63 protein-coding genes are annotated in these 57,671 nt (G+C 34.3%); 58 read left to right on the forward strand and 5 right to left on the reverse strand.

Annotated features, from left to right (window positions below):
• The first annotated feature begins 774 nt into the window (after nucleotides 1-774).
• The 7 genes from queD to J6D32_RS04790 all read left to right on the forward strand — a co-directional run bounded on the left by queD (nucleotide 775) and on the right by J6D32_RS04790 (nucleotide 5,801).
• Nucleotides 775-1,203, forward strand: coding sequence for a 6-carboxytetrahydropterin synthase QueD (gene queD, locus J6D32_RS04760; RefSeq protein ID WP_006785537.1), 429 nt, complete (start codon nucleotides 775-777; stop codon nucleotides 1,201-1,203).
• A gap of 1 nt (nucleotide 1,204) precedes the next feature.
• Nucleotides 1,205-1,873 carry a putative 7-carboxy-7-deazaguanine synthase QueE gene (gene queE, locus J6D32_RS04765; RefSeq protein WP_055164791.1) on the forward strand — a complete coding sequence of 223 codons (669 nt, stop codon included), beginning with the start codon at nucleotides 1,205-1,207 and terminating at the stop codon, nucleotides 1,871-1,873.
• Between the two features lies 1 nt (nucleotide 1,874).
• A complete protein-coding gene (gene folE / locus J6D32_RS04770) occupies nucleotides 1,875-2,468 on the forward strand; it encodes a GTP cyclohydrolase I (RefSeq protein ID WP_006785539.1) in 594 nt (197 codons plus the stop codon).
• Nucleotides 2,447-3,142, forward strand: a complete 696-nt coding sequence (gene queC, locus J6D32_RS04775) for a 7-cyano-7-deazaguanine synthase QueC (RefSeq protein ID WP_262941925.1) — start codon at nucleotides 2,447-2,449, stop codon at nucleotides 3,140-3,142. The genes folE and queC overlap by 22 nt, the downstream gene beginning before the upstream one ends.
• Nucleotides 3,143-3,640 (forward strand): preQ(1) synthase, encoded by a 498-nt coding sequence (queF, locus tag J6D32_RS04780; RefSeq protein WP_006785541.1) that lies wholly within the window; start codon nucleotides 3,143-3,145, stop codon nucleotides 3,638-3,640.
• Between the two features lie 90 nt (nucleotides 3,641-3,730).
• Nucleotides 3,731-5,230 carry a carboxypeptidase M32 gene (locus J6D32_RS04785; RefSeq protein WP_006785542.1) on the forward strand — a complete coding sequence of 500 codons (1,500 nt, stop codon included), beginning with the start codon at nucleotides 3,731-3,733 and terminating at the stop codon, nucleotides 5,228-5,230.
• Between the two features lie 79 nt (nucleotides 5,231-5,309).
• Complete coding sequence (locus tag J6D32_RS04790) at nucleotides 5,310-5,801, forward strand: GNAT family N-acetyltransferase (RefSeq protein ID WP_006785543.1); 492 nt, start codon at nucleotides 5,310-5,312, stop codon at nucleotides 5,799-5,801.
• A 204-nt stretch (nucleotides 5,802-6,005) separates the two neighbouring features.
• On the opposite strand, the gene J6D32_RS04795 is transcribed toward J6D32_RS04790, so the two are convergent.
• On the reverse strand, nucleotides 6,006-6,806 hold the full coding sequence (locus J6D32_RS04795; protein ID WP_040764133.1) for an HAD family hydrolase: 801 nt from the start codon (nucleotides 6,804-6,806) through the stop codon (nucleotides 6,006-6,008).
• Between the two features lie 647 nt (nucleotides 6,807-7,453).
• Here J6D32_RS04795 and J6D32_RS04800 point away from each other — a divergent pair.
• Both J6D32_RS04800 and J6D32_RS04805 read left to right on the forward strand, forming a co-directional pair.
• Nucleotides 7,454-7,873 (forward strand): methylglyoxal synthase, encoded by a 420-nt coding sequence (locus J6D32_RS04800; RefSeq protein WP_006785545.1) that lies wholly within the window; start codon nucleotides 7,454-7,456, stop codon nucleotides 7,871-7,873.
• 22 nt (nucleotides 7,874-7,895) lie between these two features.
• The gene (locus tag J6D32_RS04805) at nucleotides 7,896-8,357 is read left to right on the forward strand and encodes a GNAT family N-acetyltransferase (protein WP_009606472.1); all 462 of its coding nucleotides are present in this window, start codon (nucleotides 7,896-7,898) and stop codon (nucleotides 8,355-8,357) included.
• Nucleotides 8,358-8,406: 49 nt separating this feature from the next.
• On the opposite strand, the gene J6D32_RS04810 is transcribed toward J6D32_RS04805, so the two are convergent.
• Nucleotides 8,407-8,775: a phosphatase PAP2 family protein gene (locus tag J6D32_RS04810; RefSeq protein WP_229040077.1), complete on the reverse strand. Its 369-nt coding sequence runs from the start codon at nucleotides 8,773-8,775 to the stop codon at nucleotides 8,407-8,409.
• Between the two features lie 530 nt (nucleotides 8,776-9,305).
• On the opposite strand from J6D32_RS04810, the gene J6D32_RS04815 reads away from it, so the two are divergent.
• From J6D32_RS04815 to J6D32_RS04950, 28 genes are all read left to right on the forward strand, one after another.
• Nucleotides 9,306-9,959, forward strand: coding sequence for an FMN-dependent NADH-azoreductase (locus J6D32_RS04815; RefSeq protein WP_006785548.1), 654 nt, complete (start codon nucleotides 9,306-9,308; stop codon nucleotides 9,957-9,959).
• A gap of 12 nt (nucleotides 9,960-9,971) precedes the next feature.
• Nucleotides 9,972-10,283, forward strand: coding sequence for a hypothetical protein (locus J6D32_RS04820; RefSeq protein ID WP_006785549.1), 312 nt, complete (start codon nucleotides 9,972-9,974; stop codon nucleotides 10,281-10,283).
• A 76-nt stretch (nucleotides 10,284-10,359) separates the two neighbouring features.
• Complete coding sequence (locus tag J6D32_RS04825; protein ID WP_009606463.1) at nucleotides 10,360-10,998, forward strand: helix-turn-helix domain-containing protein; 639 nt, start codon at nucleotides 10,360-10,362, stop codon at nucleotides 10,996-10,998.
• Entirely contained in the window at nucleotides 10,995-11,570 is a 576-nt protein-coding gene (locus tag J6D32_RS04830; protein WP_009606440.1) for a hypothetical protein, read from the forward strand. The genes J6D32_RS04825 and J6D32_RS04830 overlap by 4 nt, the downstream gene beginning before the upstream one ends.
• A 120-nt stretch (nucleotides 11,571-11,690) precedes the next feature.
• Nucleotides 11,691-12,938: an MFS transporter gene (locus J6D32_RS04835; protein WP_006785551.1), complete on the forward strand. Its 1,248-nt coding sequence runs from the start codon at nucleotides 11,691-11,693 to the stop codon at nucleotides 12,936-12,938.
• Between the two features lie 86 nt (nucleotides 12,939-13,024).
• Nucleotides 13,025-13,798: a glutamate racemase gene (gene murI, locus J6D32_RS04840; protein WP_055164782.1), complete on the forward strand. Its 774-nt coding sequence runs from the start codon at nucleotides 13,025-13,027 to the stop codon at nucleotides 13,796-13,798.
• A 71-nt stretch (nucleotides 13,799-13,869) separates the two neighbouring features.
• Nucleotides 13,870-14,250, forward strand: a complete 381-nt coding sequence (locus J6D32_RS04845) for a hypothetical protein (RefSeq protein WP_006785553.1) — start codon at nucleotides 13,870-13,872, stop codon at nucleotides 14,248-14,250.
• Between the two features lie 69 nt (nucleotides 14,251-14,319).
• Nucleotides 14,320-14,520 carry a hypothetical protein gene (locus J6D32_RS04850; RefSeq protein ID WP_006785554.1) on the forward strand — a complete coding sequence of 67 codons (201 nt, stop codon included), beginning with the start codon at nucleotides 14,320-14,322 and terminating at the stop codon, nucleotides 14,518-14,520.
• A gap of 464 nt (nucleotides 14,521-14,984) precedes the next feature.
• Nucleotides 14,985-17,030, forward strand: a complete 2,046-nt coding sequence (locus J6D32_RS04855) for a peptide ABC transporter substrate-binding protein (RefSeq protein ID WP_006785555.1) — start codon at nucleotides 14,985-14,987, stop codon at nucleotides 17,028-17,030.
• Between the two features lie 85 nt (nucleotides 17,031-17,115).
• Entirely contained in the window at nucleotides 17,116-18,612 is a 1,497-nt protein-coding gene (locus J6D32_RS04860) for an ABC transporter permease (protein WP_006785556.1), read from the forward strand.
• Nucleotides 18,612-19,529 (forward strand): oligopeptide ABC transporter permease OppC, encoded by a 918-nt coding sequence (oppC, locus tag J6D32_RS04865; RefSeq protein ID WP_229040076.1) that lies wholly within the window; start codon nucleotides 18,612-18,614, stop codon nucleotides 19,527-19,529. The genes J6D32_RS04860 and oppC overlap by 1 nt, the downstream gene beginning before the upstream one ends.
• 16 nt (nucleotides 19,530-19,545) lie before the next feature.
• The gene (locus J6D32_RS04870) at nucleotides 19,546-20,616 is read left to right on the forward strand and encodes an ABC transporter ATP-binding protein (RefSeq protein ID WP_055164775.1); all 1,071 of its coding nucleotides are present in this window, start codon (nucleotides 19,546-19,548) and stop codon (nucleotides 20,614-20,616) included.
• Nucleotides 20,616-21,542: an ATP-binding cassette domain-containing protein gene (locus tag J6D32_RS04875; protein WP_006785560.1), complete on the forward strand. Its 927-nt coding sequence runs from the start codon at nucleotides 20,616-20,618 to the stop codon at nucleotides 21,540-21,542. Before J6D32_RS04870 ends, J6D32_RS04875 begins: the two co-directional genes overlap by 1 nt.
• A 104-nt stretch (nucleotides 21,543-21,646) precedes the next feature.
• Nucleotides 21,647-22,168: an amidase domain-containing protein gene (locus J6D32_RS04880; RefSeq protein WP_006785561.1), complete on the forward strand. Its 522-nt coding sequence runs from the start codon at nucleotides 21,647-21,649 to the stop codon at nucleotides 22,166-22,168.
• A 124-nt stretch (nucleotides 22,169-22,292) separates the two neighbouring features.
• Nucleotides 22,293-22,463 (forward strand): hypothetical protein, encoded by a 171-nt coding sequence (locus J6D32_RS04885; RefSeq protein WP_009606431.1) that lies wholly within the window; start codon nucleotides 22,293-22,295, stop codon nucleotides 22,461-22,463.
• Between the two features lie 172 nt (nucleotides 22,464-22,635).
• On the forward strand, nucleotides 22,636-22,842 hold the full coding sequence (locus J6D32_RS04890; RefSeq protein ID WP_009606454.1) for a hypothetical protein: 207 nt from the start codon (nucleotides 22,636-22,638) through the stop codon (nucleotides 22,840-22,842).
• A 98-nt stretch (nucleotides 22,843-22,940) separates the two neighbouring features.
• Nucleotides 22,941-23,774, forward strand: a complete 834-nt coding sequence (locus J6D32_RS04895) for a Cof-type HAD-IIB family hydrolase (RefSeq protein ID WP_006785563.1) — start codon at nucleotides 22,941-22,943, stop codon at nucleotides 23,772-23,774.
• A 137-nt stretch (nucleotides 23,775-23,911) separates the two neighbouring features.
• Entirely contained in the window at nucleotides 23,912-24,283 is a 372-nt protein-coding gene (locus tag J6D32_RS04900) for an Asp23/Gls24 family envelope stress response protein (protein WP_006785564.1), read from the forward strand.
• A gap of 145 nt (nucleotides 24,284-24,428) precedes the next feature.
• Entirely contained in the window at nucleotides 24,429-24,908 is a 480-nt protein-coding gene (gene nusB / locus J6D32_RS04905; protein ID WP_055164773.1) for a transcription antitermination factor NusB, read from the forward strand.
• A 3-nt stretch (nucleotides 24,909-24,911) separates the two neighbouring features.
• Nucleotides 24,912-26,264, forward strand: a complete 1,353-nt coding sequence (gene xseA / locus J6D32_RS04910) for an exodeoxyribonuclease VII large subunit (protein ID WP_238672910.1) — start codon at nucleotides 24,912-24,914, stop codon at nucleotides 26,262-26,264.
• A gap of 14 nt (nucleotides 26,265-26,278) precedes the next feature.
• Complete coding sequence (gene xseB, locus J6D32_RS04915) at nucleotides 26,279-26,506, forward strand: exodeoxyribonuclease VII small subunit (protein WP_006785567.1); 228 nt, start codon at nucleotides 26,279-26,281, stop codon at nucleotides 26,504-26,506.
• A 3-nt stretch (nucleotides 26,507-26,509) separates the two neighbouring features.
• The gene (locus tag J6D32_RS04920) at nucleotides 26,510-27,385 is read left to right on the forward strand and encodes a polyprenyl synthetase family protein (protein WP_006785568.1); all 876 of its coding nucleotides are present in this window, start codon (nucleotides 26,510-26,512) and stop codon (nucleotides 27,383-27,385) included.
• Nucleotides 27,386-27,576: 191 nt separating this feature from the next.
• The gene (gene dxs, locus J6D32_RS04925) at nucleotides 27,577-29,445 is read left to right on the forward strand and encodes a 1-deoxy-D-xylulose-5-phosphate synthase (RefSeq protein WP_006785569.1); all 1,869 of its coding nucleotides are present in this window, start codon (nucleotides 27,577-27,579) and stop codon (nucleotides 29,443-29,445) included.
• Between the two features lie 14 nt (nucleotides 29,446-29,459).
• The gene (locus J6D32_RS04930; RefSeq protein ID WP_006785570.1) at nucleotides 29,460-30,266 is read left to right on the forward strand and encodes a TlyA family RNA methyltransferase; all 807 of its coding nucleotides are present in this window, start codon (nucleotides 29,460-29,462) and stop codon (nucleotides 30,264-30,266) included.
• A 207-nt stretch (nucleotides 30,267-30,473) separates the two neighbouring features.
• The gene (gene recN, locus J6D32_RS04935; RefSeq protein WP_006785571.1) at nucleotides 30,474-32,159 is read left to right on the forward strand and encodes a DNA repair protein RecN; all 1,686 of its coding nucleotides are present in this window, start codon (nucleotides 30,474-30,476) and stop codon (nucleotides 32,157-32,159) included.
• 132 nt (nucleotides 32,160-32,291) lie between these two features.
• Entirely contained in the window at nucleotides 32,292-33,467 is a 1,176-nt protein-coding gene (gene spoIVB / locus J6D32_RS04940) for a SpoIVB peptidase (protein ID WP_006785572.1), read from the forward strand.
• A gap of 205 nt (nucleotides 33,468-33,672) precedes the next feature.
• The gene (gene spo0A / locus J6D32_RS04945; RefSeq protein ID WP_006785573.1) at nucleotides 33,673-34,485 is read left to right on the forward strand and encodes a sporulation transcription factor Spo0A; all 813 of its coding nucleotides are present in this window, start codon (nucleotides 33,673-33,675) and stop codon (nucleotides 34,483-34,485) included.
• Nucleotides 34,486-34,716: 231 nt separating this feature from the next.
• Complete coding sequence (locus J6D32_RS04950; protein ID WP_230310400.1) at nucleotides 34,717-36,555, forward strand: glycoside hydrolase family 10-like protein; 1,839 nt, start codon at nucleotides 34,717-34,719, stop codon at nucleotides 36,553-36,555.
• A gap of 46 nt (nucleotides 36,556-36,601) precedes the next feature.
• Here the strand turns inward: J6D32_RS04950 and J6D32_RS04955 are convergent, their stop codons facing one another.
• Nucleotides 36,602-36,745, reverse strand: a complete 144-nt coding sequence (locus J6D32_RS04955) for a hypothetical protein (protein ID WP_006785575.1) — start codon at nucleotides 36,743-36,745, stop codon at nucleotides 36,602-36,604.
• Between the two features lie 94 nt (nucleotides 36,746-36,839).
• Between J6D32_RS04955 and J6D32_RS04960 the strand changes: the two genes are divergently transcribed.
• The 14 genes from J6D32_RS04960 (at nucleotide 36,840) to J6D32_RS05025 (ending at nucleotide 50,535) form a co-directional block, all read left to right on the forward strand.
• Complete coding sequence (locus J6D32_RS04960) at nucleotides 36,840-38,036, forward strand: DNA polymerase IV (RefSeq protein ID WP_006785576.1); 1,197 nt, start codon at nucleotides 36,840-36,842, stop codon at nucleotides 38,034-38,036.
• Nucleotides 38,033-38,578, forward strand: coding sequence for an NUDIX hydrolase (locus J6D32_RS04965; protein WP_287467372.1), 546 nt, complete (start codon nucleotides 38,033-38,035; stop codon nucleotides 38,576-38,578). Before J6D32_RS04960 ends, J6D32_RS04965 begins: the two co-directional genes overlap by 4 nt.
• 142 nt (nucleotides 38,579-38,720) lie before the next feature.
• On the forward strand, nucleotides 38,721-39,452 hold the full coding sequence (locus tag J6D32_RS04970; protein ID WP_006785578.1) for a stage II sporulation protein M: 732 nt from the start codon (nucleotides 38,721-38,723) through the stop codon (nucleotides 39,450-39,452).
• A gap of 42 nt (nucleotides 39,453-39,494) precedes the next feature.
• Nucleotides 39,495-39,941, forward strand: a complete 447-nt coding sequence (locus tag J6D32_RS04975) for a Fur family transcriptional regulator (RefSeq protein WP_006785579.1) — start codon at nucleotides 39,495-39,497, stop codon at nucleotides 39,939-39,941.
• Nucleotides 39,942-39,993: 52 nt separating this feature from the next.
• Nucleotides 39,994-40,911: a site-specific tyrosine recombinase XerD gene (gene xerD, locus J6D32_RS04980; RefSeq protein WP_006785580.1), complete on the forward strand. Its 918-nt coding sequence runs from the start codon at nucleotides 39,994-39,996 to the stop codon at nucleotides 40,909-40,911.
• A 106-nt stretch (nucleotides 40,912-41,017) separates the two neighbouring features.
• A complete protein-coding gene (gene deoB, locus J6D32_RS04985; RefSeq protein WP_009606428.1) occupies nucleotides 41,018-42,199 on the forward strand; it encodes a phosphopentomutase in 1,182 nt (393 codons plus the stop codon).
• A 61-nt stretch (nucleotides 42,200-42,260) separates the two neighbouring features.
• Nucleotides 42,261-42,776 (forward strand): transcription repressor NadR, encoded by a 516-nt coding sequence (locus J6D32_RS04990; RefSeq protein ID WP_006785582.1) that lies wholly within the window; start codon nucleotides 42,261-42,263, stop codon nucleotides 42,774-42,776.
• A gap of 290 nt (nucleotides 42,777-43,066) precedes the next feature.
• Nucleotides 43,067-43,372, forward strand: a complete 306-nt coding sequence (locus J6D32_RS04995; protein WP_009606478.1) for a Dabb family protein — start codon at nucleotides 43,067-43,069, stop codon at nucleotides 43,370-43,372.
• Nucleotides 43,373-43,510: 138 nt separating this feature from the next.
• The gene (locus tag J6D32_RS05000; RefSeq protein ID WP_006785584.1) at nucleotides 43,511-44,464 is read left to right on the forward strand and encodes a carbohydrate kinase family protein; all 954 of its coding nucleotides are present in this window, start codon (nucleotides 43,511-43,513) and stop codon (nucleotides 44,462-44,464) included.
• A gap of 379 nt (nucleotides 44,465-44,843) precedes the next feature.
• Complete coding sequence (locus tag J6D32_RS05005) at nucleotides 44,844-46,517, forward strand: glycoside hydrolase family 13 protein (protein ID WP_195943978.1); 1,674 nt, start codon at nucleotides 44,844-44,846, stop codon at nucleotides 46,515-46,517.
• 22 nt (nucleotides 46,518-46,539) lie between these two features.
• A complete protein-coding gene (locus J6D32_RS05010; protein ID WP_006785586.1) occupies nucleotides 46,540-48,186 on the forward strand; it encodes a PTS transporter subunit IIBC in 1,647 nt (548 codons plus the stop codon).
• A gap of 12 nt (nucleotides 48,187-48,198) precedes the next feature.
• On the forward strand, nucleotides 48,199-48,987 hold the full coding sequence (locus tag J6D32_RS05015; protein WP_006785587.1) for an endonuclease/exonuclease/phosphatase family protein: 789 nt from the start codon (nucleotides 48,199-48,201) through the stop codon (nucleotides 48,985-48,987).
• Nucleotides 48,988-49,111: 124 nt separating this feature from the next.
• The gene (locus J6D32_RS05020; protein ID WP_006785588.1) at nucleotides 49,112-49,909 is read left to right on the forward strand and encodes a polyphosphate polymerase domain-containing protein; all 798 of its coding nucleotides are present in this window, start codon (nucleotides 49,112-49,114) and stop codon (nucleotides 49,907-49,909) included.
• Nucleotides 49,852-50,535: a DUF4956 domain-containing protein gene (locus tag J6D32_RS05025; protein WP_039930735.1), complete on the forward strand. Its 684-nt coding sequence runs from the start codon at nucleotides 49,852-49,854 to the stop codon at nucleotides 50,533-50,535. The genes J6D32_RS05020 and J6D32_RS05025 overlap by 58 nt, the downstream gene beginning before the upstream one ends.
• Nucleotides 50,536-50,569: 34 nt before the next feature.
• Here J6D32_RS05025 and J6D32_RS05030 read toward each other — a convergent pair whose 3' ends face one another.
• Together J6D32_RS05030 and J6D32_RS05035 are read right to left on the reverse strand one after the other, a co-directional pair.
• Nucleotides 50,570-51,235, reverse strand: a complete 666-nt coding sequence (locus J6D32_RS05030; RefSeq protein ID WP_006785590.1) for a hypothetical protein — start codon at nucleotides 51,233-51,235, stop codon at nucleotides 50,570-50,572.
• A 116-nt stretch (nucleotides 51,236-51,351) separates the two neighbouring features.
• The gene (locus J6D32_RS05035; RefSeq protein WP_006785591.1) at nucleotides 51,352-52,236 is read right to left on the reverse strand and encodes a hypothetical protein; all 885 of its coding nucleotides are present in this window, start codon (nucleotides 52,234-52,236) and stop codon (nucleotides 51,352-51,354) included.
• A 472-nt stretch (nucleotides 52,237-52,708) separates the two neighbouring features.
• Between J6D32_RS05035 and J6D32_RS05040 the strand changes: the two genes are divergently transcribed.
• The 7 genes from J6D32_RS05040 to J6D32_RS05070 all read left to right on the forward strand — a co-directional run bounded on the left by J6D32_RS05040 (nucleotide 52,709) and on the right by J6D32_RS05070 (nucleotide 57,444).
• On the forward strand, nucleotides 52,709-53,107 hold the full coding sequence (locus J6D32_RS05040) for a hypothetical protein (protein WP_006785592.1): 399 nt from the start codon (nucleotides 52,709-52,711) through the stop codon (nucleotides 53,105-53,107).
• Nucleotides 53,108-53,201: 94 nt separating this feature from the next.
• Nucleotides 53,202-54,920: a glycoside hydrolase family 13 protein gene (locus tag J6D32_RS05045; RefSeq protein ID WP_039930733.1), complete on the forward strand. Its 1,719-nt coding sequence runs from the start codon at nucleotides 53,202-53,204 to the stop codon at nucleotides 54,918-54,920.
• Nucleotides 54,921-55,235: 315 nt separating this feature from the next.
• A complete protein-coding gene (locus J6D32_RS05050) occupies nucleotides 55,236-55,880 on the forward strand; it encodes a hypothetical protein (RefSeq protein ID WP_006785594.1) in 645 nt (214 codons plus the stop codon).
• Between the two features lie 17 nt (nucleotides 55,881-55,897).
• Nucleotides 55,898-56,131, forward strand: coding sequence for a hypothetical protein (locus tag J6D32_RS05055; protein ID WP_006785595.1), 234 nt, complete (start codon nucleotides 55,898-55,900; stop codon nucleotides 56,129-56,131).
• Between the two features lie 123 nt (nucleotides 56,132-56,254).
• Nucleotides 56,255-56,551, forward strand: a complete 297-nt coding sequence (locus J6D32_RS05060) for a hypothetical protein (protein WP_006785596.1) — start codon at nucleotides 56,255-56,257, stop codon at nucleotides 56,549-56,551.
• 133 nt (nucleotides 56,552-56,684) lie between these two features.
• Nucleotides 56,685-56,894: a hypothetical protein gene (locus tag J6D32_RS05065; protein ID WP_006785597.1), complete on the forward strand. Its 210-nt coding sequence runs from the start codon at nucleotides 56,685-56,687 to the stop codon at nucleotides 56,892-56,894.
• A 1-nt stretch (nucleotide 56,895) separates the two neighbouring features.
• A complete protein-coding gene (locus J6D32_RS05070; protein WP_006785598.1) occupies nucleotides 56,896-57,444 on the forward strand; it encodes a type II toxin-antitoxin system PemK/MazF family toxin in 549 nt (182 codons plus the stop codon).
• The last annotated feature ends 227 nt before the right edge of the window (nucleotides 57,445-57,671 follow it).

Below are 57,671 nucleotides of genomic sequence, written 5' to 3' on the forward strand. Positions count from 1 at the left end.
AAGACACTACCCTAATTTAATTGTTATGAAGTTCCCCCAAAATACTTCATAACAAATTCTCTCTTTTCATCCCAATATTTATAAATCATCCCCTGTTTTATGAGGTTCCTTGTGAACCTCCTTTTTATTTTGTTTTAGATCATGAATCAATACAATTGAAGAGGGCTTGCTGAGCCGAAGGATGCAAAATTGTGTTGTTGAATACTAGGTATCGTCTGATAGCGAGTGACGAAATTAACTGATAGTGATATTCATTTATTAAGAAACTTTTAAAAAATCGCTGGAAAAGTGTTCTGATGGGCTTGTTTATTTCCTAAAATAAAATCTGAATACAGTCAAAAATCGTCAAAAAACTTCAAAAAACACAGAAAGAACACAAAAATGACGTTTGAATATGTGATAATGAATATGTCTTGAAGAACAAGACACTACCCTAATTTAATTGTTATGAAGTTCCCCCAAATACTTCATAACATATTCTCTCTTTTCATCCCAATATTTATAAATCATCCCCTGTTTTATGAGGTTCCTTGTGAACCTCCTTTTTTTATTTTTTATTTATTGTAAATTTAAGGTTTTTATGTTATAAATAGTATATTCAAATAAAGACAGTTCATTCAGACCATCCTGTCTCTAAACAAAACTAGGCTCAAATAGAATGATGATATTGGGCGCTTTTGCGCCCTTTTTTTCTGTAAAAATCAGAAAGCTTCCTTTTATGTGCCGAGTTTTGCGCAAGAAGGAAGCTTTTTTTTATTGTTGAGGAGAGATTATATGTTTACTTTAAAAAGTGAAATTGAATTTGATGCAGCACATTACTTAAGTGATTATGAAGGGAAATGTCACAATATTCATGGGCATCGGTACCGAGTTGTCATCAAAGTGTCGGCAGACTCACTGCATGAAACGGGACAATGTCGTGGGATGGTGGATGATTTTTCAACTATCAAGCAAGCCTTAAAGAAAATTCATGATTTATTTGATCACCGATTAATTCTTGAAGAGAATGAAGAGGGAAAAGAGCTTGCTAAAAAAATAGCAGAGACAAAGCTAGGCTTTGAAATATATTTTGTTCCATATCGTCCAACAGCAGAGGAAATGTCGCGTGATATTTATCAGAGATTACAAAATCTAGGAATAAAGGTAACCGAAGTAGAGTTATTTGAAACGCCTAAAAATAGTTGTATTTATACGGAGGTTTAAGATGTATCAAGTCATTGAAAAGTTTATTTCCATTGATGGTGAGGGGCCATGTGCGGGACAGTTGGCTGCCTTTATTCGATTTAAAAATTGTAATTTAAGATGTGATTGGTGTGATACGTGCTATTCATATGATGGAAGTGTTGAAGGGGAAAATTTAAGTCCGCTAGAGATTTATCACTTTGTTAAGGAAAATAAAGTGAATCACGTGACTTTGACAGGGGGAGAGCCGCTGATTCAACCACATATAGAAGTTTTGATAGGGATTTTAGCAGCCGATAAAGAGTTAACTATTCACATTGAAACCAATGGGTCTGTGAATATCCAGAGATTTAAGAAAAAGTTTTCAAAGTCTAATGTTGTTTTTATCTTAGATTATAAATTACCAAATAGCTTAATGCAATCAAGGATGGATGATGAAAACTTTAAATGGGTGACAAAGACAGATGTTTATAAATTTGTAATTGCAAGTCAAGAAGATTTAAAAGTTGCACATGAAGTGATTAGAGAACAGGGTCTATTAGAACGTTGTCTAGTTTATTTTAGTCCGGTAGTGGATTATATTAACCCAAGTTTGATTGTTGACTATATGAAAGATCATCAATTAAATGACGTGAGATTACAGTTACAATTGCATAAATATATTTGGCCAAAAGAAATGAGAGGTGTTTAAGATGAAGCGACAAATTGATACGAAACTGATTGAGCGCAGTATTAGAGATATTTTAGTTGCTCTTGGGGATGATCCAGAAAGAGAAGGATTAAAAGAAACTCCAAAACGTGTTGCTAAAATGTTTGAGGAAGTCTTTGAGGGGATGACGTTATCTAATGACGAAATTGCAGAGTTTTTTGGAACAACTTTTGAAGATGAAGCGCTCGATGAATGTCAAAATAACTTTGTCATCATTAAAGATATTCCAATTTTTAGTTATTGTGAGCATCATTTAGCCTTAATGTATAACATGCTTGTTACAGTGGCATATTTGCCGAAAGAAAAAATAATCGGCTTAAGTAAGGTAGCGCGAATTGCAGATATGGTTGGTCGTCGATTGCAGTTACAAGAGCGTATTGGTGAGGAAATCGCCGAAATCGTTGAAAAAGTAACAGAAAGTGAGGCGATTTGTGTTTTGATTAGTGGCGAACATAGTTGTATGACTGCAAGGGGGATTAAAAAACAGGGAACGACAACCACCACAGTGACTTATCGTGGAAAGCGAATGGAGGAAGAATCAGACTTGAGACAAGAGTGTTTATTATTAATGAAATAAAGGAGAGAATAAAAATGAAACAGGATAAAGCGGTACTTGTTTTTAGCGGTGGTCAAGATTCAACCACATGCTTATATTGGGCACTTGAAACATTTAAAGAAGTGATTGCTGTTACGTTTGATTATGGACAACGTCATCATTTAGAACTAGAGTGTGCTAAAGCGATTTGTCAGGAACTTGGTGTTGAACATCATGTGTTAGATATGTCTTTATTAAATCAATTAGCACCCAATGCTTTAACACGAGATGAGATTAAGATTGAGTTAGGTGAAGAGGGGCAGTTACCCTCAACTTTTGTACCAGGCCGTAATTTACTATTTTTAAGCTTTGCTGGAGTCTTAGCAAAGGTTAAAGGGGCTAAACATATTATTACAGGTGTCTGTGAAACTGATTTTTCTGGCTATCCAGATTGTCGAGATGTTTTTATCAAGTCATTAAATGTGACATTAAATTTAAGTATGGATGATGATTTTGTGATTCATACCCCACTCATGTGGTTGAATAAAGCACAGACTTGGGAGCTAGCAGACAAACTTGGAAAATTTGAGTATATACGAGAAAAAACTTTAACTTGCTACAATGGTATCATTGGAGATGGATGTGGTGAATGTCCAGCTTGTGTTTTAAGAAGGCGAGGACTAGAAAGTTATTTAACAACTAAAGGAGAGATTTAGATGTCAGGAAGAAAACAAGAAGAATTAAGCGAGATTACCTTACTTGGAAATCAAGGGACAACTTATACATATAGTTATGACCCTGAAATACTAGAAGTGTTTAATAATAAACATCCTAAGAATGATTACTTTGTGAAATTTAATTGTCCAGAGTTCACAAGTTTATGTCCGATTACAGGTCAACCTGATTTTGCCACGATTTATATCAGCTATATTCCTGGAGAAAAGATGGTTGAGAGTAAATCGTTAAAATTGTATTTATTTAGCTTTAGAAATCATGGGGATTTTCATGAAGATTGTATGAATATTATCATGGAAGATTTAATTAAATTGATGGATCCGAAATATATTGAGGTTTGGGGAAAATTCACACCTCGTGGTGGAATTAGTATTGATCCTTACTGTAATTATGGACGTCCTGGAACAAAATTTGAAGAAATGGCTCAATATCGTCTGATGAACCACGATTTATATCCAGAAAAAGTAGATAATCGTTAACTCAAATATCGCCTTTCATCCGACTATGTTTCCCTTTAAAAATGTGGTAGAATATGTCACATCAAAGGAATCGAGGAGGAGGAAAATACAATGACGAAACAAGAAGCCATTCATTTTTTACAAGAACATTTAAAATCGATGAAATATTTGGAATCAGCGATGGGGGTACTCTCTTGGGATATGGAAGTCATGGCTCCAGTCAAAGGGATTGAGTATCGAAGTGAGGTACTTGGATATTTATCGGTTGAGCATCATAAGTTAGCGACAGATACACGTATTGGTTGTGCGCTAAATGCTCTAGAAAATGAAAGTGATTTAATGCAAGTCGAGCAGAAATTAGTTGATTTTTTTAAAGATTCATTTGAAAAAAATACAAAAATTCCCGAATCATTACAACGCGATCTAACGGTAGCAACCTCTAAAGGAGGCCAATACTGGAAACAAGCGAAGGAAAAACAAGATTATAGTATCTTTAAACCGTACTTGCAAAAAGTCATTGATTTAGTTATTAAACAGGCAGAGTGTGTGGGGTATGAAGGACATATCTATAATGCGTGTCTAGATGATTTTGAAAAGGGAATGACGGTAGAGGAGTTGGATCGTATTTTTCCACCGCTACGAGATGGCTTAGTTAAGTTATTAAATCAAATTAAAGAAAGCCGTGTGTGTATTAAACTACATCCAAGTGGGGAGTTTGATAAAGCAAGACAAGAAAAATTGACGAATCAAGTCTTAGACATGATGGGATATGATTATCATGAAGCAGGTCGAATCGATGAAACTGAACACCCATTCACGACCTCTCTAGGAATCGGAGACACTCGAATTACAACACATTATTATGAAGATAATCTTGAGAGTGGTTTATTTAGTTCGATTCACGAAGGTGGACATGCAATTTATGATCAAAATATGCCACATGAACTTTCCGATTATGGTTTAGATGAGGCGCCATCTATGGGAATTCATGAATCTCAATCTCGTTTTTACGAAAACATCATTGGGCGCAGTTTGCCATTTTGGAAAGGTTATTATAAAAAATTGCAAGAATTATTTCCTGAGTATGGTTGGACCACCCTTGAAGAGTTCTATGGAATGATTAATGCTGTCAAACCTTCTTTAATTCGAACAGAAGCTGATGAAGTCACGTATTCATTACATGTCATTATTCGTTACGAAATCGAAAAATTAATGATGAGTGGAGAAGTCACAGTGGATGAACTTCCTGCTCTTTGGAATCAAAAGTATGAAGAATATTTAGGAATTACGCCAACAAATGATTCAGAAGGTGTCATGCAAGATGTTCACTGGTCAGAAGCATTAATTGGATACTTCCCAAGTTACGCACTCGGAAATTTATATGGTGCACAATTTTATCATCAAATGAAAAAAGAGATTCCTAACGTTGAAGAACAATTAGAAGCGGGAGATTTAAGTCAAGTCTTTATGTGGTTAAAAGAGAAAATTCATTCACAAGGAAATCTGTATTCACCAAGCGAACTGGTAGAAAAAGTGACGGGTGAGAAGTTGAATCCGATGTATTTTCTCGATTATTTAAATGAAAAGTATTCAAAGATTTATAAATTATAATTAAATCGTCTTTTGTTGCATATACTCCAATGATGAGCCTTTTGACTTATGATTGGAGTTTTTTTGTTGAGGTGATCAGATGAAATTGAAAGTTGAGAAAATGACAGAACAAGATGCATTTCAAATTTTTGTCTGGAAATATAGTGAGCCTTATGATTGGTATAACTTAGAAGGCGATGAAGCCTGTATCCATGAATTTTTAGAAGATTCGTATTATGTCGTGAAAGATCAAGAACATGGATTAGTTGGATTTTTTTGTTATGGACCATCGGCACAAGTTACAAGTGGGAAATTGTTAGGTTTTTATGCGGATGAGACTTATCTTGATATCGGACTGGGAATGAATCCACTTCTTTGTGGAAAAGGATATGGAGCCTCCTTTTTAGAGTTAGGGATGCAATATGCCAAAGAAATACTAGGAGCCAAAAAGTTTAGATTGACGGTTGCTGATTTTAATGAACGAGGAATTAAAGTGTATCAAAAAGTTGGTTTTTATGAAGTAGGAACGTTTGAAGCAAGAAATAGAGTGGAGCAAATTCGCTTTAAGGTCATGTGTAAATCAAATAATTAATCATTTAATAAAGTTTAATAAAAAAATGAACCTAAAAATTTGAAAAAACATTGAAATTAGATCGGAAATTTAGTTCGCAGATTACATGAGAAAATCACGTGTCATAAGAATAAATTTAGGAATGAATTTAAATAGGATTTAGTTCTCTATTCCGAACAAAATTATGAAGTTAGAATAATGTAATAAAAAACTCAAGTGAGGGTCTCACTTGAGTTTTGATTTAAAGATGAACTCATTAATGGCTTCACAAACGCCATTTTCATTGTGACTTTTTGCGATATAGTTACCGTGTGAAAACATATCTTCATTGGCATTTGCCATCACGAAGCTATATTTAGCAACTTTAAGCATTTCAATATCATTGTAATAATCACCAAAGACCATGGTTTCGTCTTGATTAATGTGTAATAAGGATTGGATTTTAGACAAGGCATTTCCCTTGTTGACTTCAAGGTTGGTAATATCGAGCCAAATATCTCCCGAGAGAGTCACCTTAAAATGTGAACCAAATCGGTTGTTTAAAATGGGATAACTGTTTTGCAACGGATGGTTTAAATCACAAATACAGATGCGGTGAATGGGATCGTGGATGTCTTGAAGATTAGAGACCACCTGGATATTAGAGAAGTAGTGCGCTAATATCTCTTCAAATTCGTTTTCGCATGGTGTTGCATACATTCCATTTGGACCAGATAAAATAACCTTGATATGGGTAATGGATTCACATTGCAGCAAGATGTCATCAATCGCTTTTTTTTCTAATAAGCTCATCTGTCGTTGATGATGTCGGCTCACCACAAACGCTCCGTTGTCACAAATGAAATCAAGATAAGGTGTGGCTTCTTTAAAAAAGTCTTTTAAATCATAATAAGATCGCCCACTTGCAATGACGAAGCAAATATTTTTTTGTAAGAGGCGATTTAATAAATCGATAAATCCATCTGGAAGCTGTCCCGCTTCGTTTAATAGTGTTCCATCCATATCTGTCGCAATTAATTTAATCATGAAAGGTCCCCCCAGTACTGATCATGTTTATGTGCCTATTGTAGGGGATGACATGATTTTAAACAAGTAGAAGGATGATGAAATGAATAAATTGTTTCAGTTTTTCAAACGTCATTTGCGATTAAATAAAGCATCCAATCCGGATATTTAATGGTGAGGGACGTTTTAAATATTAAGGGAATCAATAGGCTTATTTTAATGTTAGCTATTTTTATTGAATTCATTGGTTAAAACTTGAATCCAACTGTCACGATTATTGGGGCATGTTGAGGTAGAATCATTGACGAAAGAATTTTGTGCTCTTTATCCCGAGATTAAATGGTTTTCAATCACATAAAGTACCCTTTATCACTCGATAACCTCCGGGGAAAAGATGTCATCTTGTCATTTATTCAGGCACAGTCTACTTTGACATAGGAGGATCGAGCTAAAATTTTATCCTCGTTAAAAAGTCGGACAAATCACGGGAAGCTCAGGTTATATGTAAAAAATAGTAAAAAATAAACTAAAAAAATAAAATAGTTTTATTCATGTAAAAAAATGTCGTATTTTGACTAAAAGTGATTCTAAAAAAACACTTGGAAAAAATATATATAAATGGTAATATTGTCACGTGAAAAGTAATAGATTGAAGGAAGATGTGATGAATGACCATGAAATTAAATGTAGCCTTAATTGCACACGACCGAATGAAGGATCAAATGGTAAACTTTTGTTACGCCTATGAACACATTTTAGAAAACTATGGCTTATATGCAACGGGAACAACAGGTGGAAGAATTGAAGCGGGGACAAATTTGAAAGTGAATAAACTGGCATCGGGTCCACTTGGGGGAGATCAACAAATCGGTTCTTTAATTGTGACGGAAGCGATTGATCTTGTTATTTTTTTAAGAGACCCATTAACACCGCAACCCCATGAAACCGATATTCAAGCACTGATTAGATTGTGTGATGTTCACTATGTACCGATTGCGACTAATTTAGCTTCAGCAGAAATCTTTGTTAAGGCGTTAAATCAGGGGGATTTAGACTGGCGAACTTTAAGAAAAATACACGGTTCGTGAAATAAATTTAGGGGGATGTTAAATGTTACAAATTGTAAGTGTCAAACAAAGTCCAGTAGGAACACAAGAAGCGTTAGATTATATTCATCGTGTTTGGAATGGAAATAATCAAGCATCAAATTTTTTTGATATGATTACAAAAGTATCTCTTGGGGATGAAGAGATGGGAAATTTCTATGTGCTACTTCAAGATAATGAGGTTATTGGATGTTGTGGATTAGTCACACATGACGTGGTAACCAGTCGTAATTTTTATCCATGGGTGACGTCTTTGTATATTGATGAGGCATATCGAGGACGTAATTATGGGCAGTTGTTATTAAATCATGTTGGACATCAAGCACAGTTGATGGGATATCAAAAATTATATTTAACAACAGGTAAAACGGACTATTATCGCCGAAACGGGTGGCAGGAACTTGATCAGTATATTAGTCGTAAAAAAACACACGTTTATTATAAAGTGCTTCAAGAACAAAAATAATTATATTTTTTTTACAAAAACAGGAAACCGGTTACTGGTTTCCTGTTTTTTATTGACTTTTAGTAAAAGAAAAGAAACCACAATAAAGCGATAGAATCAAACAAACAAGAGATGATGCAGCCAAAAAGCCACCCAAAACATCACCTAAAAAATGGACGTTTACATACACTCGACTAAATCCAATTAAACAAGCATATAAAAAGCTAAAAAAACTAAGGAGATGGGCCCATGAACGCTTTTGACAATATTGATAAAGTAAGAAGCTACAAAGAATTGCAATGCCAAAACTCATCATGGAATGACCACTTGGAAAACTGTAGCCACTTTCATCAATTAAATGTTCAAAGGTTGGACGTTCTCGCATGTAATGAAGTTTTAATAGTAGATTACTCAATGTTAAGGCTAGAACTGTGAACATGCATAGTAAGCTTTCTTTATATTTTTTGAAGAGAAGAAACATAAGGCAACTAGCACCCGTGACAAACAAAATAGGAAGAGGATTAGCTGACTTCGTTAAGCTGATGAGGATAAAATTAAAAAAAGGCGATCGAATAGAGGTCATCATGTGATAAATTTGGATTTGGATGGGAGTCAAATCATGTGAAAAGATATAGTCTGCTAAAGAAAAGAAAAAAAGGATACTGAGAATAGAAATAATCAATAAGAGACGACTCTTAGGGGTAAAGTGGAATTTTTTCATCGGGAACTCCTTTCAAGATTAGATTTTTTGAAAAATAGTCAGCCTTAAAAGGTCTAATTTTGAAATTTAGATACAAACTAATTCTGTCAGAATGTTTGATGCTTAGGATGGAATGGTTATAGTATAAACTATTTCGTTCTCTTAAATGACTTAAAATATCTCAAATTTTTTAGTTTTTTACCTAAGCGATATTTTGACACTTTTGTTGTAGTCGTGTTAAAAATTTAAAAAATAATTGAGGGGTATTGATGAAAAAGTTATTGTATATAACAGTTAATTCTAAACCAGAAAATGAGTCGGCAAGTAAAATGGTTGGACGTCGGCTCGTAAATCAAATTTTAGCAACCTATCATGATTTCCAACTTGAAGAGTTGGACTTGTATGAGGTTCATGTCCCAAGACTTGAATCCCAATATTTTGAGTCTCGTAACTGCATGATTAATCAAGAGGCCATTAATCAATTACCTAAAAAAGAACAAGAAGAAGTCCATAAAATTGTGAAATTATGTGACCAATTTGTTGAGGCTGATGTAGTGGTTATGGCTGCTCCGATGTGGAGTTTATCGTTTCCAGCTCCTTTAAAAGAGTATATGGATTGCATTATTCAAGTCGGACGCACCATTACATTCGAAGGACACCTTCCAAAAGGATTACTTGATGATAAGTTACGTTCAGTGATCTATGTCCAGTCTTCTGGAGCATCGATTCCGTTTATTTTAAGCCCATTTTTCAATAAAGGTTTAAATTACATCGAAGATATGATGAAGTTTATGGGAATTAAAAAGTTCGAGTCTTTACTCGTTGATGGAACTGGAACAACGGAAGAAGAAAAACAAAAAGCAATCGAAAAAGCAACAAATAAAATAGAAGAGATCGTCAAACATTTGACGTTTGAAAAGTAGGAGGTTTAACATATGCAATTTAAATTAGATGATACGGTTCAACAATTTAAACTTGATTTTAAAGGACTTTATGATGAGATTAAAGTAGATGAAAATTATTTTGAAAGTAAAGAAGGCCATGAAACGGTGGCCATTACGTTAACGAATGAATTAAAAGTTAAAGAATATATTCATTGTGTGGTGACATTCCCTGATGGTGGAGGGTACGATGTTGATTTTGTTTATCAAAATGATGAAGCAACGCCAGGGATTACAAAAGAGCATTATCCAACACTGGCAGAAGTGGTTGAAGGTTGGAAACGCTTCATTAGCTTATATAAATAACCAAAAAAGTTGGAACTTATGAGTTCCAACTTTTTTTGATATAATGAAGACCGTGAAAGGTAGGGAGTCAATGAATATGGAATCATTAGTGAATAAAGAGGGATTGAAAATTGTAGGGTCTTTAATCAAATTAAATCGTTTAAATCAAAAGATGTCTCAAGCGGCCTTATGCGAAGGGATTTGTGTTTCCTCTTATTTAAGTAAGATTGAAAATGGGGAAGTGATGCCTTCACTAGAAATGATTGAATTATTATTTGAACAGTTAGCAATTGAGTACGTGGCGAGTCCTGACTTTATCAAAGTCATGACGGATCGTTTTGAAGAATTTTTTGAAGAATTAAATTTTAATGGCTTTGTTCAATCAAAAGAGATTTTTAAACATCTCGAACAAGAGGAATTAAAATTAATTCACTCGCCTTTAATACTCGATTATTACTTAGTTAAACTCGCTCACTACTGTGCAACAGATGAACGTGAATGTCTTGAAGAAGCGTATCGTCTTTTAACGTCAGTTAAGCCGTTGTTAAACAAAACACAACGCTTTAGATATTACCTATATCAAGGAATTGACCTGCTTTATTATCATCAAGACTATGAATTAGCTAAACAATTTTTTGAACTTGCAAAACAAGAGCTTGAAACTGGCCGTTTGTACGAAATGCTTGCTAATGTTAGCTATAACAAGGCCAGTTTTATCAGGCGTTTCAGTTCGTGAGCGAAGCAAAACGGCGTTATGTTTTAGAAGGAAATTTAGTCAGTTTATCAGGGATATATGAATTTGAAGCGATGCTTGCGTATAAAACAGGTAGTTTTAAACAAGCCATTGAATTGTGTGAACGTTCAGGTGCCTATGCTCATAAAATGAATCGATTCGATTTGACACTGACGCCACTTCTTTGCAAGGCTTTTATCCACTACACACGTCAAGAATCGTTAAAAGTGAGTGAAAGTTTAGAAGAAATAGCAAACATTCAACAACACTTTCAAGCAACATGGCCGGTTTTGATTTTAATTGAATGTTTTGAAGCGAAAACAGTGAAAGACTTTGAAAATATCGAAAAACGATGTCATGAAGAAATGCGAGCGGCCATATTATTAATTGGATTTTGTGTCACAGGTGGTGTATTTAAAAAAGATGAATTATCATCATTAATTCAAAAGTATCAAACAACGCATCGCCGTTTTCTATTAATCGATGAATGGATTTTTTATTTGTTAAAAGAATACTACACTTCAAAACGCCAATATAAAGAGGTAGTAGGTTTACTAAAACGACAACAACTCTAGGTTGAGAAATAAGTCAACAATTTTGGGTGTTAAGGGTGAAGATAGCGTCCGTTTTTCCCAAAGCTAAGCTAGTGATAGGATCAGTAAAATGGTTTATAATGTGAAGCGAGGTGAGGGGAAATGGATTTAATTAGACAAAATAAAAATTTTCGATTAGTATTTTTAGGCGCATTAGTTTCAAGTGTAGGAGATGTGTTGTTCAATTTTGCCATTGGACTCTATATTTTAGAGTTAACACACTCAGCCTTTATGTTGTCACTATATGGAACGATCGGTGGAGTAACGTGGTTACTTCTAGCTCCGTTTGGGGGTGTCATGGTTGACCGAATTCCACGCGTTAAAGTGATTTATTTCACAGATTTTATTCGAGGAATTAATATCTTACTTTGTGGGCTCGTGATGTTAACCGTGGATCATGTGAATATCATCATGGCTTGTCTTTGCTTAAGTTCAGTCATTAGTTCGATAAATGGGGCTTTATTTGGTCCAGCTTCACAGGCGATTATTCCACTAACTGTAGAAGAAGAGCAACTAGTCAAAGCGAATTCTTTAATGTCTTTAATGTACGGCATTAAAGATGTGTTTGGAATGCTGCTGGCAGGGATTTTATACAGTTGGCTTGGACCTATTGTGATTATTTTTATTAATGGGTTTTCATTTATTATGTCAGGAATCACGGAGTTATTTATTAAATTAGATGAAAGTGAGCTACTAAAACGAGCACAAGAAAGTCATGTCTTAACCGATTTAAAAGAAGGGTGTCGCTATATTTTATGTCAAAATAAAGCCATCTTATGGTTGCTCATTATTTTGAATTTTAAAAACTTGGCACTAGGACCTATTCAATCGGTATTAGTTCCCTATTTAATGAATGAGCATCTTCACGTGAATGAAATGTATTTATCCGCTTTATATGTGGCGATGGCGCTAGGAGGGATTTTAGGATCGCTATGGGTTTCAAAAGAAAAAGTTTTAAAAACAAATGAAACCATAAAAAAATCACTATGGACGCTAATAATTTGTGTAGGGATACAGTGGGCGTTATTTGAATTGCTTGAATTAGGGCGCATTCCGTATCTGGGATTCTTTTTGTTCTTATTTATTCTCTTTATTATCTCAGGTGCGATTAATGTGTTACTTTATGTCCCAGTCATGGCTTCATTGCAACGTGTTGTGTCAGCAGAATTTTATGGACGTGTCATGTCTTTATTTACGATGATCTCATCGATTACTTCACCGCTTAGCTTGATGTTTGGCGGGATCCTCATTGATTATGTTGGAATTTCTATGATCTATCTCTTTTCTTTGTTTTTTTTAGCTCTTTCTATTTATTTGATGAAGGAATGGAAAACATTAAAACAACTTTAAGATGAACTGAAGGTAGTCAGTCAGAGTGGATTCATGTTATAATGCTAATCATGTAATCAAGATCAAGCACTTTGGAGGGATCAAATGTGAAAATAGGTTTTTTTGATTCTGGAATCGGAGGCTTAACCGTTTTAAGTGAAGCATTAAAACGATTACCACATCATGACTATTTATACTATGCTGACACGTTGCACGCACCTTATGGACCCAAGCCAAAGGAAGAGGTTCGTGGCTATATCTTTGAAGCCATTGAATTTTTAGTGCGCAAAGGAGCAGATATCATTGTGATTGCCTGTAATACAGCGACTAGTATTGCAGTCAATGACTTAAGAGAGAAATATCAAATTCCGATTATTGGGATGGAACCAGCAGTTAAACCGGCTATTGAATGGGTTCAAGAAAGCGGAAAACGTGTGCTTGTGACGGCAACACCGTTAACGTTAAAAGAAGAAAAACTACATCATTTAATTGAACGATTAGATCAATCACATGTGACTGATTTATTGCCATTACCTGATTTAGTTCGTTTTGCGGAATCGTTTGATTTTTCTCCCGAAACGGTTGTTCCGTATTTAAAAAAACAATTAGTTGATTATCAGATTTCAGATTATGGTGCGATCGTCCTTGGATGTACGCATTTTCCGCTCTTTGCGTCATCTTTTAAAGAGGTTTTTGAACCAGGCATCGAGTTGATTGATGGAAGTGTTGGAACGGTGACTCATTTAGCAAATATAATTGATACGATGAAAGGTGAGACGTCTAAAACATCGACGGTGACATTTTATCAATCGGGAAGAGAAATAACCGAAGCGAATGAAATCAAAGGATTTAATCGTATTCTCAATCAAATAGCGTCTTAAGTTTTGGTATATCTTTGTGACTTTTATCATATCTTTTTTTAGACTAAGATTTTAAGGTTTTGAAAGAAAAGATGAAGAAAAGTCGTGGTGATGAAATGGACTTTCAATCGGTTAATCCTGAATTATTTATTTTAGTTGGAGAATTACTCGGAAATGTTATTGCCAATGAAATTCCATTAAATGTCCAAAATGCGGTTGGAAACTGGCTTCAGTTGGTTGGACAGGCCATTTTAACATATAATGCACAACAACAGTATTATCAACAAGGACCTGGTCGGTATTTTACTCCGGATAGTTTTAATGTGGATAATCCCTTTTGTCAATCGAATCAATCCAATCAAGACGGGATGAGTGTTGAGCAATTGAGACAATTTCAAGAGACATTAGAACAATTAGTCAAAAGAATCGAAACGCTTGAACAAGAGCTAAAGACGATGAAGCAGAGTGGTTAAAATTAACAGTTTTTTCATTCATGAACTCATGATGGTAAGGGTATACTATACTTATCGGAGGTGATCATCATGAGACATTATAGTCATCAAGCGGCTAATCACACTAAAAATCAAATGGATGTTGAATTTGGATCTGAGTTTGCTCCAAAAGATCATTTTTTAGATCAAGAAGCACAACAAGCATTATTATCTGCTAAAGCAGGAGGAACGATTACCAAACGTTTAGTTGAGATTGGGGAACAAATGTTAATGAATGAACCTAAAAAATAAAAGGTTAAAACGATTAAAATGAAATAATGAACCATAAATGACGATGGAACTCATCTGATTTTATGGTTTTTTTATATGATATGTTGAAAAATAACACTTATTAAGATTAAATCTGAAAAGCGTTAATCCCTCTTTTTTCGACGCTGTCATTTTATATAATAATGATTAAAAGAATGAAAGATTAAGTTTAAAAGTGAAAGGGTTAGAAATATGCCTAAAAATCTCGGTATCTTCGTAATCTCGGGGATAAGTTAAGTGAAAGAAATGAAAGTTTAATGTTGAATAAGCGTTAATTATAAAAAAAAGACTTCTTTTTGACACAACTATGACACGATAAAGTCACAATTTTTACACATGAAAACACTTTTATTGGTAAAAACTATTTACTTTAGCAATAATTGGAAATATAATACACAATAACATCACATCAAACTAAGTCGTGATGAAATAAGGAGGGACCATATATGAATAAGAATTATTTATGGTTAGCTACTTGTTGTGCTTTAGTTGCCGGGGGATGTAGTAACAGTAATGATACTGCAGGTAATACAGAAGCGCCAAGTACTAATACATCAACAGAAAATGAAGGGACAGGAAGTACCGAAACAACAGACGTGTATCGTAATGATTATAACTACGTTTATAGTACTGATCCTGATACATTTGATTATGTGTATTCATTTCAAGCAGTTGATAATGAACATACGACTAACTTTGTAGATGGGTTGCTCGAACATGATCGTTATGGAAATTTAGTTGGAGCATTGGCAAAAAGCTATGAAGTAAATGATGATGCAACTGAATTTACGTTTCATCTTCGTGAAGGTGTCAAATGGGTGACAGACGATGGAGTTGAATACGCTGAGGTGACAGCTCATGACTTCGTCACTGGTTTACGACATGCCGTTGAATTTGATTCACAAACCTTATACTTAGTTCAATATACCATTAAAAATTTAGATGCTTATTATAATGGAGAAGTAGAGTGGGAAGAAGTAGGGATTAAAGCAGTGGATGACTATACATTAGTTTATACACTGGAGGCCCCAACGCCATATTTTCACACGATTACAACTTATTCAATTTTAATGCCAGTTAACCAAGAATTCCTAGAGTCAAAAGGAACAGGATGTAAATTAGGTGCTGCAGAACCATCTAGCTGTTCATTTGGGGAAGTTGCACCTGATGGAATTTTATACAACGGGGCTTATTTATTAAGTAACTTTACCTCAAAATCAGTCATTGAATACACAGCAAACCCTGATTATTGGGATGCTGAACATGTTTATATTCCAAATGTAAAATTAGTTTACTATGATGGTTCAGATCCAGATAGCTTATTCACATCATTTGATAAAGGAGAGTTCTCATCAGCCCCAGTTTATACAGATAACGCTGCTATTTATGCATCAGCTAAAGAAAAATATGGAGATAATATCTTCATTTCTCGTACCACCTCAACATCATTCTGGATTTCATGGATTTTTGACCGCAATCAATATGCGTCTCCATTAGATTCATCAGTTGATGTTTCGCCACAAACGGATAAACAAAAAGCAGATACAGCATTAGCCAAACAAAATACAGCCTTCCGTAAAGCCATTATGTATGCATCTGATATTTCATCCGTGAATTCTCAATATGTAGGAGAAGATTTAAAATATGGTCGTTTACGTAACACCTTAACGCAACCTGATTTCTTATTAAATAGTCAAGGTCAAACGTATGGTGAATTGGTATCAGCTGCTTTAACAGCTTCAAATCCAACGGAATATCCAGCTGGATTTGACTTATCAGATGGACAATTAGCTTACTATAATACGGATTTAGCGACTCAATATATGGCTCAGGCGGTTGAAGAGTTAAGTGCACAAGGCGTTGAATTCCCAGTTCAATTAGATGTGATTGTTAATGGTGAATCAGAAAAAGGATTCCGTGCGGCACAAGCTTATAAAGCAACAGTAGAGGCTAATTTGTCGGATGTTCAAATTAATTTAATTATTTCAGATTCTACTAATATGGCAGCGTCTAAAACAGCCGATCAAATGAACTGTGACTTATACATTGGAGCAGGTTGGGGACCAGACTATGGTGATCCTAAAACTTATGTGGACATCGTCGATCCAGATAGTGGAGATATGTTAAAATACTTCGGATTAAACTGGACAGGTTCAGAAGTTGGAGACGATGCAGCAGTTAAAGAAGCGATTGGATTATACGAATTCCAAGCCTTAAAAAATGCAGCAGAGGCTATCGTTGATGACTTAGATTTACGTTATGAATTATATGCAAAAGCAGAAGCTTACTTATTAGAAAATGCTATTCTTATTCCATATATTACACAAGGTGGTGGATATGCGGTATCTCGTGTTGTTCCTTATACTCAACCTTACGCAGCGTATGGTTTATCTGATAATAAATATAAAGGAATGCAAGTTTCTAATGAAGTCATTACGGTTGAAGAACGTGAAGCGTTAAAAGCAGATTGGGAAAGTAAATTAGGTCAATAGTTTGACTAGTCTATATGCGCTTTAAAGATTGGGGCGATGCCCTAATCTTTTTGCATATAGAAAATTTAATAAAGGGGGAATGTTAATGAAACGATACATGCTATATCGATTTTTAAGATCGCTATTTTCAATCTTCATGGTTATCACAATTGTCTTCACCTTAATTTACTCAGTTATCCCGCGTGATCGTGTGTTCTTTTCGGACAGTAATATCGAAAAAATCCAAAAAAGACCAGACGATTATGCAAACTATAAGAATATTCAATGGGAAAAGTTGGGTTATTTAAAATACGATACCATTCAAGATTATTGTAAAGAGTTATATGGAGCCGCAACAACGGAATATAGTAACTGTGTTTTACCTGAGTCACAAGAAACAAAAGATTATGTAGCTTTACGTGAAAAAGAAGGATATGAGGTTCAATATTTTACAGAATCAGGACAAGCTTTTGCGACACGAGACATTCCAATTTTACAACGTGCGCTAAATTGGTGGGGGAATCTAATTAGCTTTGATCATCCGTACAAAGTGCAATCAGAAAATAATCCTGATTTAGAACGTAAAGTTTATATTGGAAAAGATCATAATAATCGTCCTGCTGTGATGTGTACAGGATGTGAAAGTAAATATTTAATTTATTTTGATGGGAATTTTCCATTTATTCATCAAAACTTCATCACCTTTAGTTTAGGAACATCTTATCCAACGTATAATGGCCAAGAGATATTAGATGTCATTTCTGAAACACAAGGCTCTAAAAAGACAGAAGAAATCACCTTACCAAATGGAAATAAAGCAAATTCAGCATTAAATTTATATACGTGTAAATATAAAGATACACTAGATAATATTGATCAAAAGCAATTCGTAGATCATTATGCAAATTGTAAAACGAATAAAACGGATCCATCAATGGTTCAAATCTCATTTACCATCGGATTTATCTCGCTTGTTTTGACGTATATCATTGGGATTCCACTTGGGATTCAAATGGCGAATCATAAAGGAAAACTATTTGATAAAATGGGTCAATGGTATATCATTTTCATGATTTCGATTCCAGGTTTAGCTTATATTGTGTTAGTTCGATTCCTAGGGAGTAAATATGCTGATTTACCAGGAATGTTTCCAATGCTTGGTTCAAGTAACCCAAAATCATATATCTTACCGATTATCTCGCTTACCTTAATGTCAGTAGCAGGACGTATGATGTGGATGAGACGTTATATGATTGATCAAACGACCATGGATTACGTGAAGTTTGCACGCGCTAAAGGATTATCAGAAAATGAAATTTTCTTTAAACATATTTTCAGAAATGCAATCGGTCCTATTGCTCATGGACTTCCAGCGGCGGTTATTTTCTGTATTTCAGGGGCATTAATTACGGAAGCTGTCTATAGTATACCTGGGATGGGGAAAATTTTACCGGATTCTATCAATGTTTATAATAATTCAATGGTCATCGGAATTACATTCTTATTTACAACGTTAGCCATTTTCTCAACCTTCCTTGGGGACTGGTTGTTAACACTTGTTGATCCACGTATTACATTACATGAAAAAGGGGGACGTAAATGATGAGCGATTCAAGATTTGAATTTGTCAAAATAGATGTACAAGCATCTGAACATATTGCAGCACCAGCTTACTCATATTGGCGTTCTGTATCACGCGCCTTCTTTGCCAAAAAAACAACGGTTTTTTTATTAATTGTGGTGATTGTTTTTTCATTAATTGCTTTGATTCAACCGATTTTATCAGGATATGATCCACAAATCGTTCCTAATATTAATGATGCTTCAATGCGTTTTTTAGGACCAAGCGCCCAATATCCATTTGGGACTGATGATGTTGGAAATTCTGTTTGGGATGTCGTTTGGGCTGGAACGAAAACATCGTTAATCATTGGATTTATCGTGACATTAATTAATACAGTCGTGGGTGTTTTCGTCGGAGCTGTTTGGGGATTTTCGAAAAAAGTTGATAAATTTATGCTTGAAGTATATAACATTGTCTCAAGTGTTCCATATATTTTAATTGTCACCGTACTGATGTATGCGATTGGTCGAGGATTTTGGCAACTTGTGTTTGCAATGTGTGTCACTGGATGGTTAGGAACAGCTTATTTTATAAGAACGCAAGTGATGATTATTCGGGATCGTGAGTACAATTTAGCATCAAAATGTTTAGGAACGCCGACTGGGCGTTTAGTGACACGCAATATTTTACCGTACTTAATTTCAGTAATTATGACCATTGTAGCGGGAGATATTCCAGGTGCAATCGGAACAGAGGTAACGCTTTCTTATTTAGGTATCGGACTTGGAGTAGATACGCCATCTTTAGGACGTATGATTAGTAAATACGCGAATTATTTTAATGGATATCCGCATTTATTTTGGGCACCGGTTTTAGTGTTGGCAGTGGTGACAGTTTCGTTATATGTGATTGGACAATCGTTAGCGGATGCATCAGATCCACGTACACACATGTAGAAAGGGGAGTGTAAACATGAGTGTAAGAAAGACCGTTTTATCAGTAAAAGATTTAGAAATTCAATTTAAAGTTCGTGATCGACGTTTAAATGCGATTCGTCGCATTTCACTTGATTTATATGAAGGTGAAACCTTAGCTATTGTAGGAGAATCAGGTTCAGGAAAATCAGTTTTAATTAAATCATTTACTGGAATGCTTGAATCTAATGGGGAAATTGTTGGAGGAGAAATCCTCTTTGAAGGACAAGATATTAGTAAACTAAAAAAAAATAAAGAATGGGATGGCATTCGTGGGGCTAAAATTGCAACGGTTTTTCAAGATCCGATGACGTCTTTAAATCCGGTTCGAACGATTGGTTCTCAAATTGCAGAAGTAATCGTTAAGCATCAAAAACTAAATAAAGTAGAAGCAAAAGCGAAAGCCATCGATTTAATGAAACGTGTTGGAATTACAGATGCACAAAAACGATTTGGAGATTATCCGCATCAATATTCAGGGGGAATGCGCCAACGGATTGTCATTGCCATTGCTTTGGCTTGTCGACCTAAAATATTAATTTGTGATGAACCTACAACGGCTCTTGATGTCACGATACAGGCACAAATCTTGCAGTTAATTAAAGATTTGCAAGCTGAGTATGGATTTACAACGATTTATATTACGCATGACTTAGGTGTGGTCGCAAATGTAGCAGATCGCGTCGTTGTGATGTATTCAGGGCAAATTATTGAATATGGAGAGGTTGAAGAAATTTTCTATGAGCCAGCGCATCCGTATACATGGGCGTTACTTTCATCATTACCACAACTTGGAACTAAAGGAAATGAGCTCTTTTCTATCAATGGAACGCCTCCATCACTTTATAATGAGATTATTGGAGATGCCTTTGCCCCAAGAAATCAGTTTGCGATGCAAATTGATTTCGAAGAAGAACCACCATTTTTTGAAATTACGCCCACTCATTTTGCTAAAACGTGGTTACGTGATGAGCGTGCGCCAAAAACGGAAATGCCAAAAACGTTACAAAATTTACATGAAAAACTCGTGGCAATTTATGGAGAGGGCGCAAACGGAGGGGTGAACTAATGAGAGAACGTGAAGTTTTATTATCGGTCAAAGATTTAGAAATTAAATTTAAAGATTTTGTGGCAGTAAAAGATGTGAATTTTGATATTTATAAAGGAGAAACCTTCTCGTTAGTTGGAGAATCTGGATCAGGAAAAACAACCATTGGGCGTGCGATTATTCGTATTAACGACACGTCAAAAGGTGAAATTTTATTTAATGGGAAAAAAATTAATGGACGAATTACGCGAGATATGAATAAATACATTGTTAAAAATATTCAGATGGTGTTTCAAGATCCCGCTGCCTCATTAAATGAACGTGCGACCGTTGATTACATTGTTTCCGAGGGATTAATTAACTTTGGGATGTATGAAAATGAAGCAGATCGGAAACAAAAAGTTATTAAAGCACTTGAATCCGTAGGATTACTTCCAGAGCATGCCACGCGTTATCCTCATGAATTTTCAGGAGGACAACGCCAACGAATTGGAATGGCCCGTGCAATCGTCATGGAGCCAGAGTTTATTATTGCGGATGAGCCGATTTCGGCTCTAGATGTTTCAATTCGTGCGCAAGTGTTAAATTTACTAAAAAAATTACAACAGGACAAAGGCTTAACATATTTATTTATTGCGCATGATTTATCAGTGGTACGATTTATTTCTGATCGAATTGCGGTTATTCATAAAGGACGCATTGTAGAGTTAGCTGAGGCGGAAGAATTGTTTTTAAATCCGTTTCATCCGTATACAAAATCTTTATTATCAGCGATTCCAATTCCCGATCCTCGTCTTGAAAAAAATAAGCAATTAATTGTCTACACAGGCGAAGAGCATGATTATACGGTTGATAAACCTAAGTGGACTGAAATTAAAACAGGACACTTTGTATGGGCAAATGAAGCGGAAGCGCGTGAATATAAAAAGAATGCTAAAGTTAAATAAAGGGTCGTCTTAAAGGTCAGTTACATGTGTTTGTAGCTGACTTTTTTTGCTTTTAACAATTACAAGAAGAGGGAATACGATATAGTAAAGAAGGGGGGATAAGATTGAAACTAAAGAAATATAATCGGCAAAAGGCCATTGATTATGCAAGAAAATGGGCATTAGGACGCAATCCACTCTACCATGATTATGAAAATTATGGAGGAGATTGTACCAATTTTATTTCACAATGTTTACATGCAGGAGAAATTCCTTTTGATGTGAATGGGCGAGATGTTACACAAAAATGGTACTGGTATAGTGACCAGTCTCGAACTCCGTCCTGGACCTCAGCGAGACCTTTGAAAAACTACATCTTGAATAATAACAGAGAATTATCACAGAATTATGGGATTTATGCAAAACCTTGTCAATATGAAGAGTTAGAACTTGGAGATTTAGTCCAAAAAACAGTGAATGGTGAAATTACTCATACCATGATGGTCACAGCGCGTGTTTTTGATAAAAATGGTCAATTGATTGATTATCTAGTTTGTCAACACTCATATGACTTATTAGATTTTCCGTTGTCTCAAAAAGATGGAATTTTAAGTTTTATTAAAATAGTAGGTTATTATGATTGGTAATTTTGGATTATTTTTATTGAAATTTGAAGATATTTCAAATTGAATTCATACATGTTTTCGTGAGATAAAGTCATAATACTATAGTCGACCAAGTCGACAAGATTTTGAAAGTGAGGACTTAATCATGAGAAATAATAACAATGCAAAAAACAATGCAAAAAACCAAGCAAATGCACAAGCTAAAAACCAAACAAATGCAAATGTAGAATTCGCAAATGACTTTGCCAATACAAATGCAAAAAACCAAACAAACAAATTAGCTTCTCAATCAAATACTAAAAATAATTGCCGCTAGTTAGTTAGAATTTATCAAATTGGCAAGAAAAATGAGACAGATAGAGGTCTCATTTTTTTTATGTGTAAACTCTGAAAATGGAAGATTCACATGAAATTAACAGACATTTTTTTGAATTGGACACAAATAATAAGAGTGTCGAGATTCGACAAGAAAATGTGAGGTGTTAATGATGAGTCAAAAAGCGAAAAAATGTGAAGGTAATAATCAATGGGCAGGGCAAAAAGCAGCTGCTAAAGCTACTCAGTATCACGATAAAACCGAGTTTAGTAATGAGTGGGTATCAACGAATAAAGTAGCCGATTGCAATCACCCAACTGAAAAAGAATCACAGGGTGATCAAGAAGAGTCAGGATGCCATTGTTCACATAAGCATTAAAGCGAGGAAATAGCAAAAAACGCTATGAGATTGGTCATAGCGTTTTTTGTCATTTTCTAGTATAATAAAAATTGACGACATGAAGAAAGGGTGAGGACATGGAATTATTTGTATCAGATTTAGATGGGACTTTATTAAATAAGCAAAGCGAAGTCTCACAGACATCACGCCAAATTATTAATGATTTAATAGATAAAGGGGTGAAGTTTACCGTCGCAACAGCCCGTACACATGCGACTGTTATTGATTTACTAGAAGGATTAAAGATTGAAATGCCAATTGCCATTATGAATGGCGTGGGGATTTTCGATTTAAAAAATAGAAAATACTTGGAGATTGTGGATTTAGCAAAAGATACCACAATGTCTGTTTTAGCCGTTTTTGATAGCTTAAAACTAGAGCCGATGATTTATGGAATTAAGGATGATCAATTAAGTGTTTATTACCGTGAAATTAACAATGAAGTCGCACAAGACTTTTATTTAGGTCGTTGTGATAAACCATTGAAAACATTTAAACAAATTCAAGACTTTACACCATATATTCAAGATGAACAAATCGTAAATATTTTAGTCTTTGATAAGCTTGAGTTAATCGAAGAGGCTTATCGTCAAATTCAATTCATTGAGGGTGTGAGTGCAACATATTATAAAACACGTACAGAGGGATTTGGCTATATGGAATTATATAGTGCAAATGCCTCAAAAGCAAATGGAATCAAAGCGTTAGCAAAATATGCAGACTTTAGTAAAATCATTGGATTCGGAGATAATTTAAATGATTTACCAATGTTTGAACAGGCGGATGAAGCATATGCTCCTGCAAATGCGGTTCCTGAGATTAAAAAAATTGCGACAGGTGTGATTGGTCATCACAACGAAGATGCCATAGCCCTATATTTACAAGAGCGTTATCATCAAAATAATCAATAATTAAAAGAGCTTGGTTAATCTTAAACCAAGCCTTTTTATCAGAGATGAAAAATACAGGATAGAAATGGATACTATTTGCACAAGTGCATAAACTATAGTATTATATTAGTAACGCGTTGTAGTGGAGGAGGATGTTTATGGCGGTTTCGAAATACTATCGAATCGATGAACCAAATCAAGAAATTGGAAGTATTGAAATCCATTCACAAGTTTTTGAAGTGATTGCACATAATGCAACAGCAGAAATTGAAGGTGTTTCAAAAATGTTTGAAAGTATCTCACAATCCATCGCAGATACTTTTAATAGTAAAAAACATCGTAATGGTGTTGAAGTAGAATTTGATGAATCAGGGTTAACGATTGATGTTTATGTGAGTATTAAAGCCGGATATACCATTAATGAGGTGGCTGAAAAAATTCAGAAAAATATTCATCAAATGATTTATCATATGACATCAGTTAAAACACATGAAATTTATGTTCATGTCGTATCGATTGATTTTGACTAGTAAAATAAACCACTTTTGGTGGTTTATTTTATTTTTTTCTACGTTTTGTTCATAAATGTGATAAGATATATAGTTGAAATTGTAGAAAATAGTATACAATATAAAAGTAGCAACTTAGAAGATTTGAATAGAAAGAGGGATTTTTGTGATTCGTCATGTTATACGTCAATTTGCAGTACAAACATTATATCAAATGGAAGTGGGGCAACTGACACGTGAAGAAGCCATTGAAAATATTGAATTAATGGTGGAAAGCTTAAAAGAAGAGGCGATTGAATTAATGGCCGAAGAAGTGACACCTCATCAAGCATTACAAATGGAACAAACTTTTAAATTAGATGAATTCTATTTTGAGTTAGTTAACGGGGTATTAACACATAAAGAGGAGTTAGATCAAATCATTAATGATAACCTTCGTGGATGGAGTCTATCACGTTTAAATAAAGTAGATAAAGCTATTTTACGTCTTGCGACATATGAAATGAAATATTGTCAAGACACAGCAAAGAAAATTGTTATTGATGAGGCGTTAGAGTTAACGAAAGAATTCTCAGATACAGGAGATGGAAAAGCACGTAGCTTTAACAATAAAGTTTTAGATCAAATTAGTAAACATATTGCATAGGGTGTGAGTCAATTGGAGCAAAAGCAACCATTAACCGTCAAAGCATTAACCAAATATATTAAATTAAAATTTGACTATGATAAAAATTTACAACACTTATTATTAAAGGGTGAAATTTCAAATTTTAAACGTCATTCCAGAGGGCATTTTTATTTCACGCTCAAAGATGATGAAGCTCAAATTAATGCGGTGATGTTTGCCAGTGCCGCTTCGCAAGTTTCATTTATGCCAAAAGAAGGGATGCAAGTCGTTGTAAAAGGGCATATTGCTGTTTATGAGGCTGGCGGATCGTATTCTTTGTATGTAAAAGAAATGACGGAAGATGGGATTGGAAATTTATATGTTGCCTTTACTCAAATGAAAGAACGTTTAGGTGCGGAAGGATTGTTTGATGCGAGATTTAAACAGCCCATCCCCCCTTTTCCTCATGCGATAGGTGTCATTACCTCTCCAACAGGGGCGGCGATTCGAGATGTATTATCGACCATTAAAAGGCGTTTTCCCCTTGTGAAGGTGTATGTTTATCCGGCTCTGGTGCAAGGAGAACAAGCAGCACCTTCAATCGTTAAATGTATTCAACAAGCAAATGAACTCAAACAAGTAGATACTTTAATTGTGGGGCGCGGTGGTGGATCAATTGAAGACCTGTGGGCTTTTAATGAAGAAATTGTGGCCAGAGCCATTTTTGAATCAAAAATTCCAATTATCTCTGCCGTTGGTCATGAAACGGACTTTACGATTGCTGATTTCGTCGCAGATCATCGTGCCCCAACACCGACAGGAGCAGCAGAAATAGCTGTTCCGAATGTCGTAGATGTTTTAAAACACTTGAATCAACTAAATGTGAGGTTAAATCACAATTTTAATGTTCAATTCGAACAAAAAAAGCAATGGCTTTCACAGCTATCGAATCATTATATTATGAAAAATCCTCATGCTTTATTTGAGCAACGTTTAGTTTATGTCAGTCAGTTAAATGATAAACTACAGTACCAATTACAACAACAACTGAGAAAACGTCAACAAATTTTAATGATGCATTCTAATCGATTGATTCAACACAATCCAAAGCAACGAGTGATGAATTATCAACACCAACTCGAATACTTGTCTAAAGCTTTACAAAGTGGAATGAATCAAGAGTTAGCAAATCAAAAACAACACTATGGATTACTTTTAACGAAACTCGACATGCTTAATCCCATGTCTATTTTGAAAAAAGGATACACGGTGACAACGAATGATAAAAACGAAATGGTGACGAGTGTTTCACAAGTAAGTGTGGGACAAAAAGTAACCGTTGCCTTTGATGATGGATCATTTGTTGCAGAGGTTGATGAAATAAAATCGATGTGAAAGGGTGAATCTTAGTGAGTGAACCAAAAATGAATTTTGATGAAGCATTAAGTCAATTAGAACAAGTGGTTCGTCAGCTAGAAGCTGGAAATTTACCACTTGAGCGTTCAATCGAGCTGTATAAGCAAGGAATGTCTTTATCTAATGAATGCCACCAAAAGCTTCAAAAAATTGAAGCAGAAGTTGCAAAATTAGTTGATTCATCAGGAAATGTCACGGATTTCGAGATTCCGGGGGAATAGTTCATGTTATCAACTTATATTGAAACGAATAAAAAACCATTTGAAAAGGTCATGTTTGACTTAATTGAATCAGAACCTATCCCATCAGAATTAAAAGAATCGATGCTTTACTCGTTAAAAGTAGGAGGGAAGCGATTAAGACCTATTCTGTTATTTGCTGTGTTAGAATCTTTTAACCTCGCACCACAAAAAGGATATCACGTCGCAGCAGCACTTGAAATGATTCATACTTATTCCTTAATTCATGATGATTTACCTGCAATGGATGATGATGCATTGCGTCGTGGGAAACCAACCAATCACATTGTTTTTGGTGAAGCAACAGCTATTTTAGCAGGTGATAGTCTATTGACACATGCCTTTAAAGTCATTGCAGAAGACGAACGATTGACGACAAATCAACGATTATCGTTGATTCAAGCATTATCGTTAGCCTCTGGACCTATGGGAATGGTAGCAGGTCAAGTTCTTGATATGGAAGCTGAAGTTAAAGCAGTGTCTTTAGAACAACTCAAACAGATTCATGTGAATAAGACGGGGCGATTAATCGAATTTGCGATTGTAGCAGGAGCGATTATTGCGCAGGCTGATGATGAAGTCATTAACCAGTTGAAACAATTTGCGTATCATCTTGGACTTGCCTTTCAAATTAAAGATGATATTTTAGATGTTGAAGGTAGTACAGCTGTGTTAGGAAAAAACGTAGGAAGTGATTTAGTAAATGGAAAGAGCACTTATGTGTCATTAACGTCTTTAACAGAAGCAAAAAACATGTTAGAAGAAGAAATTAAGTGTGCTAAAGTAATCTTACATAACCTTCCAGTTTCAACAGCTGTCTTAGAAGCTATTACCGATTACATTAAAGACCGTCAAGCTTAATAAAAATGGGGGCGATTAGACTTAATCGTCCTTTTTTTGACGATTTATCTTCATTTATAATGAATAATGGATGGCTACTGGTGGGAAAAAAAGTCGAAGTGTGGTATGATGATAGAATAAAAATCAAATATGGTTATATTTGAGAAGAAAAGATTAATAATAAAGGTGAAAATGAGGTTGGAGTGATAGAGATGTATAACATCAAGGAGATACAAGATCCTACGTTTATAAAACAATTATCGAATCGACAATTGAAAATTCTTTGTAAGGATCTTCGTACGTTCTTAATCGATTCGTTATCTAAAACAGGTGGACATCTGTCATCAAATCTCGGGGTGGTTGAATTAACCGTTGCTTTGCATAAGGTATTTAACTCACCAGAAGATAAATTTATTTGGGATGTAGGACATCAAAGCTATATCCATAAAATCTTAACAGGAAGAGCAAAGGATTTTCCAACATTAAGACAGTATAAAGGGCTGTCAGGCTTTCCAAAGCGAAAAGAGTCAAGCCATGATTGCTGGGAAACTGGTCATGCCTCTACCTCTATTTCAGCTGCAGTTGGAATGGCTTACGCCAGAGATTTAAATGAAGATGATTATCATGTCATTGCTATTATCGGTGACGGCTCATTAACAGGTGGAATGGCATATGAAGCTTTAAATCATATTGGACATACGAATAAGCGTTTAATCGTCATTTTAAATGACAATGAGATGGCAATTTCACCGAATGTCGGAGCCTTACATAATATTTTAGGAACGATTCGAACAACAGATTCATATTTAAATACAAAACGTCAAGTCAAAGCTGTTTTGAAGGGAAATCAGGTGTTAAATGGTGTGATTCACCGTACAAAGGGAAGTGTTAAGCGATTACTTATTGGAAATACACCTTTTGATGCGTTAGGATTTAAATATTTTGGACCCGTTGATGGACATAATCTGAATGACCTGATAAAGAATTTGAATTTTGCTAAAAAAGCGGATAAACCGGTCCTCATTCATGTGAAAACTACAAAAGGAAAAGGATTCTCGTTTGCCGAACAAGATAAGCTAGGAACATGGCACGGCGTTGGAAAATTTAATAAACGAACGGGAAATGTTGCGGGAGATAAAAAAGAAAATCAAATTTCTTGGAGTAAATTGATTAGTAATGGGTTAATGGAGCTAACAGCGCACGATAAACGTTGTGCAGTGATTACACCCGCCATGATTAATGGGTCGGCATTAAATGAATATGCCAAGCGTTATCCCGATCGTTTAATCGATGTGGGGATCGCAGAAGAGCATGCTGTTACGATGGCAGGTGGAATGGCGACTCAGGGAATGAAACCATTTGTTTCAATCTATTCGACGTTTTTAAAACGTTCATATGATCAAATTCATCACGATATTGCGAGACAAAATTTGGATGTTGTCTTTGGGATTGATCGAGCAGGGATTGTTGGAGCAGATGGCGAGACCCATCAGGGGCTTTATGATATTGCAATGCTTCGTCCAGTGCCTAATATGACACTGATGATGCCTCGTAATGGGGAAGAAGCATACAATCTTCTTTATACCGCTTATCAAACGCCAGGACCATTTGCAATGCGTTATCCACGTGGTGATGTTTGGCAAGTTGATCCTCATTATCATGAGTGGAAAATGATTGAAATTGGATCTTGGGAGTGGTTAGCAACCGCTCAGGATGCAGTCATTGTTTCAATGGGGCCGGTTTTAAGTGAATTAGCTGAATTAGTTGAGGAACTAAAGTTAGAAGGCCTTCACATTGGATTGGTTAATGCAAGATTTATTAAACCGTTGGATTATAAAATGCTTGATGAAATAGCCGCCTTACAGGTTCCGATCATTGTTTATGAAGAATCAACGTTAATAGCAGGACTCGGATCAGCCATTTTAGAGTATTACAATGAGACAAACCAAAGGGTTGAGATCAACCGATTAGGAATTCCGGATATTTATGTTCAACACGGTCGTGTCTCAGAAATTTTAGAAGAACTTCATTTAACAATCGAAGATGTTAAATTAGAAGTGATGCGTAGCTTAAAGAAATAGGTCGGTGTAAGTTAATGAAAAAAGAACGAATTGATGTGTTATTGACACAACTTGGATATTTTAATTCACGTGAAACAGCTAAGCGTGCCATCATGGCAGGGCTTGTTTTAGTGGATCAACAACGAATTGATAAACCGGGAGAAAAGGTTCCAGTAGAATCAAATATTACTGTAAAAGGAAACGTTTGTCCTTATGTCAGTCGAGGTGGATTTAAGCTTGAAAAAGCCATTAAAGCCTTTAATTTAGATTTAAAAGATAAAATTATTATTGATATCGGATCCTCAACAGGAGGATTTACAGATTGTGCCCTTCAAAATGGTGCTAAACTCTCGTATGCCGTTGATGTGGGTTACAACCAATTAGACTGGAAAATTCGTCAAGATGAGCGAGTCATTTGTATGGAACGTACAAACTTCAGATATATGACACCGGAAAATCTAACGCATGGTGTTCCTGAATTTGCATGTATCGATGTTTCATTTATCTCATTAAAAATCATTTTCCCAGTTTTAAAACAATTATTAGCAAAAGAAGGGCAAGTGGCAGCGTTAATTAAGCCACAGTTTGAAGCAGGAAAAGATCAGGTAGGTAAAAAAGGAATTGTGCGTGATCCTAAAATACATATCAAAGTTATTCAAGAAATTGTGGATTTCTTAACTGCTTTAGAATTAAGTGTATTAGGATTAACTTATTCACCGATTAAAGGTGGCGAAGGAAACATTGAGTTTTTAGTTCATGTTGGAAACAATGAACAGTTGACAACTTTAATTACTGAAAAAGAAATTATTAATGTGGTAACGGAAGCTCATAGTCAATTATAAACAAAAGAAGCGAAAAGAGGGGAGATGCATATCTCTCCTTTTATTATTTTTGAAACAAATGTTTGTTTTTTTAAAAAACGAGAGTTGAACAAATGTTCTATTTTTGATATAATGTGAAACAAATGAAATGAATTTTGGTAAGAGATATAGCTTATCGTGACATAAGAATAAAATAAAGATAATTTGAACAATATAGTGGGTGATTATATGTTATCGCATTTATCAATTCAAAATATGGCCATCATTGAAGGGTTACAATTAGATTTAAATCAAAAAATGACGGTGTTAACCGGAGAAACGGGAGCCGGAAAATCAATTATTATTGATGCTATTTCATTATTGATTGGAGATCGTGCCTCAACCGATTTAATTCGTCATCATGAAGAAATGGCAGTGGTTGAAGGCGTTTTTGAAATTGAGAACAATAAACCGTTAAAATCTTATCTAATCGCACATGATATTCCATTTGAGACGCAATTAATTGTTAAACGTACCATTAAACGTTCAGGTAATGGCCAAATTCGAGTAAACGGAGAATTAATGACAGCCAATCAACTAAAAGAAATTGGTCAATATTTAGTGGATATTCATGTTCAACATGATACACATCGATTATTTAATCAAGATTATAATTATCAATTAATTGATAACTTTGATACATCTGATCAAATAGAGAAGGCTAATAAAGCGTATCAAAAGGCTTTAAAGGGGTATAACGGAGCGAAGAAAAAGTATCTCGATTTTAAAAAAAATGCAGATGAAATTCAAAAGCGAATGGATTTAATTCTTTTTCAAAAAAGTGAAATCGAAAAAGTCAATCTGAAAAAGGGTGAATTAGAAGAGCTTGAAGATCGTCGCCATATCATTTTAAATTCGGATAAATTACATAAATCATATACTCAAATTTTATATAATTTAAAAGGAGATGGCGGTGCCATTGAAAAATTATATGAGGCCTACAATCAAACTCAAATGCTTGCTAACATTGATGAAGAGTTAACACCTTCTGTTTCACAAATGGCGGATATTTATTATGGCTTAGAAGAGTTTTTAATGATGATTAATTCGAAGTTAGATGAATTAAATTATTATCCAGAAGAGCTTGACGAAATTGAATCACGATTAAATGAACTGCAAATGTTAAAACGAAAGTATCGTATGGATATCGAAGAAATCATGACCTACCATGCTCAAATTGTGGAAGAGTTGGCCCAAGTTGAGGATTTTGATCACTATGAGAAAAACCTTCATGAGGAATTAAAAACTGCTCATCGGGACTTAATTGAAGCGGGAGAGGTATTGAATCAACATCGTCAAGAAATTTCAGAGGTGATTAAGACTCAGCTGATTCAAGAATTAAATGATTTACAGTTATTTAATACTCAGTTTGATATTGCCTTTACACGCCATCAAACCGATGAAATAATTCAAGGATTTTATACGATCAATGGAATTTATGATATTCAATTCTTATTAAGTACAAATAAAGGAGAGCCAATGAAACCTTTAAACAAGGTAGCATCAGGTGGAGAGTTATCTCGAATTATGTTAGCCTTAAAAACGATTTTGAATCGTGGTCAATTCATTTCAACCATTATTTTTGATGAAATCGATACAGGAGTTAGTGGTCAAGTTGCTTCAAGTATTGGGGCAAAAATGAAAGAGATTGCCAAACAAAAACAAGTTTTATGTATCACGCATTTACCACAAGTTGCTTCACTCGCAGATTATCATATTCATGTCTCTAAACATGAACGCAATGAACGCACCATTACGTCTGTTAAATATTTAACACTCGAAGAGAGAATGCATGAGATTGCGAGAATGTTAAGTAGTGATAATATTACGGAATCGGCAATATTAAATGCGAAACAATTATTACAAAATCATTAATAAATATGAAGAATTCCTTTTTTTTGAGCGCTAGAGTAGAAAAATTGGAATTCTTTTTTTTAGATATTTGAGATTGAAAGAGCCATAATAATTTTGTAGTTCGTGTCGAATAAAGTTGAAAGGAGGCGCAATATGAATCAAAAATTTAATAAAAATTTAAAAAAAGTTTATAATCTTTTGATATTTGTCTTCTCATTAATCAGTATTGTCGCTCCTGCAAGTGAATATGCATGGGCCAAAACGGATAATGAACAACTTTTACACATTGATGAAAAACGAAAAATCTATGAGGTTTCTCATCATCGATTCGAAAAAACAAACACAGTGGCTTCAGTCGACCGATATATGCTTATTCCGGGTGGTGATGCCATTGGAATCAAGATTCAAACAGATGGATTAGTCGTCGTGGATACTTATTTAGTCAATACCTCTAATGGAGCGATTAATCCGGCTAAAGAAGCAGGAATTGTGAAAGGTGATTTAATTGTAGCTGTGAATAATCAAAAAATTACGACTGTTGATGATTATAAGCAGCAATTATTATTGAGCCAAAATAGTGGTCAATTGATCTTAACTGTAAATCGTCAAGGCAAAATTGAACATGTTACGGTTCATCCGGTGACGTCTACAGAAGGCGTCACCACGACGGGACTTTATCTACGTGATAAGTTAGCTGGAATTGGAACCTTGACATTTATTGATCCAAATTCCTTGAAATATGGAGCACTTGGACATGAAATTATTGATCAAGATACCAATCAGTTAGTGACGGTGAGTTATGGAGAAATTATAAACTCCAATGTGACAGCAATTCGTAAAGCGGCAACAGGTAGACCAGGTGAAAAAGTGGCTGACATTTTATTTGATCAAAAGTTAGGAACACTGGAAAAAAACAATAACTTCGGTATCTATGGTGTTATGGGAAATGCTGATACATTTAGTAAAGAACCGATGCCAATTGCTTATGCGAATGAGGTAAAAACTGGTCCAGCTCAAATTTATACTGTATTAAATGGAAATAAAGTTGAGGTATTTAATATTAACATTACCGAAGTCAATCCTCAAACACAAAAAGCTATTAAAGGATTAAAATACGTGGTAACGGATGAACGCTTGCTCAATGAAACCGGTGGAATTGTTCAAGGGATGAGTGGTAGTCCAATCATTCAAGATGGAAAAATTGTAGGTGCTGTTACTCATGTATTAGTTCATGATGCGACGATGGGATATGGTATTTTTATTGAGTGGATGCTACAAGAAGCGGGAATTGATTATTTAAATATTCAAAGTACAACGAATGTAGCTTAGCTAAATACCCAAATTCGACAAAATTCCACATTGTGAGGTGAATATTCGCTCTTTGTGAATAAAAGACAAAACATGATAAAAAATATTTGTCGAATAGAAAAAGTAAAATTTACAATATTTTAAAAATTTACAAGTAATCATTGAAAAATGTAAGGAACTGTAATTTAATAGTAATATAAACCGTAAAAAATTAGGGGGACAAGAGATGAGTAAATTAAGAGTTCTATTAGCGGACGACAATAAAGAATTAATTACTGTACTTTCAGAGTATATTTCTTTACAAGACGACATGGAAGTAGTGGAAGTAGCGGGAAACGGGAATGAAGTTTTATCGACATTACGTCAACGTGAAATTGATATTTTATTATTAGATGTTGTAATGCCTGATTTAGATGGTGTGAGCGTACTCGAAGAATTACGTGAAAATCCTTCAATGTATCGTCGTCCACGTCATATCATTATGTTCACAGCTTTCAATCAAGAAAAAATTATGATGCGTGCTGCTGAATTAGGAGCTTCATATTTTATTATGAAACCATTTGAAATTAATAAAATTGTTAAAATTATTCGTGACATTAACGTACGTTTTGATGCTGTAGAACCATCAAAACCATCAGTGAACGCCTTATACTCAAGCCGCCCTGTTGTAAAAGAGTTTGACTTAGAGGCTGAAATTACGAATATTTTACATGAAATGGGTGTGCCAGCTCATATCAAAGGATACTTATACTTACGTGAGTCAATTAAAATGGTTTATAACGATATTGAATTGTTAGGATCAATTACAAAAGTATTATATCCAGATGTAGCAAAAAAATATAAAACAACGGCTTCACGTGTTGAGCGTGCGATTCGTCATGCCATCGAAGTAGCATGGAATCGCGGAAATATTGAAGCGATCTCAAATATTTTTGGCTATACGGTAAGTGTATCAAAATCTAAACCAACGAACTCAGAGTTTATTGCGATGATTGCCGATAAACTTCGTTTAGAACATAAAAATAAAGTTGCATCTTAATAATCAAACAAAAAGAGTATTGACCGAATCAATACTCTTTTTTATTTTTTTCTTTAAACAACTCACGTTTAAAACGTTTTTTTAATATACTATCGCAGTGGTAAATCTAAAGAACAATTAGCAAGCAAATCGTTAATTGTTCTTAGAAAGGAGAAGCAAGCTAACTAAATAAGGAAATTTAACTAATGAACGTTATGTCTCTTTAATAGAATGGCTTGTAAACGTGAGACAATGAGTGAAAAATATATAAATCATCAGATTTTAACCTGTTCTTGTCCAGTTTGTCATGCAATAAAGCAAAGTTTTTATCCGATTGATTTTTATCATTATCCAATTGATCAAAATTCAGGAATTCCGTCAATTAATATTCCAGTTGAAATTTTACCAGAAAACAAATCATCAAATTCGCCGATGGTAACCGATTATGCTAATAGGAGCTCAGCATGGATAAGTGATGAAGAGGCAGTCTTTTTACAATATGCAACTCATCCTATTTATGAGTTTCGGGGAGTGTGGGTGACAACTGTTCGAAATAGTGACTTTCCAAATAAGGCAGTTTTTGAAGATGGAACATTCGATTTAGAGTTATTTAAACGTGAGTTTTTTTCAATTTTAAAGCATTGTAAATTATTAAATCTAAATGCCATCTTTTTTCAAGTAAGACCTCAAGGTGATGCATTTTACGAGTCTAAGATAAATCCATGGAGTGAATTTTTATCTGGACAACAAGGCGTAAGGCCTGATTGGGGAGATTTTGATCCATTAGAATGGATGATTACCATGACGCATGGTGCCGGTCTTGAATTTCATGCATGGTTTAATCCATATCGCTTAAGTTCTATTTCTAAAGAGGGAAATTCTAAAGAGGAATTGTTAAATCGCCTAGCTCCTAATCATTTTGCAAAAAAAAATCCACAATATGTTTATTTCTTTGACGGTCAAATTTTCCTAGATCCAGGATTTCCTCAAGTCCAAAAGCACGTGATTCAAAGTGTGATGGAAGTGGTCCAAAATTATTCGATTGATGCGGTTCATTTTGATGATTATTTTTATCCCTATTCCTATCTAACGATAATAGATGGTGAACCTAAAGAAATAAGTTTTAATGATGAGAGTCCAGATATCGAGACCTATGAAACGTATCATCAACCTGGACAAAGTATTAAGCAGTGGCGTGAATATAACGTTAATTCACTGATTTATTCCTTGTCCTTGTCCATCCGTAAATACAATCGAGAAACAGGCAAAAGTATCGCATTTGGTGTGAGCCCGTTTGGAGTTTGGGCATCAAATTTTGAACAATCTGTCGGATCAAAAACGTCTCCGTACCAACTTTCTTCATTAGATGAATACGTGAATTCAAAATTATGGGTTGATGAGGAGTGGGTAGATTATTTAATCCCACAAAACTATTGGTCGTTTCACGATCCCTTATCTCCTTTTGGTGAAGTGGCGAATTGGTGGAATGAGGTGGTTAAATCCTCAAGAACACAACTATACATGGGAATTGGTCTTTATTTATACCTAGAAGATAACCAAAATCCTTCTTGGCAAGAGGCTCGAGAAGTAAGCAATCAAATCAAATATACAAGAGTATTATCAAATGTAGAAGGATTTGCTCTTTTTACCTATCGTAATTTGGTTATGAGACCTCAGTCTAATGTAGCCGGTCAACAAGTTTTAAATGTAGCACTTGAGTACCTGAGTTTGGATGTATTGAAATATAAAAGTTTAATCCCACCTAGAACCTGGTTACAAACTAAAGCAATTCATCCTGTTAGTGGATTGCAAGTTCGACGTTGTGAAGACGATAACTGTTTAGTATTTTATGATCAGCTAGATAATGACAGTCAGTATTATGTTATTTATCGTTGTGAAGGGGCAGTGGAAAATTTTGATTTTAATGAGGCTGCCAATATCTTAGACGTTATCGGACGGAATTATGGAGAGGCGATGCAACACTATACGGATATTGAGATTGATGAAAATCAAACTTATACTTATGCCGTCACGGCTCTTTCTCAAGCCCAAGTCCAATCGCTAGCAGTAGCTTATGTATTCATGCCCTAAATAAAAAAATCATTTACTCCTTAGTAAATGATTTTTTTGTTTTTTATTAGAATAAAGTATTATTCAGACGCGCAATAACGTAAGCAACCATTGAGATTAATGGAGCCACAACAAACGATAAAGCTAAAATTAATAATAAGATTTTTGTCCCCTTCATTTTGTTTAAATTATGCTTTGCTTTTTTCGCCATATAAAATTCACCTCTAAGACAAAGTTTGCTATAATGTTTAATGTAACTTAATCTATTATAATATAAATAAGTAGAAAAAGAAAGAGGATTTACCGTGGGAGAACCGATATTTAGAATTATATTCCATATTGACTTAAACGCTTTCTTTGCCTCGTGTGAAGCCATCCTACATCCAGAGTTGAATCAACAACCACTAGTGATTACAGGTGAGAAACAGTCAAAGCGAGGGATTGTCGTGACAGCAAATTATGAAGCGAGAAAATATGGGATTCATAGCGCGATGCCCTTGATGCAGGCCAAGAAAAAATGTCCTCATTTAGTGGTGGCACCTGTTCGCTTTGATCTATATCGTAAAATTTCGAAGCAATTTATTCAAATTTTACAGGAATACTCTCCGTTAGTTGAAAAAGCCTCGATTGATGAGGCTTATGTTGATGTGACGCATCACTATCAAAATATGCATCCGTTAGTGCTGGCTCAGCACATTCAAGCACGAATAGCAAAAGATTTACAAATTGGATGTAGTATCGGAGTGGCGCCCAATAAATTTTTAGCCAAAATGGCATCAGATATGAAAAAGCCAAATGGGATTACCGTCCTACGAAAACGCGATTTACAGACGATGCTTTGGCCCATGTCCATTGAAGAAATGTTTGGGATTGGCAAAGCATCGGCACCCAAATTAAGACAATTTGGTATTCATAAAATTGGTGATTTAACGACCATTGAAGATGTCGAAAAATTTCAACAACTTTTTGGAAAGCATGCTCTTAAGTGGATTGAAGATGCGAAAGGTGAAGATAAAACACCCATTAATCCAAATAAATATGAGGAATTATCAAGCATTGGTCATTCAACAACTTTTCCAAAAGATTATAGTTTTGAAATCGAATTAAAACAGCAAGCGAAGTTAATGTGCCAAAAAACGGCGAATCGATTAAAACAACATGGTGTTTATGCCAAGACGGTTAGTTTGCAGATAAAAGAAGCGAATTTCAGACAGAGTAGTCGAAGTAAAACGCTCACGATTCCAGTGCAAACCGTCGATGAGCTTTACGCTGTGATTGAGGAGCTATTTGATGAGCATTGGGAGGGTGAGCCTCTGCGGTTGATTGGCGTCAGTACCTCTAATTTAGTGAAGACGAAGAAAGTGACAGAACAGCTTAATTTATTTAATTATCAAAATTTTGCTGAAGAAGAAAAACTAAACCAACTATTGCAAAAAATTAAAACAAAACACGGAGAATCCAGTATTTTTAAAGGGATTAAGAAAGGTGAGAATAAAAAATGATGAACTTAGAAGAAAAACAAGTTAGCACTAAAACTTATTATACAAACCCATTTCTAAAAGTGACTGAAGATGAGGTGATTTTACCAGATCAAAAAGAGGCTAAACGCGTCGTAGTCCATCATCCGGGTGGTGTGAATCTAATTGCGTTAGATGAGGAGAACCGTTTGTTATTAGTCGAACAATATCGCTATCCGGTTGGAAAAACAACACTTGAAACACCAGCGGGAAAAATTGAGCCAGGAGAAGAAACAATCATTACAGCAAGACGTGAACTTGAGGAAGAAACAGGCTATACCTGTGATTGTTTAGAACGTGTCGGACGTTTTGCAACATCACCCGGTTTTTGTAATGAATACATTGAAAATTTCTTTGCTAAAAATATTCAAAAATTAGATCATAAGGTCGCAGGGGATGACGATGAGTTTTTAAACTTATACCGTGTGACAAAAGAAGAAGCCATTCAGTATATTGAATCAGGATTTATTTGTGATTTTAAAACGATTTACGCGATTCAGTATTTAATGATGTATCATATTTGGTAAAAATATCGATTTTTAAAAAATTAGGATCAAAAGGAAAAAAGACGATGAGTTAATTTTATAAAAAAATTAAATAATTTTATGAATTATATCATAAACTTCCCACCCTATTACATAAGTTTGAGTATAAAGGGGGGAAGTGCTCATGGTCGCACACAAAAAACGTCGCAAAAAAACATTTAACTATGTCTTATATGTCATGTATGTCCTACTATTACTCGTCTTAATTGGAGATATCATTGGCTCTTCGCTTTACGTTAAGCTTGAACAAGCTTCACAAACATCTTTAATGTCTTATGTTGGAGACAATATTAGTTCATTCGATCCAAATCAATGGTCATTTAATCAATTGTTTTATAAACAATTTATGTATCAAGGAAGTATGTGGGTACTTGGGTTATCTATTATTGGAATTGTGGTCAATTTGTTTTTAGTCTTTTTAAAAGGCGTGATTGCTGGATTTAATGTGTTTTTTATCTTTCAAACCTTATCTCCACTTTCAGCACTAATCACAAGCTTTTTATGGCTATTGCAATATTTATTGATTTTAGGTGTCACCATTTTAAGTGGGTATTTCAGTATTCGTTTTGTCATCTTACTGTTAAAAATTATTTTTGTGAAAAAAAATAATGCGTTACTTCAAAAGCATTTTCTATATTATTTCTATCAATTAGTCATTGTCATGGTTTTAACCTTGGTAACCTCAGGTTTAACTTATTTCATTCAACCGGTTGTGTACCATCAGTTTGAAAAAGCAGGACAAACAGATGCTTTAGAGGCTAAAGAATCGGCAGATGACTTTTTATCGACTCATGAGGGAGCAACATCTGACGTTTGGTTGCAAATTGATGTAAATTTCGATTCAGAAGTGATATAATAAAGATAGAAATTTAAAAACGTAATACAAGATGGTGAAAAGATGAAGCAACTTTCGCAATATGAAACTTTGATTGTTAAATCAGGATCGAAATTAACAAAGCAACGTAAACAAATACTAAAGACGATTGTGACCCATTCTGATGAGCACTTCTCCGCTGAGTCACTTTATGATTTAGTTAAACACTTAGATGATACGATTGGGATTGCGACTGTGTATCGCACATTAGAATTATTCGAAAAATTAAAAATTGTTCGTAATGTTAAAATTAAAAATGATGGGATTAATTATTATGATTTAATGGAGCTAGGGGAAGAAACTCATTTACATCATCATTTAATTTGTACAAAATGTCAAAAAATTATTGAGATGGCAGATGAACTTGAAAGTTATGAGTCATTTATTAAAGAAAAATATGGATTTGATGTGATTGACCATGACTTAACTTTCTATGGGATTTGTAAAGAGTGCCAATCATCAATTCAATAAAAGACTTCTACCCTCGTGTAGAAGTCTTTTTTAAATAAAGGATAGGGAAATTATGAATAAAAATTATCAGTATTATTTAAATGACTTTTTAGCACATCTATTAATCGATCGTGGGTTGAGTTTAAATACCAAGATTAGTTATGAACGCGACTTAACAGAATACCTTCTTTATTTACAAAATCAATCGGTTCATCAGTTGGACGAGATTAGGCGAGAACATGTGCAACAATATTTGATAACGTTATATGAACGGAACCTAAATACAAAATCAGTTGCAAGACATCTTTCTGCCATTCGTTCATTTCATCAATATTTAATGATTGAGAAAATTTCAAATACGAACCCATGTGAACTCATTGAATCACCCAAATTAAAACGTCACTTACCTGAAATCTTAAGCATTGACGAAGTAGAGCACCTGTTGAGTAGCTTTAATACGAAGACAGTGAATGATATTCGGAATAAGGCAATGGTTGAACTGATGTATGCTTCAGGACTTCGCGTCAGTGAATTACTTCAATTAAAGCTTGATGATGTTCACTTATCGATGATGTTTGTACGATGTGTTGGAAAGGGAGATAAAGAACGTATAGTTCCGATTGGTGAAGTAGCGACTGAATTACTTCAGCTTTATTTAGATACCGCGCGTCCAAAGCTTTTAAAAAAATCGAATGATTGGTTATTTTTGAATCGGTTTGGAGAAGTAATGACGCGACAAGGGTTTTGGAAAATCTTAAAAAAACAAGCGAAAGAAGCGGGAATTGAGAAGGAAATATCACCTCATAAATTACGTCATTCCTTTGCAACTCATTTAATTGAAAATGGAGTTGATTTGAGACTTGTCCAAGAAATGCTGGGTCATTCTGATATTTCAACGACTCAAATTTATACACACATAAGTAAAGAACATCTAAAAGATGTCTATGATTTATACCATCCGAGAAGTCAAAAAGACGATGTTGAAATTTAATCCTTTTTCTCGCCAATTTAAGGAATTTGAACTATAATAAATATAGATGCAAAAAATTAGAATAATAATAAATGACTAGTTTTAGGCAGAAGAAAGGACGTTGTATATGAAATATAATCGTGTATTTTTAGTTATAATGGATTCTGTTGGAGCAGGGGAATTACCTGATGCCAAAGACTATAATGATACAGGAGCTAATACGCTTAAACATATTGCACAAACAGCAAAAGGATTAAACTTACCTCATTTACAATCATTAGGACTTGGAAGTATTACGGAGATTGAGGGCGTGGCTCCGACAACTCCTGCCAAAGGATACTATACAAAATGTGAAGAATTATCAGTTGGAAAAGATACGATGACAGGTCATTGGGAAATAATGGGTCTTAAAGTGACAGAACCATTTCAAACGTTTACAGATACTGGATTTCCAAAAGAGTTAATTGATGAATTAGAAGAGAAAACAGGACGTAAAGTGGTTGGGAATAAATCGGCTTCTGGAACTGAAATTTTAGATGAATTAGGAGAACATCATCTAAAAACAGGCGATCTTATCGTTTATACATCAGCGGATTCTGTTTTACAAATTGCGGCTCATGAAGACGTGATTTCACCAGAAGAGTTATGGAAAATTTGTAAACAAGCACGTGAAATGACGATGAAAGAAGAATGGAAAGTTGGACGTATTATTGCTCGTCCATTTGTTGGAGCTAAAAAAGGTGAGTTTAAACGTACACCAAATCGTCATGATTATGCGTTAAAGCCGTTTGGACGTACTGTTTTAAATGAATTAAAAGATGCTAATAAAGAAGTCATTGCAATCGGAAAAATTAATGATATTTACGTCGGAGAAGGAATCACTGAATCCATTTTAACGAAGTCAAATGAAGATGGAATGAATCAATTATTAAACGTGATGAAACGTGATTTTAATGGATTAGCATTCTTGAATTTAGTTGATTTTGATGCCATGTATGGACATCGTCGTGATCCACTTGGATATGCGAAATGTTTAGAAGAATTCGATGTTCAACTAGGTGATGTATTATCACAAATGAAGGAAGATGATTTATTAATCATTTCAGCCGATCATGGGAATGACCCAATTGCAAGCGGAAGTGATCATACACGTGAATATATTCCGGTATTAATGTATTCTCCATCCATGCAAGCGGGTGGGGAGTTACCGATTGGAAAAACGTTTGCAAATATTGGAGCAACAGTTGCTGAAAACTTTGAAGTGGAGTTGCCAGCAATCGGAGAAAGTTATTTAGCATCGTTAAACTAAGGAAATTAAAGCTCAAGGACAAGTCCTTGAGTTTTTTATAGGAAGTCGGGGTGAAACCAATTTGGAATCCAAAGATAGACGAGATGAAATTTTAGAGCATTTAAAGCAAGCAGGTCATCCAGTTAAAGGAAGTGAATTAGCTAAAATGTTTGCTGTTAGTCGTCAAGTTATCGTTCAAGATATTGCTTTGATTCGTGCGAAGGGGATTTCAGTCGTGGCAACACCTTCTGGGTATATGATCCAAACTCCTATTACAACAGGTGTATTGAAGACTATCTGTTGTAAACATGGTCAACGTATCGAAGAATTAGAAACTGAGTTAGAATTAATTATTTCGTTTGGTGGAAAAGTATTAGATGTCGTCGTAGAACATCCCATTTATGGAGAAATTCGTGCTGTGTTAAACATAAATTGTTTAATGGACATTAAACAATTTATTAATCAGGTCAAATCTCAAGCCTCTAAGCCACTTTCTTTACTAACTGAGGGGATTCATTATCATACGATTGAAGTAACAGATGAATCCATGTATGAATCCATTATAAATGCCTTAAATCAACATCATTATTTATATTAAGAATCATAGGAGTTCCTATGATTTTTTTTATTCTTTGAAATATTTTAGAGCAATTCGGATACCTTATTAAAGGAGAAGTGAGGGATTAAAAATGCCTGAGCAAAAACGACTCGAATAAAAGACTCAATGAAAAAGTGGTGATTTAATCTTTAAATCATGAAATCTTGTCATCATACGAGCAATTGAAAAAGAAAACGTTTAAAAAATGAAAACAAAAATTGTCGAACTATTGAACATTATGTAAATTTTAAGTAAAATAAAAAAATAAACAAGTAAAAAGGTGGCGAGCAATGATGGTTAAACATATTGTGATGTGGAAAATTCAAGGTATTAATGGCCTTTCTAAAGAAGAAGTGGCGACTAACATTAAATCAGAATTAGAAGCCTTAAATGGACAAATTGAAGGATTACTAAGTTTAGAAGTTGGAATTGACTTTTTACACTCGGATTCATCGTATGATGTGGTCTTATACTCTGAATTAGAGAGTAAAGAGGCATTAGATTTTTATCAATCACATCCTCTTCATGTACAGGTTGCTACAAACACTGTAAAACCAGCTGCTACTTCACGAATTGTTGTGGATTACGAAATTTAATTTTTGAAGGCAGTGAGGATTATTTAACAAGTGAAAGAAATGACGTATCTCTTGTTATTTATCAACTTTTATAATATAATGTCGGAATAAGTAGAGAACTTGATCTGCCATATTAACTAAAGGGAGAGGCTATCTAACATGAAACACAATCACGAGGCGTACAATTTAGTCTTTGGTATTTCAATATATGATATTTTTGGTTTTACATCATCAACATATCGTTCACATGATTCAAACCCAGGACGTGTGAAAGTTTCTTTTGGTGGTGTTTGTCGTAACATTGCTGAGAATATGGCACGTGTAGGTGGAAATACAAAGTTCATTTCTATTTTAGGAAATGATGAAAAAGGGAAGAGTATTCTTGAACATGCAAAATCAATGAATTTTGATATGTCTGATTCATTAGTGGTAGAAGGAGCATCAACTCCAACTTATGTTGCTATTTTAGATGAAAATGGTGAGATGGTGTCAGCTATTGTGGATATCAATATTGATCACCATATGGATGCAGCATTTATTGACTCAAAGGCATCAGTTATTGAAGGCGCAGAATATATGTTTTTTGGAGCAGATAATCCTGAATGTATTGAGTATATTGTTAAAAAATATGCTGGAAAAACAAAGTTCGTTTTAGATCCTGTTTCAGCGGCCAAAGCAAAAAATATTAAACATTTACTACCTTATTTTCATACGGTAAAACCAAATCGTCACGAAGCAGAAGTGTTATGTGACTGTGAAATTAAAACGATAGAAGATGTTCGTCGTGCTGGCGCATATTTTATGGAAGTCGGAGTTGAAAATGTCTTTATCAGTTTAGATGCAGATGGTGTTTACTATTGTAATCAATCTGAAGAGGGGATTATCAAACCGATGGATGTAAAAGTGGTGAACGTAACAGGTGCTGGGGATGCTTTTATCGCGGGTATTGGTTATGCTTATTTAAATCATATGCCGATTGCAGAAGCTGTCCAATTTGCACAAACAATGTCGATTGTGACGATTTCTCATGAGGAAACAATTCATCCTCATTTATGCCATAATTATGTAAAACAACAGATGAATGAATTAACGTGGGACATGATTAAATTTTAACGAAAAGTGCTATCTCTAAGGATTGAGGTAGCACTTTTTTTATATAGAAGTAAGTAAGTCGTATCAAAATTGAAAATTGAAAAAAAATAGGGAGAAAAAAAGACATATTAAAGATCTAACGTTGAACTTGTACTGATACTTGTAGAATGTTGAGGAGATGATTTTTGATAGAAGATTTGAAATGAGGGATAAAGTAGCTAAAAAGACATAATATGTCGAAAATTGAGATACCGGTTACATAAAGGTTCACCCTTGTTTTCAAAAATGAAAACGATATAATTATTTATGTCAAGATATCGAAAGTTATAATTTGACACGTATTTTTTAATAAAGCCATGAATGACACCGAGAAGGATAACATAGAGGAGGCGTTATTGTCGTGAATAAAGTATGGTGGAAAGAGGCAGTAGCCTATCAAATCTATCCAAGAAGTTTTATGGATTCAAATGGAGATGGGATTGGAGATTTAAAAGGAATCATTCAAAAGCTAGATTACTTAAAAGATTTAGGAATTGATGTATTATGGATTTCTCCGTTTTATAAATCACCGAATGATGATTGTGGTTATGATATTAGTGACTACTGTGATATCATGGATGAATTTGGAACAATGGCCGACTTCGACTTATTATTAAGTGAAGTACATAAACGTGGGATGAAATTGATTGCTGATTTAGTGATTAATCATACGAGTGATGAGCATCCATGGTTTATAGAATCACGTTCTTCATTAGATAATCCAAAACGTGATTGGTATATTTGGCGTGATGGAAAAGACGGTGCTGAGCCAAATAACTGGGAAAGTATTTTTAGTGGGTCAGCATGGGAATACGATGATGAAACAAAACAGTATTATATGCACTTATTTTCAAAGAAACAGCCTGACTTAAACTGGGAAAATGAAGAAGTCCGCCAAGCTTTATATGATATGGTTAATTGGTGGTTAGATAAAGGGATTGATGGATTTAGAGTAGATGCCATTAGTCACATTAAAAAAGAAGAAGGATTAAGTGATCTTCCTAATCCAACAGGGTTAAAATATGTTTCTTCTTTTGAAAAGCATATGAATGTTGAAGGGATTCACCCATTACTTGAAGATTTAAAGAAAAATACATTTGATAAGTATGACATCATGACAGTCGGAGAGGCGAATGGTGTTAAAATTGAAGATGCTGAGCTTTGGGTTGGAGAGCAAGAAGGTAAATTTAATATGGTTTTCCAATTTGAACATTTAGGTTTATGGAAAGATAATGGAGAATCTGGAAAAGATATTATTGGCTTAAAACAAATTTTATCAAAGTGGCAAAAAGGTTTATATAATAAGGGGTGGAATGCTCTTTATATTGAAAATCACGATTTGGCACGTATTGTCTCAACGCTTGGTGATGATGAGTTGTATTGGAAAGAAAGTGCAACGTCACTAGCTGTTATGTATTTCTTAATGCAAGGGACACCGTTTATTTATCAAGGACAAGAAATTGGAATGACGAATGTTCATTTTAAAACGGTTGAGGAATACCAAGATGTTCAAAGTACAGGTCTCTATTATTCTAAATTAGAACAGGGAATGGCACATGAAGATATTATGGAAATTATTTGGGCAACGGCACGTGGAAATTCACGTACACCGATGCAATGGGATGAGACTGTAAATGGTGGATTCTCAAGTGGAACACCGTGGTTAGCTGTTAATCCAAATTACAAAGAGATTAACGTGGCTCAACAATTAGCAGATGAAGAGTCAATCTTAAATTTCTATAAAAAAATGATTCAACTTAAAAAATCACATGATGTGTTTACTTATGGGGAATATGATTTGACTCTAGACAATCACCCGGCAATTTATGCTTATACAAGAACGCTAGATCATGAGCAAGTTTTAATTTTATCAAATTTAACAGATCAAGAAGTGGCGTTTGAATTAGAAGAGATGAACTTAGTATTCGATCAGTTAATGTTATCAAATTATAAAGTTGAAGAACATGAACCGATGATGAAGGGGACATTAAAACCATATGAGGCACGTGTTTACCGTATTAAGGATAAACAGTAGAGGATAATTAGGAGGAAAAAGTATGAAAAAACCAGGATTTATGTCATTTGATTTCTGGCAAAAATTTGGGAAAGCATTGATGGTTGTTGTGGCAGTTATGCCTGCAGCAGGAATCATGATTTCAATTGCAAAATTAATTGCAATGTCAGGTGGAGATATTAACTTTATCGCGACGATTGCACGAGTAATGGAAGATATCGGATGGGCGATTATCGGAAATCTTCACATCTTATTTGCCGTTGCAATCGGAGGATCTTGGGCAAAAGAACGTGCAGGAGGAGCTTTCTCGGCATTAATTGCGTTTATTTTAATTAATCGTATTACAGGAGCTATTTTTGGAATATCATCTGATATGTTAGCAGATCCAACGATGACGGTTCAATCATTATTTGGAGCTGAGATGGTTGTTTCAGATTATTTTACTTCTGTGCTTGGAGCACCAGCTCTAAACATGGGAGTGTTCGTAGGAATTATTTCAGGATTCTTAGGTGCTTCTTTATTTAATAAATATTATAACTTTAATAAATTACCACAGGCCTTAGCATTTTTTAATGGTAAGCGATTTGTTCCATTCGTTGTTATTTTAGGTTCAACGATTACAGCACTTATCTTATCGATTGTTTGGCCATTTGCTCAAGGAGCTTTAAATTCATTTGGACAATGGATTGCGACGTCTCAAGATACAGCCCCAATTATTGCCCCATTTATTTATGGAGCAGGAGAGCGCTTATTATTGCCATTTGGTTTACATCATATGTTAACGATTCCAATGAACTACACAGAATTAGGTGGAGTTTATGAAGTTTTAACAGGTCCAAATGCTGGATCAATTGTTGCGGGACAAGAATCATTATGGTTAGCATGGGTAACAGATTTAAATAATTTAAATGCAGCCGGAGATAGCGTTGCTTATAATCAATTATTAGAGTCGGTGACGCCAGCTCGCTTCAAAGCAGGACAAGTGATCTTATCAACAGCTTCATTAATGGGAGCTGCCCTAGCGATGTATCGTAATGTTGACACTGATAAAAAAGCAGCTTATCGCTCAATGTTCTTATCGGCAGCTTTAGCAACCTTCTTAACAGGAGTTTCAGAACCATTAGAATTTATGTTCATGTTTATCTCACCTGTGTTATACTTAATTTATGCGGTTTTAGCTGGATTAGCGTTTGCTTTATCTGATTTGATTAACTTACGTATTCATGCTTTCGGATTTATTGAGTTCTTAACGCGTATTCCAATGATGGTCAATGCAGGATTAACGATGGATATCATCAACTTTATCTTAGCTTGTTTAGCATTCTTTGGATTAAACTTTGGTATTTTCAATTTTGCCATTAAAAAATTCAACATTGCAACACCAGGACGTTTAGGAAACTATAATGATGATGATGAGACATCTCAGGCAAGTGTTACGACAGCGGCTGGTAGCTCACAAGCTAATGAAATTATTAACTTATTAGGTGGGGCTGAAAATATTGTAGATGTTGATGCTTGTATGACGCGTTTACGTGTAACTGTTAAAGATCCAGATCATGTTTCAGAACAAGCAGGATGGAAAGCCTCTGGAGCACTTGGGTTAATCATTAAAGATAATGGAATTCAGGCCATTTATGGACCGAAAGCTGACGTGTTAAAATCAGAAATTCAAGATATTTTAGGTCTATAGGAGAATAGCACGATGAAATTACTAACTTTAAACTGTCATGCTTGGCAAGAAGAAAATCAAGTTGAAAAAATTAAATATTTAGCACAAGTCATCAAAGAGAAACAATATGATGTGATTGCTTTACAAGAAGTGAGTCAATTAATCAATCCAAACGATGAAAATAAAGTGAAGGCAGATAACTATGCTGTGGTTTTATTGAGTGAATTAATGAAACTCGGAATAACGGATTATCAATTTATCTGGGACTTTTCACACATTGGATTCGATGTATATGAAGAAGGATTAGCTATTTTAACACGTTATCACATTGAAAGAGCTCATTCATTCGTTGTCACACAAGCAAATGATGTGACAAATTATCGAACTCGTCGTATTGTTGCCATTGATTTTATATCTAATAATCAACCTGTGAGTGTATATTCTTGTCATTTAGGATGGTTCCATGATACAGAGGAACCATTTACTGGACAAGTCGATGAGTTAGTTTCTAGATTAAACAAAGAACGTTTAAATATTGTAGTCGGTGACTTTAATAATGATGCCAATTTATCTGGTGAAGGATATGATTATTTATTGAGTAAAGGCTTACTTGATACCTATCATCTTGCCTTAAAAAAAGATGAAGGAACAACAGTTGCAGGGAAAATTGATGGTTGGGAAGAGAATAAAAAAGGGTTACGTATAGACTTAGTCTTAAGTGATAAGCCTGTGAATGTTTTATCTTCTCATGTTATTTTTAACGGAAGTCATAAAGATATCGTATCGGATCATTTTGGTGTTGAAGTTGAATTAAATATTTAAAAAGCGAAGCTTAGGCTTCGCTTTTTTTATTTTTTAGAGAAAATTGAAACATTTAAGATGGTTTTAAGGTTTTTATTTTATAATCAATCTTGTTAAAAACATCACAGATGAAGGAGGGGATAAAATGGCCATTACATCATTTAAACGATACGAAAAAAAGTTTATGTTAACTCAAGAGCAATTTAATCACTTGATGCCTAAATTAAAAGAATATATGAATGAAGATGAGCATAGTCAAGATGGTGGAACGTATCATATTTATAATATTTATTATGATAATGAAACACATGATGTGATCAGACATTCGATTTCAAAACCTTATTATAAAGAAAAATTAAGATTAAGAAGCTATCATGTGGTTCATCAACAAGAGGAAACTGTTTTTTTAGAATTAAAGAAAAAGATTGACGGTGTCGTAAATAAACGGCGAGTGGTTTTAAGTTTAGCTGAGAGTCAAGCTTTTTTAGAGCACGGAATCCGGCCTATGACGAAAAATTACATGGGAGAACAAGTATTAAACGAAATTGAATACTATCTCAAACAAAATCCTGTTCAACCAAAAGTTTATATTGCTTATGAACGATTTGCGTTATTTGGGAAGGATGATCGTTCCATCCGTATTACATTTGACTTTAATATTGTTTCAAGGCGTCATGATTTAAGTTTGCAAAAAGATAATTACGGAGAGAAAATACTAAAAGAGGGGATGTACTTGATGGAAGTTAAAATCTCAGATGCCATTCCGATTTGGTTGACACAAATTTTATCCGAATTATCAATTTATAACTCAAGTTTTTCAAAATATGGAAACGAATATCAAAAATATATAAAAGAAATAAATAATAGAAAAGGAAGTGTTCAAGTATGTTACAATCCATCTTATCGACAACAGGAGAATCCTTTACCCTTGTTAACGCCTTAATTATTATGTTAGCTTCAATTGTTTTAGGACTAGTTATCAGTTCAGTCTATTTATTTACACACCGAAAAGAAACCACACAACAAAGTTTTGTTATTACGCTTGTCATGTTACCAATTGTTATTTCTGTTATCATTTTACTGATTGGCAACAACGTTGCAAGAGCATTTAGTTTGGCTGGAGCCTTTTCTATTATTCGCTTTAGAAGTGCTCCAGGAGATGCGAAAGACATGTCTTATATCTTCTTTACCCTTGCAGTAGGATTAGCGTGTGGGATGGGGTATATTGGTTATGCGGCCCTCATTACAGTTGTGTTGTGTTTGTTAATGATGCTGTTATCTGTCTTCCAGTTTGGAAGATCTAAAACGACTCAATTGCAATTAAAAATAACGGTTCCTGAGCATTTAAACTATCAAGATTTATTTGATGAGGTATTAGAGAATTACACGACATCATATCGCTTAGAACGCGTCAGAACGCGTGAATTTGGAGCCTTATTTGAAGTGAGTTATCGAATTCAATTAAAGGATGTAAGTAAGCAAAAAGAATTTTTAGATTTAATTCGTTGTCGTAATGGTAACTTGAATGTTTCTTTAATTCTTTGTGATTTTGGAACGGATAGCTATTAAAAAAAGGTGAGGGAGATAATCTCCTTCACCTTTTTTAGTTAGTTGATGGGTCGAATAGATAGACGTTTAAATTTTGACGTCGATTATCCAGTGGATTTTTATTTAAGTGAGCGACACGATATCCTTTTTGACAATCTGTTAAGAATGAGTCTAAATAGATTCGTCCTGCTGGCGTATGAGCAATGGCATAGGGTTGACCATTTGAACGTTTTTGACAAATCCACGTATAATCAGATGTAATCACACGATCAAAGTCTTCGGCCGAAATTAAAGCTTTAGCTTCTACATTTCCATAACGATCTTTTAAAAACACCGCGATTACATCATTTTCTAATATTTCGTATTCATTAGGTTGAAATCGGTTGTAAATTTCTAAATTCGTTTTACGGTTATCTAAGACATCACCATTTAAATGACGAATAGGAGCATTTGGGCTTGTTCCTAAAATAACAGATTGTAACGAATATTTTTTATACTTTAATTTTCCTTTGACCATTTCTTCTGTTACAGCTTGAGCCAAATATTGATTGAAATCTTTATTCCACTCCGCAAACCAGTTTCCAAAGTGTTTAACTTTGTCTAAATCTTCTAAATCAAATAGGGCAGTTAATTCCTTTCCTTTTTTATTTAGAATAGTCATTTTGATAACTTCATTTTCAATATTGAATTGATTAGGAACTGTCTTGTAATCTTGAAACATAATTTTTCACCTTATTCTAGTTAGTCTTTTTGAATTATAACAAAAGATTGCAAAGAATACTACTAAATTTCAAAAGAAAAAAGGAGTGAGTAATCTCAGCTCCTTTTTTTATATCATTATTTTGCTAATGCTTCTTCGATTTCTGGAAGGTAAGAACCAACTTTGATTGATACTCCAGTTACAGCATCAGTGTGTCCATCTTCATCAGATAATGTTACTTTTGATAAATCGAAGTTATTAGCAACGATGAATTCTTGTAATAAATCCATTTGCTCATGGAATTGTAATTCTCCACCCATTACATAAGTTCCAGCTTCAGAAGCTTCACGTTTAGAAGATCCATCTGCTTGGATTACATCAACAGTTAAGTCAACAGGATTTCCGTTTTCGAAAGTTACTGCTACTACATCTGATCCTTCTTCACCTTTGAATTCAACAGTTTTTACACCTGTAAATTCATTGTTTTCAATGCTCGTCATTAATTCTTGAACTAATTCTAAGTAACGACCAGCTTTGAATGATACACCTGTAATAGAATCAGTGTGTCCATCTTCATCAGTTAAGTTGATTGCAGTTACATCAAAGTTATTTTCAGCTAAGAATGCTTCTACAGCATCGATTTGCTCATGCCATTGTAAAGCTCCTTCTTCTTGGCTCATTACATATTCACCAGAAGCAGCTAATTCGCTTTTTAATGTTCCATCTTCTAAAATAACATCGATGTTTACTGAAGTTGGTTGTCCATTTTCATAAGTCATTGATACTGTTACAACATCAGTTTTTTCTCCAGTTGTATCGTATAAAGCTTCTAACGTATACGTCTCAACTTTTTGAGCTTCTACTTCTGCCTCTTCAGTTGTTTCTTCAACTGCTGGAGTTTCAGTTGTTGTTTCTTCAACTGCTGGAGTTTCTGGAATTGTTTGTACTGGTGCTTCATTTGAACAAGCTCCTAAGAATAATACTGCTGATGCTAATGCGATTAAAAGTTTACCTTTTAACATGTCTTTTACCCCCTATAGGTTATGTTTCTGAAATACAAGGTATATTCTAGCAATATATAAAAAATTACACAAGTCTTTTTTTGTGTTTTTTTGAACAATATGAGTCGAAATTATTTTTTTTATGAATATTATATCCATTTTATAGTAAAAAAACTAAAAATTATTAAATAAATATGGTATTTATTGTATTATAATCGTTTTTCTTTGTTAATAATTTAGAAATATCATGTAAAACGTAAATCAGTCATAAAGTGAGTACGAAAAAATCTGACTCATCAGAGGTAGATTTTATGAATTAATAAAAAGTATCCTTATTATATGTGTTAACTAAAAATAAAGAGCTATAAGTAAAGGTAGGTGGGGGGGGATTTACTAAAAGAATTGAAATTCAAATGGATTGCATTTTTTGACAAATATAATAATATATCATGATATGATAGGTGTATAAAACGTTATCATAAGGGGGATTGTCATGAGAAATTATTATCTTGTCTTAGAGTTGTTACCGGTTTGTGGGTTTATCTACGCACATTATTGTGAGAAACATCATTCTAATTATCCAAATACATCGAAGGGGTATCCAAACAAGCGGATTAAAAAGAGCAGACAAGGGTGGGAAGTTGGAAATCAAATAATGGCACAAGCAATTAAATCAGTCACCACCATCATGATTTTATTAAATGTCATCTTCTTTTTTATGAATGTCTTAAATTATGGTTTTGCAACTCTATTAAATCTGTTAATGATTGGAATTGGAATTTATACAGGGGAAAAACAATTACGTGTTTGTATCAATGAAAAAGGAATCGTGATGGCGACACCAAAAGTGAAAGTTAAACGATATTTACTGCCTAAATTGACAAGAAAATGATGAAAACTGTAATCGTTTACGGATAAGCAATTGCTTATTAAAAAGTAATTATATGGTAAAATAGCAACGTAGAAACGATTCAATTAAGAGGGGAATGACGTTTGTGACAAAATTAGATCGTAAATGGTGGAAGGAAGCCGTTGGATATCAAATCTACCCAAAAAGTTTTTGTGATTCAAATGGGGACGGAATTGGAGATATTAATGGAATCACAAGTAAGTTAGATTATTTAAATGAACTTGGAGTTAATTTACTTTGGCTTTGTCCAATTTATAAATCACCAATGGATGATAATGGATATGATGTTTCAGATTACTATGATATTGCAAAAGAATTTGGAACAATGGAAGATTTTAAAACATTATTGTCTGAAGCTAAAAAACGTGAGATAAAAATCGTGATGGACTTAGTGCTTAACCATACAAGTGATGAGCACCCTTGGTTTATTGAAGCAAGACAATCAACAGATAATCCTTATCGCGATTATTATATTTGGCAAAAAGGAAAGATAAATGAAGCGGGAGAAGAGATTGAGCCGACAAATTGGGCTTCATTTTTCACTCCATCATGTTGGGAAAAAGATGAACAAACAGGCGAATATTTTATGCATATTTTCTCTAAGAAAATGCCGGATTTAAATTGGGCGAATGAAAATATGCGAAAAAAACTGTTTGAAATGGTGAAATGGTGGTTAGATCTTGGGATTGACGGATTCCGTGTCGATGCTGTTGCCCACATTGACCGCGATTTTACGTTTACTGATTCAACCCTTAAAGGAAATGGAAAGTATGTTGAAGATTGGTCTAAATTTTCAAATCTTCCAAAAGTTCATGATTATTTAAAAGAATTAAACCGTGAGGTCTTATCTAAATATGATATTTTTACGGTAGGAGAAGTTGGCGGAGGGGCCGATGTCCTAGAAGCGTTAAAATATGCAGGTGAAGATTCAAATGAATTAAACATGGTATTCACGTTTGATCATTGTTGGTTGAATAGTGGGTTTGATTCTTTAGATGAAAAGTGGAATGGGAATACGGACTTAGTTGAATTGAAAAAAGTCTTTAAAAAATGGCAAACCGGTCTTTATTCAAAAGCATGGAATCCATTATATTGGCTAAACCATGATCATCCACGTGTCATGTCACAATATGGAGATCCGACTCATTATCATAAAGAATCAGGTAAAATGTTAGCGACCTCTTTATTGATGATGTGGGGAACACCATTTTTATACAATGGTGAAGAAATTGGGATGACTAATGCCAACTATACTAACTTTGAAGACTATCGTGATGTCTCAACGATTGAAAAAATTAACCGTTTGTTGCAAGACGGTTATCCAGAAGATCTCATTCGTCGATATATTGGGGTTACTTCACGCGATAATGCTAGAACACCAATGCAATGGAATTCAAGCGAAAATGCTGGGTTTACAAGTGGAGAACCTTGGATTAAAGTCAACTCAAATTATGCTACAATAAATGTTGAGGCACAATTAAACGATGAGGATTCTATTTTTAATCACTATAAAAAATTGATTCATTTGCGCCGACATAGTGAGTATAAAGATGTCATTGTTTATGGAGATTATGAACTTTTAAGTGAAAATCATCCAAATGTTTATGCCTATACACGAACACTAGATCATCAAAAATTATTAATTGTCTCAAATTTTTTTGCAAAACCAGCAATCGCTTGTTTAAAGCAATTAAGGGCAAAACAAATCATCTTATCTAACTATGAAGATTCATCTCTTTCATTAGATTGCTTAATGTTAAGACCCTTTGAATCAATTGTGTTTGAATTAGAGTAATCAAAGTGCTACTTACTTTATCTTTTCTTAAGATCAAGTAAGTAGCTTTTTTCAATGCATAAGATATCCTAATCACGCATCAAACAAGATTAAAGCTCTCATTACTATTCAATCTTACTGAATCAAAAAGTTGAGAAGTGATCAGCCAATCATTGGCAGGGAATACGATAGAAAACGGGACTTAGAGGACTGTGTATTTATTTTTTTAAATATGTGATAATTGTATAAAAAACGAAAACACTTTCAATTAACTCGAAATTTAAGCGAATTTTTGTTAGAATAATAGAGAGGTTTGGTAAAAAGGGGAAATGGAAAATGGCTGAAAAAAAAGTAGACTTAAAAACAATGACGCGAAAAGAAAAAAAAGATTATATTTGGTATTACTATAAAAGCCACATGATGATGGGGTTATTTGCAGTGGTATTAGTCGGAAGTTTAATTTACGATGTCATGACAAAAGATAAAATTATTTTTTCACTGACTTTGTTTGGAGAAGCAGAGTCGGGCGTGCAAATCGAAGAAATTCAACAAGATTTAACACAATTAGTGGCGCCAGAAGCAACAAAGAAAGAAAAAGTATTGGTTCAATTTTATGGGTTGAATGAAGTGGAGACATCATTTGATGAGATGACCGATTTATATCAACAAAAGATGATCTCACAAATCGCAGCTCAAGAATTAGATTTAGTCATTATGGGGGAGAGTGATTTTGGCTTTTATGCAGAGGAGAAGATGTTTGAAGCTTTAAATGAAATATCAGGGATTGATTGGAATTTAGTTGAGGAAACACAACTAATCAAAGATGAACAAACTGATTTAGTTTATGGTATTAAAATGGCTGGAAGCCAACTTTTAAATCGTATTAATTATGACACGAATGGAAAAGTATTGGCTTTAATTAATAATTCACTCAATAAGGAAATGGCGGTGGATGTCATTAATCAATTATTGTCTGAATAAGAAAGAGAAGGAAGAGAATGGATTGGCTACAACTCCTTTTATTTGGATTCATCTTATTGTATTTATTAATGAAAGTAATTCAAACTAAGTCACTCAAAACAACAATGATTTTAATCACGGGTGTTTTGGTGATAGGTTGTAAGTTATTTTTACAGCAACTCGATTCGATGCTCTTGCGCCAACTGTTGGCAAGTTTAACATTCATTTTATGTTTAATTAGTGGGTGGCTGATTATAAAAAGACCTCAATGACTGGATGGGATTGAGGTTTTTTTATACGACAAGGACAAAACAACGTGCTCGTTTTTTTGAATTTCATAATTTATAGTAGGATTAAAAAATCCGAGGCCCAAAAGAAAGGTCGTATCGTCCATAATGAAGCAATGGTTAGAGTTTTTAAAGTTAAGAATTCATAATTACGGTTTTTGGATTTCTATCTTTTCATTAGTTGTTCTTGTTTTACAAACATTCGAGATTCCGATATTCCCTCATTATGATTTGATTGTCAACATTATTTTATTGCTCCTATTAGTCTTCGGGATTATCAATAATCCAACCACGACTAATAAATGGTTTGGAGATGATAAAAAAGAACATGAAATGCTAAATCAAATAGAGGATACTTTAAAAGAACTTAAAAATGAGGATCAAGAAAAGAATGATAGCTTTTAGTCTTTAAACTTTAGGCGAAAGCATATATGTTTCCATCATTTGTGAATAAGATACAGTAGAGCAGAGATTGTAGTAAAAGTTAAAGTAGGATAAGAACTTGTGATTTGATATCTCTAATTCGAGGTGAGGGAAAATGCTTAATCGAGGTAAAGATGGTTGGAATAAAGGCATGCTTCAAAAAGAAACAAAAACATCCTCTAGTGTCAGAAATACAAAAAAAACGCCTCTTCAACAGTTTGATGTTGCGGCTTTCTTTGAAGAAAATCTTTATGACATCATTGATTTAGAAGAAAATCGTTCCGGTGTTAAAGAATTCGAAGATGCTGTAAAGAAAGAAGAGTAAAATGAGTGAACTTCCACGGTTAGTCAATAGTAAAGATATTTCAAGAGGAAAAATCTTTTATGTTGCATTGCCTTATACACAAGGAAGACCATTTAGATTCATCGAAAAAGATGAACAACATTCAAAAATGTATCGAATTATCGAGAAAGAGGATGGCTTTCAAGGGAAATCTGAACCCCAAACAGGGAAACGACGATCAGAAAGCCTTGAAATTGTAACAGGAATCAAGTTAAGACCATGTATTGTGATTCAAAAAGATCAGTACAATCATAATGAAAAATACCCATTTGTTGTCATATTACCCATTGCGACACTCTCTGAAGATCATAAAAAAAAACCTATCTTTAAACGATTAATTGAACGTAATGATTTAGATCAATTTTATTATTTAGGAAATGATTGTTACATTACGGTTAATGATCCAAAAAGAGTTTATAAAAATACGCTCTTTTATGTAGAAGGTCATCTCAAAATTGATGAAAAAGAAATTGACATGGATGAGTTAATGATGCGCTTTGCAGAGTGTTTTGATGTGAAAAAGATTAGATAACATAGGGAAGAATGAGGAAAAGTAGAGGGTGAAAGCCTTCTACTTTTTGTATTTAGGGGTTCAAATCAAGTTTGCATAATTGAAAACTTTGACTTTTCCCTACTAGAGATGGTGACTTTTTTAAGAGTAGGGGAGTATTCGGACGATTTTACTCCCCCTTTGGTGAGATGCTTCCTTTAGAGGATTCATCCTAAAAAGTTTTATGAATTGAGACTGATTCAAGGACT

The organism is Turicibacter sp. (assembly GCF_017941855.1).
Taxonomy (GTDB): domain Bacteria; phylum Bacillota_I; class Bacilli_A; order MOL361; family Turicibacteraceae; genus Turicibacter; species Turicibacter sanguinis.

Bases quoted from the DNA above. Each gene is read 5' to 3' on its own strand.
- J6D32_RS04805 (WP_009606472.1), top strand. From the start codon at position 7,896: ATGTTACAAATTGTAAGTGTCAAACAAAGTCCAGTAGGAACACAAGAA.
- J6D32_RS05030 (WP_006785590.1), bottom strand. From the start codon at position 51,235: ATGTTTCAAGATTACAAGACAGTTCCTAATCAATTCAATATTGAAAAT.
- J6D32_RS04785 (WP_006785542.1), top strand. From the start codon at position 3,731: ATGACGAAACAAGAAGCCATTCATTTTTTACAAGAACATTTAAAATCG.
- xerD (WP_006785580.1), top strand. From the start codon at position 39,994: ATGAATAAAAATTATCAGTATTATTTAAATGACTTTTTAGCACATCTA.
- folE (WP_006785539.1), top strand. From the start codon at position 1,875: ATGAAGCGACAAATTGATACGAAACTGATTGAGCGCAGTATTAGAGAT.
- J6D32_RS04950 (WP_230310400.1), top strand. From the start codon at position 34,717: ATGAGTGAAAAATATATAAATCATCAGATTTTAACCTGTTCTTGTCCA.
- J6D32_RS04855 (WP_006785555.1), top strand. From the start codon at position 14,985: ATGAATAAGAATTATTTATGGTTAGCTACTTGTTGTGCTTTAGTTGCC.
- J6D32_RS04930 (WP_006785570.1), top strand. From the start codon at position 29,460: ATGAAAAAAGAACGAATTGATGTGTTATTGACACAACTTGGATATTTT.
- J6D32_RS04845 (WP_006785553.1), top strand. From the start codon at position 13,870: ATGAAGAAAAGTCGTGGTGATGAAATGGACTTTCAATCGGTTAATCCT.
- J6D32_RS05055 (WP_006785595.1), top strand. From the start codon at position 55,898: ATGGATTGGCTACAACTCCTTTTATTTGGATTCATCTTATTGTATTTA.
- J6D32_RS04825 (WP_009606463.1), top strand. From the start codon at position 10,360: ATGGAATCATTAGTGAATAAAGAGGGATTGAAAATTGTAGGGTCTTTA.
- J6D32_RS04895 (WP_006785563.1), top strand. From the start codon at position 22,941: ATGGAATTATTTGTATCAGATTTAGATGGGACTTTATTAAATAAGCAA.
- J6D32_RS05065 (WP_006785597.1), top strand. From the start codon at position 56,685: ATGCTTAATCGAGGTAAAGATGGTTGGAATAAAGGCATGCTTCAAAAA.
- J6D32_RS04900 (WP_006785564.1), top strand. From the start codon at position 23,912: ATGGCGGTTTCGAAATACTATCGAATCGATGAACCAAATCAAGAAATT.
- J6D32_RS05015 (WP_006785587.1), top strand. From the start codon at position 48,199: ATGAAATTACTAACTTTAAACTGTCATGCTTGGCAAGAAGAAAATCAA.
- J6D32_RS04890 (WP_009606454.1), top strand. From the start codon at position 22,636: ATGAGTCAAAAAGCGAAAAAATGTGAAGGTAATAATCAATGGGCAGGG.
- J6D32_RS04850 (WP_006785554.1), top strand. From the start codon at position 14,320: ATGAGACATTATAGTCATCAAGCGGCTAATCACACTAAAAATCAAATG.
- J6D32_RS04810 (WP_229040077.1), bottom strand. From the start codon at position 8,775: ATGTTCACAGTTCTAGCCTTAACATTGAGTAATCTACTATTAAAACTT.
- J6D32_RS05060 (WP_006785596.1), top strand. From the start codon at position 56,255: ATGAAGCAATGGTTAGAGTTTTTAAAGTTAAGAATTCATAATTACGGT.
- J6D32_RS04835 (WP_006785551.1), top strand. From the start codon at position 11,691: ATGGATTTAATTAGACAAAATAAAAATTTTCGATTAGTATTTTTAGGC.
- queE (WP_055164791.1), top strand. From the start codon at position 1,205: ATGTATCAAGTCATTGAAAAGTTTATTTCCATTGATGGTGAGGGGCCA.
- dxs (WP_006785569.1), top strand. From the start codon at position 27,577: ATGTATAACATCAAGGAGATACAAGATCCTACGTTTATAAAACAATTA.
- J6D32_RS05045 (WP_039930733.1), top strand. From the start codon at position 53,202: ATGACGTTTGTGACAAAATTAGATCGTAAATGGTGGAAGGAAGCCGTT.
- J6D32_RS05020 (WP_006785588.1), top strand. From the start codon at position 49,112: ATGGCCATTACATCATTTAAACGATACGAAAAAAAGTTTATGTTAACT.
- J6D32_RS05000 (WP_006785584.1), top strand. From the start codon at position 43,511: ATGAAACACAATCACGAGGCGTACAATTTAGTCTTTGGTATTTCAATA.
- J6D32_RS04875 (WP_006785560.1), top strand. From the start codon at position 20,616: ATGAGAGAACGTGAAGTTTTATTATCGGTCAAAGATTTAGAAATTAAA.
- J6D32_RS05040 (WP_006785592.1), top strand. From the start codon at position 52,709: ATGAGAAATTATTATCTTGTCTTAGAGTTGTTACCGGTTTGTGGGTTT.
- recN (WP_006785571.1), top strand. From the start codon at position 30,474: ATGTTATCGCATTTATCAATTCAAAATATGGCCATCATTGAAGGGTTA.
- J6D32_RS04800 (WP_006785545.1), top strand. From the start codon at position 7,454: ATGACCATGAAATTAAATGTAGCCTTAATTGCACACGACCGAATGAAG.
- queD (WP_006785537.1), top strand. From the start codon at position 775: ATGTTTACTTTAAAAAGTGAAATTGAATTTGATGCAGCACATTACTTA.
- J6D32_RS04885 (WP_009606431.1), top strand. From the start codon at position 22,293: ATGAGAAATAATAACAATGCAAAAAACAATGCAAAAAACCAAGCAAAT.
- J6D32_RS04790 (WP_006785543.1), top strand. From the start codon at position 5,310: ATGAAATTGAAAGTTGAGAAAATGACAGAACAAGATGCATTTCAAATT.
- J6D32_RS04970 (WP_006785578.1), top strand. From the start codon at position 38,721: ATGGTCGCACACAAAAAACGTCGCAAAAAAACATTTAACTATGTCTTA.
- deoB (WP_009606428.1), top strand. From the start codon at position 41,018: ATGAAATATAATCGTGTATTTTTAGTTATAATGGATTCTGTTGGAGCA.
- J6D32_RS04815 (WP_006785548.1), top strand. From the start codon at position 9,306: ATGAAAAAGTTATTGTATATAACAGTTAATTCTAAACCAGAAAATGAG.
- J6D32_RS05070 (WP_006785598.1), top strand. From the start codon at position 56,896: ATGAGTGAACTTCCACGGTTAGTCAATAGTAAAGATATTTCAAGAGGA.
- J6D32_RS04920 (WP_006785568.1), top strand. From the start codon at position 26,510: ATGTTATCAACTTATATTGAAACGAATAAAAAACCATTTGAAAAGGTC.
- spoIVB (WP_006785572.1), top strand. From the start codon at position 32,292: ATGAATCAAAAATTTAATAAAAATTTAAAAAAAGTTTATAATCTTTTG.
- J6D32_RS04820 (WP_006785549.1), top strand. From the start codon at position 9,972: ATGCAATTTAAATTAGATGATACGGTTCAACAATTTAAACTTGATTTT.
- oppC (WP_229040076.1), top strand. From the start codon at position 18,612: ATGAGCGATTCAAGATTTGAATTTGTCAAAATAGATGTACAAGCATCT.
- queF (WP_006785541.1), top strand. From the start codon at position 3,143: ATGTCAGGAAGAAAACAAGAAGAATTAAGCGAGATTACCTTACTTGGA.
- J6D32_RS04795 (WP_040764133.1), bottom strand. From the start codon at position 6,806: ATGATTAAATTAATTGCGACAGATATGGATGGAACACTATTAAACGAA.
- J6D32_RS04975 (WP_006785579.1), top strand. From the start codon at position 39,495: ATGAAGCAACTTTCGCAATATGAAACTTTGATTGTTAAATCAGGATCG.
- J6D32_RS05010 (WP_006785586.1), top strand. From the start codon at position 46,540: ATGAAAAAACCAGGATTTATGTCATTTGATTTCTGGCAAAAATTTGGG.
- J6D32_RS05025 (WP_039930735.1), top strand. From the start codon at position 49,852: ATGTTACAATCCATCTTATCGACAACAGGAGAATCCTTTACCCTTGTT.
- J6D32_RS04860 (WP_006785556.1), top strand. From the start codon at position 17,116: ATGAAACGATACATGCTATATCGATTTTTAAGATCGCTATTTTCAATC.
- J6D32_RS05035 (WP_006785591.1), bottom strand. From the start codon at position 52,236: ATGTTAAAAGGTAAACTTTTAATCGCATTAGCATCAGCAGTATTATTC.
- J6D32_RS04995 (WP_009606478.1), top strand. From the start codon at position 43,067: ATGATGGTTAAACATATTGTGATGTGGAAAATTCAAGGTATTAATGGC.
- spo0A (WP_006785573.1), top strand. From the start codon at position 33,673: ATGAGTAAATTAAGAGTTCTATTAGCGGACGACAATAAAGAATTAATT.
- J6D32_RS04870 (WP_055164775.1), top strand. From the start codon at position 19,546: ATGAGTGTAAGAAAGACCGTTTTATCAGTAAAAGATTTAGAAATTCAA.
- J6D32_RS04965 (WP_287467372.1), top strand. From the start codon at position 38,033: ATGATGAACTTAGAAGAAAAACAAGTTAGCACTAAAACTTATTATACA.
- J6D32_RS04955 (WP_006785575.1), bottom strand. From the start codon at position 36,745: ATGGCGAAAAAAGCAAAGCATAATTTAAACAAAATGAAGGGGACAAAA.
- J6D32_RS05050 (WP_006785594.1), top strand. From the start codon at position 55,236: ATGGCTGAAAAAAAAGTAGACTTAAAAACAATGACGCGAAAAGAAAAA.